The organism is Halobacillus salinus (assembly GCF_004684905.1).
Lineage (GTDB): Bacteria > Bacillota > Bacilli > Bacillales > Halobacillaceae > Halobacillus > Halobacillus salinus.
In genome coordinates this window covers 1-57,671 of record NZ_SRJC01000001.1, presented here as the reverse complement: position 1 = coordinate 57,671, position 57,671 = coordinate 1, and the positions used below count along the sequence as shown (strand labels likewise).

Sequence of the window (57,671 nt, the reverse complement as noted above, 5' to 3'; positions counted from 1 at the left end):
TGCGATAAACGGCTGGGTGTCACCTCTTGAACCGGTGGTGAGAATGGTAATGTTCATCGAGCGCATCTCCTTTAATAATTAGTTTGTCTAACTTACTTCTTAACAAAACATCCTTCGATCAGATGTTTTCTTTCCGGTAAAATCCTTGGACCAGCTTCTCCAATGTCGCTTCGAATTGCTGCTTTTCCTCATTGGACAGAGACTGACTGATGAATGTGACGTACTGCTTTAATGCCTGATTCTCCAACTGGATGAATCCTTCGCTCGGCTCGGTCAGCGTCACATGATAAATACGCTTGTCATGGGACGATTGGTTTTTCTCTGCGTAACCGAGCGTTACGAGTTTGTTGATCGCTGCTGTTGCGGATGCTTTGGAAATGTTCAGTTGGGTCGCCACTTCACTGACAGTCGGTGAACCTAAGCGTCCGATAGTTTCGATATATTGGATCTGATTGACACTGAGGTTGGAGACGCCGGCTGACTCCATCGTTTCCTGCACCAGCTTCTTGAACGACGCATCCAGTGTTCCGATGAATTCCCGTAGTATATTCTCCATCTTTCTCCCCCCTCTCCTTTTGAAAAGGTTAGTTTAGCTAACTAATTATAAAACCAACTTTCAGAAAATGTCAATGACAAAAGCCCCGCACTGTCTTTTTTTGCAGTGCGGGGCTTTGGTGGGACGTGGGCCATGGCCTATAACTTCACAACGGTACGTCCTCTCGTTTGTGCTTGGAGGATCTGACCGAGTGTTTGTGGGAGTTCGTCCAGTGTGATTTCTTCGGTCATTTCTTCTAGTACGGTTTCTGGCTTCAGGTCAGAGGCAAGGCGTTCCCATAGCTTCAGGCGTTGTTCCTGCGGGTGGTAGACCGAGTCGATGCCGAGCAGATTGACGCTGCGCAGGATGAACGGGAATACGGTCGTCGGAACTTTGACGCCGGCGGTCAGTCCGCTGACGGCGACGTTGCCTCCGTATTGGGTGTTACTCAAGATGGCGGCTAGCGTTTCGCCTCCGACGGGATCGACGGCGCCGGCCCATTTTTGCTTGGAAAGCGGGCGGATTTTTTCCGGCGTGACGTCTTCGCGGGATACGATTTCGGACGCTCCTAGCTTCTTCAGGTAGTCGTGTTCGGTTTCTTTTCCTGTGCTGGCGGTGACGTGATAGCCTTTTTTCGCAAGCATCGCAGTTGCCATGCTACCGACACCACCAGTTGCGCCGGAGACGAGGACTGTTCCTTGGGATGGCTCCTGTCCGTTCTGCTCCATTTTGTCGATGGAAAGTGCGGCGGTGAATCCGGCGGTTCCGAATGTCATCGCTTCTTTCATTGTCAGGTTCTCTGGTAGCGGGACGATCCAGTCGCCTGGGACGCGGGCGTATTCGCTGTAGCCGCCGTAGTGGCTGACGCCGAGCTCGTAGCTTGTGACGATGACTTTGTCGCCTTCGTTGTAGCGGTCGTCTTCCGATTGTACGACTTCGCCGGCAAGGTCGATGCCGGGTACGAACGGGTACTCTTTGACGATGTTGCCGTTCGGGATCGACGCGAGGCCGTCTTTATAGTTGACGCTGGAGTAATGGACTTTGATTGTCACGTCGCCTTCTGGCAGGTCATCGAAGTTGAGCGTCTGTACGCTCGCTTCAACGTCCTCCCCTTTTTTATCAACGACGAGTGCTTGGAATGTTTCTGGTAGATTCATATTGGAACACCCTTTCTAATGGATTCTGATTGTAGGATACTAAAATTATACTGACTGGTCAAAATATTTCTATCGGGATTCATTTTTTGTATAATGGAAGCGTTAGGAGAGATTCGTTATGGCAGGAAAAGCAGAAGAACGGAAGCAACAGTTGATCAAAGCGGCGTTCGAAGCCGCTACCGATAAAGGATACGAGCATGTCACCTTGCAGGATATAGCAGACTACGCCGAGGTGAGCAAGGGCGTGCCGAACTACTACTTCAAGAATAAAGGCGACGTGTTCGCGCACCTGTTCGAATGGCTGACGCAGCGTATTTTTGAAAACGAACGTGCGGCGATGGATCAGGTGGATACGGCTCCGGAGAAATTGGAGGCGTATCTCGGGCAAGTGTTTATCAGCCCTGAGGAGAACCGGACGTTTTACCAGCTGTACCTTGATTTTTTGGCGAGGGTGAAGCAGGATCCGGCGTATCAAGAGATCAATGCGCAGTTCTATGAGCATTGTTTCTCGATAGGCCGTGAGATTGTCGAGTTAGGCGCTCAGGAAGGCGTGTTTCACGTGGAGGATGTGGAGCAGTCGGCGGTGATGATTCGCGCCATCATTGACGGGTCGTTGCTGCAATGGTTGATGAGGCAGGATGAATCGTTGCATGACTGGTACCGCAAGTCTTGTCATGGAGCGATTCTGAGGTTGCTTGGGGCGCGATGAGTTGGGGACAGGGAGTTTGTCCCACTTTTGCTGGGACGAGGGCCCGGGCCCCAAAGCAGAATGCTACCTCCTCGGGGTTGCGGCATGCTATAGTACGGGTGATATCGTTTCGAATCAAGGAGGAATGAAAGATGGATAAAGCAGCGAAGAAGGCTGAGATTCTGGAGGCAGCGCAGTTCAGACACGCGACGAAGAAGTTCGACCCGGAGAAAGTCATTCCGGAAGAGGACTTCGGATTTCTTTTGGAAGTCGGTCGTTTGTCGCCGAGTTCATTCGGTACGGAGCCTTGGCGTTTTGTCGTAGTTGAGAGCGATCGTCTGCGTGAGAAGATCAAAAACACGGCATGGGGCGCTTATGGCAAGCTTCCGGATGCGAGCCATTTTGTCATTTACCTGGCGCGCACACGTAAGGATACCCAATACAATTCTGAATATATGAAAGACCATTTCTTGAATGTGAAAGGCATGCCAGAGGATTTTGCGGAGAAATTCCTGAGCCGTGTCGAGGAGTTCCAGAGAGAGGACTTCAACTTGCTTGATGGCGACCGTCCACTCCTGGACTGGGCGAGCAAGCAGACGTACATCCCGCTTGCGAACATGATGCATGCGGCGGCAGAGATCGGCATCGATTCCTGCCCGATTGAAGGGTTCCCGATGGATGAGATGAATGCACTTCTTGAGGAAGAAGGGCTTCTGGAAGACGGAAGCTTCGGCATTTCTGTCATGTGTGCGTTCGGTTACCGCGTGGAGGATCCGCAGCCGAAGTCTCGCCGTTCGGTGGATGACTTGGTGAAGTGGATTTAAGATTGTTATCTAGGTGACGTTTTGATGAGGTTGTAAGGTGAGAATGGCAGAGAGATGTGGTCTCTCTGCCATTTTTGTGTCTTGTGGTTGTGAAAAGGGAAGAGAGAAGCGTTTTCTCTTCCCTTTTCCACCGGCCTGTGCCTGGAAATGTCAAAGAGCGAGCTTCTATTGGACGATTTGAGCCCCTTCGCTCGTCAAAAAGGTAGAAGCGTGATGGGGACAGGGACACTGTCCCATCACGCGCCCCCATCCCACAAAAAAAGACCGCCACAAAAGGCGGTCTTTCTCTAACTGGGACAAAGTCCCTGTCCCCAAACAATCACCCAAACTCTTTCTCAAGCGAAGCAAGGATGTCATCCAAGGAGTTTCCGATGCTGGATTCGACGGCGGCGAGGTAGCTGCCTTCGACGATCGGATAGGATACGAGACGTACACTTTCAGACTCGGCGACTTCGATCGCCATTTCGGCGTTCATTTTCGCGCTGCCGAGGTCGTAGAAGACGAGTGCGCCGTCGTCGCCGGATGCGGCTTCTTCGACGGCGGCTTGGATCTTGTCGAAGTGGGTGCCGATGCTTCCGTCTTCATCGCCGCCTGCGGTGACGATGGAGACCTGGCCGACGACTTGCTTCAATAGTTCCTCTAGCCCCTCTACCAATTTAGGACTGTGCGATACGAGTACGATGTTGACCATTCGATCACGCTCCTTTCCCAATGACGTCCGCTAGTTCGGCGAATAAATAATAGGAAGAAACGGCGCCTGGGTCGAGGTTGCCTTGGGAGCGTTCTTTGAAGTAGGACGCGCGTCCCTTGGTGGCGGTCATATCTTCCGTGTTCTGCATCGCGTCTTCGGCGGTCTTCTTCAGACGTTCGGCGTCGAATTCTCCTTCACGAAGCATGTCGAGTACCGGAGACCAGACGTCGACCATCGTTTTCTCGCCTTCTTCCGATTTACCGCGCTGTTTGATGCCGCCGAGGGCCGCTTCGACCATTTCAGCGAACACACCGGCATCGACCTCTTTCCCTTTGCAAGCCATCGACATTTTCAGGAAGGCTGTGCCGTAGAGCGGGCCGGATGCGCCGCCGACTTTCGACATGACGGTCGTCGCTGTTTTCTTCAAGACAGTGGATACGTCGTCAAAATCGTCATCGAGAGAATCTGCGACTTGTTGGAAGCCGCGGGCCATGTTGATGCCGTGGTCTCCGTCTCCGATGGCGCGGTCGAGCTGGGATAGGTAGTCTTTCTGTTCACTCAGTTTGTCGTTGTAGTTTTTCAACCATTGAATCGTTTCTTCGACTCCGATCAACATTTCGGGATTCCTCCTTTATTTTTTGAATGCCGGCGCACTGGACGGGGCGTCGAGCAGTTCTTTCAATTCGTCATCCAACTTCAGCAACGTGAGTGAGCACCCAGCCATTTCAAGGGATGTCATGAAGTTGCCGACTGTCGTATCGTAGACCTTCACCCCTTTTTCAGCTAAAAGGGATTGGACTTTGCGGTTGAAGACATTGAGTTCCATCTCGGGAGTTGCACCCATGCCGTTGACCATGACGGCGATCTCGTCCGAATCAGCGAGATCCATTTCAGGAAGCAGACGTTCAAGGAGTTCGGTCGCGATCTCATCTGCGGTCATGTGCTTGCGTTTCTCGATGCCCGCTTCCCCGTGGATGCCGATACCGAGTTCGATTTCATCGTCTGCGAGTTCGAAGCCTGGTTCGCCAGAGGTCGGCATGATGCACGGACTGAGCGCAACGCCCATCGTGCGGGTGTTGTCGATGACTTTCTGGGCGGTCTGCTGGACGTCTTCGAGCGACGCACCGGCTTCCGCTTTCGCACCGGCGATCTTATGGACGAAAATAGTTCCAGCTACACCGCGGCGGCTCTCCGGGTCGTCGACGGCGATGTCGTCACGGACGATGACTTGCGCCGTCTTGATATCTTCTGATTCGGCGAGCTCTGCCGCCATGTCGAAGTTCATGACGTCACCGGAATAGTTCTTGATGACAAGCAGAACGCCTTGGCCGGAATCGGTCGCTTTGATCGCTTCGAAGACCTGGTCAGGCGTCGGGGAAGTGAACACTTCGCCTGATACGGCGCCGTCAAGCATGCCTTTGCCGATGTAGCCGGCGTGGGCTGGTTCGTGGCCGCTTCCGCCTCCGCTGATGAGGGCGACTTTGCCTTCGACGGGTGCGTCTTTACGGACGAGGACGGTCGTATCTTCCAGGCGGCGGACGTCGTCAGGGCTTCCTGCGACGATACCGTCCAGCATTTCGTCGATGATCTGTTCCGGGTCGTTGATCAGTTTTTTCATCGTGATTCCTCCTTTTGATGGTAGAAGAGGACAGGTGCATTAGACCTGTCCTCTTGGAAAATGGGACGAGGTGCCTGTCCCCTATTTGAATTTGCGTGTTGCTTCGACGGCTTTTTGCCAGCCTTTGTAGAGGTCTTGGCGTTTTTCGTCGGACATTTCGGATTCGAAAACGCGTTCGTCTTCTGCTTGTTGTTTGATTTCTTCTTTGCTGTCCCAGTAACCGACTGCAAGGCCTGCTAGGAACGCAGCGCCGAGTGCCGTCGTTTCTTGGACGACTGGGCGTTCGACTGGAACATCCAAGATGTCGCTTTGGAACTGCATCAAGAAGTTGTTCTTAACGGCTCCTCCATCGACGCGGAGTGCTTTTAAGTCGATGCCGGAGTCGGCGATCATTGCATCAAGCACGTCTTTTGTCTGGTAGGCAAGGGATTCGAGTGTCGCACGGACGAAGTGTTCTTTCGTCGTTCCGCGTGTCAGACCGAACATCGCACCGCGTGCGTCGCTGTCCCAATACGGGGTACCGAGGCCGACGAATGCTGGAACCATATAGACACCGTCTGTCGAGTCGACTGCTGTCGCAAGTCCCTCTGTTTCCGGTGCGTTATCAACCATCTTCAGACCGTCACGCAGCCACTGGATCGCAGAACCTGCGACGAAGATGCTTCCTTCAAGGGCATATTCGACTTTTCCATCAAGCCCCCAAGCAAGCGTCGTAAGTAGACCGTGCTCGGATTTGACGCCTTCTTCGCCTGTGTTCATCAGCATGAAGCAGCCTGTGCCGTATGTGTTCTTGGCCATCCCTTTTTCAAAACAAGCTTGACCGAACAGCGCAGCTTGCTGGTCTCCGGCGATTCCGGCAATCGGCACTTCCTGACCGAAGAAGTGATAGTCGACTGTATTCGCGTACACTTCTGAAGACGGTTTCACTTCCGGCAACATTGATTTCGGTACGTCTAGGATTTCAAGGAGCTCATCATCCCACTTCAAGTCGTAGATGTTGTACATCAACGTACGGGATGCGTTCGAATAGTCGGTGATGTGCGCTTTTCCACCAGACAACTTGTGGACGAGCCACGTGTCGATCGTTCCGAACAAGAGGTCGCCGTTCTCCGCTTTCTCGCGGGCACCTTCGACATTGTCCAGAAGCCATTTCACTTTCGTTCCGGAGAAGTAAGGGTCGAGAAGTAGACCTGTTTTGTCACGGAAAAGGTCGTTGTGACCCTGCTCGCGAAGTTCGTTACAGATCTCCTGCGTCTGACGGGACTGCCATACCAACGCGTGGTAGATCGGCTTGCCAGTGTTCTTGTCCCACACGACAGCGGTTTCACGTTGGTTCGTAATTCCTATACCCTCAATCTGGCTCGGTTCAACATCCGCTTTTCTCAGAACTTCTGCCATACAAGCGAGGACGGATGTCCAGATTTCGTTGGCATCGTGCTCGACCCAGCCTGGTTTCGGGAAGAATTGTTCGAATTCCTTCTGTGCCGTCTCGACGATTTTCCCTTCTTTATTGAAAAGGATCGCCCGTGAACTTGTTGTCCCCTGGTCAATGGATAAGATATAAGTCGTTGTCATACTCCTTCACTCCTTTGTTAGATTAAACAGCTTGTTCCTGGTCTGCGTCTTCTGTTCTCGCTTTTTTCAATTCGGCTTGGACCGCTCCGACGATGATGACCACCATGATGATGGAGAAGATCCAGAACCCTGCAGATAAGTCCTGCATGAAGATGGCGCGGTAGAACAATGCGCCGTAAACGCCTCCAATAATCGGTCCGACTACTGGAATCCAAGAGTAACCCCAGTCAGAACCGCCTTTGCCTGGAATCGGCAGTAGGAAGTGAGCAATACGCGGCCCGAGGTCACGCGCCGGGTTAATCGCATATCCGGTCGCACCACCCAAGGACATACCGATCGCGACAATCAATAGACCGACGATCAACGGATTCAATCCTTCTGTGAAGTCGTTCGCTCCGATGAACAATAGGCCCATCAATAGTACGAACGTTCCGATGATTTCACTAAGCAAGTTGGAAAATGGACTGCGGACAGCCGGGTCTGTTGCGAATACCGCAAGTTTCGCGCCTTTGTCCTTCGTTTTGCTCCAGTGTGGTAAGTAGTTCAAGAATACGATGGCTCCCCCGATGATGGCCCCGATCATTTGAGCGCTGATATACAGCGGCACTTTGGACCATGGGAATTCACCGATCGCTGCGAACCCAAGCGTTACTGCCGGGTTGATATGTGCTCCTGTGAAACTTCCGACGGCGTAAACCCCCATCGTTACAGCAAGTCCCCAGGCGATCGTTATGACGACCCAGCCTGCTCCTTCCGCTTTGGAATTCTTCAATACTACGCCTCCGACAACACCGCCACCAAAAATAATCAAAATCATGGTACCGATCAGTTCCGCTACAAATTCTGTCATCTTGTTGTCATCCCCTTACATATTTTTCAAGTCCGTGACGACAAAAAGACTCACATCTTTGAGCATACCTTTCGCGGGTACGCTTTCCCTGATGTGAGTCTCCATGTCTCCGACACAATTCTTAACTTGTACTGTAACTTTACACCCATCTGAAAGCGTTGTCAATTATTTTCTGACGATTTATGGGGACAGGCACCTTGTCCCTTATTCAACTTTCGGGCATTTTCATGTGCGAAATTGTTGGGAAATGTTGTAGCAACAAGAGTTTGTCGCTTTCTCGCGTTTATGTGTTTACATCTGTCGACATTACATTTTCCCCTAAAAGATTCGTTGTACTAAGCGATCTTATAGAATGGCTTAACGGGGGTCACTTTCTGAAAATCTCCGGATTGTCTAACCGGATCGTGTCGACTTCCCCACACTTCAAGCAGAATGTATATATTTTTTGTGCGCCGCGAAACGACCCCTTACTCGGTTTGACCGGCATATAATCTGTCGCTTCCGTGAATTCTTTGCCACCGCAATTCTTGCATGATTTCTCTTCCACCCTTCATCCCTCCTAATGAATTAGGATACGGTTCACTAGGCGAAGGGTTTCAGTTTACTAGAAAAGGGGACAGTTTCCCTGTCCCCTCGACTTATCCGATCCACAAAATGACGATCAACAAAACCGTAAAGCCTGCCCATAAAAAGTGGTGATAATACGCTTTAGAAGCCTTGTCCGTGTTGTACTCTTCCACACCGCGAAGCATCGTTTTCGCAAGCAGGATGAACGCAACCGGAATGATGCGGGTCGTCTTCGTCTCAAAATATAAGAAGCCAATAAGAATCGCAGCAAACGCTAGAACCGTAAGGCCGCTGTCGATCGATTGATAGATCCTCGGCCGGTCTTTGCTGACACGCTTCGGCTTGATTCCCAACTGCCGCTTTATATACATTTCACTTATAAGAAACGTAATCACAGCTAAACCAGCTGTTATTAACAAAGGCAAATCCATGATGTCACTCCTCTCCGTCTCTATCATTCTAACAGAGGGGACCGGGCATTCGTCCCACTTTCTAAGAAAAAATCGGGACGAATGCCCGGTCCCCAAAGTTGAACGCCCCACCTAATAAGGGTACAATTAAATTGCACACAACCTAACAAGAGGAGTGATTACAATGACGACCGTTTACGATTTCACAGTGGATAAGACGAACGGGGATCAGCAGTCCTTAGCTGATTACAAAGGAAAAGCACTCATCATCGTCAATACAGCAAGCAAATGCGGCTTGAAAGGCCAGTTCCAGGAGCTGCAGGATTTATATGAGAAGTATAAAGACGAGGGCCTCGAGATCCTCGGCTTTCCAAGCAGCCAGTTCAACAACCAGGAGTTCGAAGACATCGACCAGACGACAGAGTTCTGCCAATTGAATTACGGCGTCTCCTTCCCGATGTTCGCGAAAATCGACGTCAACGGAGCTAAAGAAGACCCTCTATTCACGCACTTGAAGGCGAAAAAGAAAGGTCTGCTTGCGAGCGATATCAAATGGAACTTCACCAAATTCCTGATCGACCGGGAAGGTAACGTCATCAAACGCTACGCCCCGACCACCAACCCGAACAAAATGGAGAAAGACTTGAAACAGGTGTTGTAGGGGACAGGGCATCTGTCCCAGCCCTCCTTCTCGCTTAGCGGGACGAGGTGCCTGTCCCCAACGTCCCTTGATCCAAGTTCCGTAGGTCATTGGTGTAGAGGATGGCGTTTTTAGGTTGGAGGGCTACTTGGTCTTGGGTGAAGGCGTATTTTTCTGACGGGATTTTTTTGAAGAAGCCGTTGTGATGCTTCTTCTCCATCTTTTTGACGGCTGCCTTCATTTCTTCGTACTCAAATTGGAATAAGACGTATCCCGGTGCTTGGAGCACTTGGTTAGGGAGAGCTTCTTCCAACGGTTTTCGTTCTTCCTTATCCATTTCTGGGAGGCACGCGAACGTGATGGTATCGATCTCGACATCTTCCACGTTATCGATGATGTCGTTTATGTGTTCATCCACTTCATCGGTATCGTAATCCTTCTCCGTCAAAACTAATACTGCATAGCCATGTGTTGGTCCCGGTGCCCTGTCCTTATTCGGAAGACTGTAGCCAGGATTCAACGATCGCACCGCTTCTATATTTTGATGAATATACCAGTAGCGATGAACGAACGTCCCCATAAAAGCAGTAAAGATTGCAAACAAAGAAAGGCAAAGAATTATGATGATCATGGTAATAGAGTCACCGGCGACGATCGACAATAGCACTTGCCCTAGTACATACCCGACACCTGATGCTTTCACGATTAACTGATTGCTTCCTCCCCACAGATGACGCTTATTCGGATCATAATACGAGCCTTCGAATAGGTAGCGTATATTGGTTTTCCACATTGCAACGAGCAACAAGACGAATAAGACGAGTCCCGCGATGAAATAGCCGATATGTGTCGCGCCGATATGCAGATAAATCAGCTTCTGCGTGACGAGAAAATAAATATACGTCAAAGCGAATCCAGAAACACCCACATAGAGGTGGTGCAGTTTCTCCAGTCGATAAGGCGCGATGAACTGCAGAATCCCCCATATCAGCACTAGGAAAGCCGGCACAACCGCGGCATAGAAATATTCATTCGAAAAAGGAACCGCAAGAAGTGGAAGCATCCCGAACAACCCCAATTGAATTACAACAATCCCGAATACGAACTGCCGGTTGAAACTGGGCCCGAGCAACCGTAAATACGTATGAGTCTTCTCTGAAATCTCCTGGTCGTTTCTCATAAGAATACTCCCTCCTTTTGGGGACAGGGACCTTGTCCCACTCTCTTATCTAATCGTATCTACCGGACGCCGGGACAAGGTCCCTGTCCCCTAGTACCCGATTTCCGTCAGGACGTAGATGGTGATGACGTGGATGATGGCGAAGGTGAAGATGACGAGGGCGAAGAGGAATTTGCGCAGCATCCAGTGGAATTTATAAAGTTTATCGTACAGGTAGTAGCCGGCCCCGAAGAGGAGGACGATGATGATATTGTAGGCTTTCTTTCCGGCGCTGCCTGGCTTGTAGAAGGTGATCTTCTCATAGAAGTTCATCATATGGCTGCCGATCAGCAGGATGATCGAGCCGAAGACCAGCTGGGTGGCTAGAATGGATACTGCTGTGTAAACGAGAAATTCTTTCATGATGGCTGGCTCCTTTCGTGTCAGGCCTCTTGTGTCTGTAATTCGACGAAGTCTTGTATGCCTTGCAAAATGGTGTCCCATTCTTCATAGTCTGCTAGATAGAAATGGGCTGGTCGGTCCTGTTCTTCCTGGTGCTCAGAGATCCAGATGCCCCGGTGCGACGGTAGGAAAAAGAGGATGTTCTCAGCGAAAGATTGATCTCCGCGCGAGTCGATGCTGAAATTGGTAATGTTGAACAGCGTCCAGTCGAAGCGTTTCAAGTCCTCTGTGAACAGCTCGAAGCTGTGCTCTTCCGACTCTGTAAACGGCGTTTTCCGCTGTATTTTCTCCACTTTTTTCGGATCACGGAGACGATCGAAATCACGGTAGGTGAGATCGAATGTCTGCTCGCCTGCGTAGGATTCGTACTCGATGCCGTAAAAATCACGGATCGTAGCTTTGATTTCGGACGATTCCAGGAGGGCGAACTCATGGACGATATCCCGGTCGATGAGGTGGAACAGCCACTGGTCGCCTTCGTAATGGTGCAGCATGAGCACCGACTGCATCGGCAGGTTGGAGCAGCGGATCATACGCTCGGAGTGGACGTATTTGTCGATGAAGGACCGGACCTCTTCGTTCAAAGGGTTCTCGTCGTTTTTCTCCTTCTCGGAATCCCACATCCTCTTCATGATCAGCTGGTGGCTCATCGCCTCCATAATCGCGATCCATTCGCGTTCGGTCTTCTTCCCGAAGGACTCATCCATCATCCCCCTCGCCGTTTTTGGATGATCGGATACCGCCATCATCAAGGCGAGTTCTTCTGTCGTACAGGTAAGTAAATGCTCCATCTGTTATGACCTCTTTTCGTAGTTTAATAGAAAATGAACTTCAATGTGCCGTACGTAGCATAATAGACAATCACTCCGACGATACTCAGTGCGATCAAAGCTAGCAGATGGGCCGCTTTTCTCACTAACCAATTCGAAAACTCCTGCTCTGCCTTCCGGTAGCTGTAGATGGCAAACCCTGCAAAGCCATACATGAACAGGTTCTGCCCTTTCTCTAAGAAGTTGCTAGGTTCGGGGTAAATGCCCCATTCGTTATATTCGATGATGACCGAGCCAAGTAAGACGGTTACAAGGCTTGTGGCTACTTGAATGCCAATCGCTGCGAGGACTACATATCGAATGGCCTCCACTATAAAATACTGATCCATGACAAGCCCCCCTACTCCTAGGCAACTGTGTGACGAATACCCTGAATTAATAGATAATCCATAAAGAAATCCCCTCTTTATTTCCTATCAGTTTCATTTAGTACCAAATTTCAAAAATTCATCCATCACCCTCTAAAGCAAATGTTTCAACATACTATGATAGATGACCTGATAAAGAATCACAGAAACGATCGTTTGAATAACTAAAGCAGAAAACATATAAAGTTTTCTTTTAAACCAACTATACTTACGCAAAACTTCATCCAGGTAATATCCGCTTCCGATCGTCCCTATCAAAAAAACATTCGTCGTTTTTTGAAACAGGTTCAAAGGAGGGTCGAATATCCCCCATTCGAAGTATTCTTTCATCACTCTGCCTAATAATAAGATCAATAACCCATACACGATCTGGGTTCCTAGAGTGTACATCAAGAGGATGTTAAGCCAATATGCGATATCATAAACCCCCATCACCAGTCCTCTTACTCTTAACACTAGAAAATCTATTATTCTCCAAAGGACTTCACCACTTTTCTATGAACTTGAGCACAAACTGTGGCTGGATAATTAATAAAAAATGAACTTCAACGTTCCATACACCCCGTAGTAGACAATCAAAGAAACGGCACTAATCACGACCAGACCAACGATATGGAACAGTTTTTTCGCAAACCAATTATTAAAGTTCTCCTCCGCCTGGTCATAAGTGTACAAGGCGAAGCCGTGGAAAACTTTCATGATGAAGTTCTGGGTTTTGTCAAATATGTTTTCCGGTTCTTCATAAATTCCCCACTTGAAATAGTCGATGATGGTAAAACCCATCAACGCGTTCAAAAGGCTGCTTGCCACTTGGGTGAGGAAGAAGAACACTATTACGTAGCGTGTGCTTTCAATTATAAGGTACATAGTGATACTCCTATTTTCAGACTGTTAGTTGAACCAACCAGCTACCGCCTTTAGTGCGTCTTCCCCTCTTTCAGCAAGGTCTTTCGCTCCTGATACGGTAGCATCAACTGCTTTATCAAGCGCTTTTCCGCCGATATCTTTCACTTTCCCTCCGAATTTGGAGGCTGCCAAACCGCCGGCTAACCCGCCGATTGCTCCACCGACGACGACGCCTATAGGGCCACCGACACTTCCGATTGTTGCGCCGACTTGGGTTCCGGCACTGATTGCACCAATATCAACTGCCACGCCTGTAAGGGCTCTTCCTGTTTTGTTGGCGATTGATTTCCCATCATTTGCGGGATCTGAAAATTCCCCGAGGTTGGAGACGACCGTAATACCATTCCCTATGATTGGAATTCTTTTGCTGGCTTTAACGAACCCTTTTGCATTTAGTGCTTCCTTCGGAAAATCTTTCACGCTTCGGGTCATTTGTTTTCTGATGCTTTGGTATGTCTTATCACCTGTCGTCGTGTGCATGTTCTTCGGGAAGCCCGCCATGTTTTTGTAAAATTGGGATGGCGTATCGTATGTCTGCATATATTTCTGGAATCCTCGTGCCACTGGGTTTTTGTACGGATCACTTTCCATCACATTCTTCAAGAAACTCGCTACTTTCGAACTGTGCTTGGTCCTACTCGTCCACTTGTCGTCCATCTTGAGAGTGAATTTGTAATCCTTTCTTATCTTCTGCCAGAGTGTCGGTTTTTGATTAGGTGAATAGCGCCTGCCTTTCATCGGTGAATAGTTCACACCGATCTTCCTCGTCAAAACAAGGGCGCCGAAGGTTTTAGCGGATTGGTAGGCGGCTAACGTAAGGTCTCCCGCTCCCATTTTCTCTTTCACATAATCGAACGGCGTCGTTAACATCTCTCCCCATGATCCGGCCTGTTTACTGAAAAGTGCTGACTTCAGCGGCTGATAACTCTCCATTCCCCGAAGCTGCCCCGAAGAATACTCTTCAAGTGCAAGCTCTCCACTTGTGAGCATTCCCTTTCCTTCCTCAATATACCTTCTCATCATCTGCACGTCATGCTCCACACTATCTAGTTCTTTCGTTTGAGTCGTGTCGAATTCATGCAGATCCTCGACAGTTTCATTGAGCTTCTCCTCCGTACGCATCATATGTCGGTGGAAAAGGTCGTCCCGTACCGGGGTTACCGTGACGATGTCGGCTACCTTCGAGAGGGTATCGTTCACTTCGTCGACGAGCGTCGTCGTGCGCTCTTTTGCATCCGCAAGGCTATTGGTCACTTCCGTTTCGAGGAAGTCCTCACGGATGAATCCGTCGGTGTTGGATTCGAGTTTTTGTGCCGCTTGTTTCAGCGAGTCGAGCTTTCGGTCGTAGTTGATCATGACGTGCTTGTAGTACTCCAACAGGGGGAGATGGAAGTCGCGATAAAAGTTGCGCATCGCTTCGCCTCCGTGCCCCTCGAATTGATCAAGATTCGCGAATTGCTCGATCGTCTGCGTCAGCTGTTCAAGTTGCGATTCCTGTTGTTCGATCTGCCCGACTAACTTGTCGATGCCTCCGTGCAAGGCTGTTCCGTCGTACGTTTTCATCTGTCTCCCCCTTTCATCTTTTCATTTGCCCGGACAATTGTACGTCCTGTGCTTCCAGACCTTGGACGGACGTTTTAACCGCCTGGTTGTTCATGCGGAGTATTTCCTTATATGCTTCTCCGATCTCCTTAAGCTCCTGGTTGATGCGCTCGAGCTGGTCTGCTACTTCGAGGACATTGTCTCCTTTCAACTGTTGCAGCATCTGGGTGTCGAACGATTCGGAAGACTGCTCGATCTGGTTGATGGACGATTCGACATCCTGATAGCGGACGCGGATCTCTTTACTCATTTACGCTCCCTCCTCCTCTTCTTCCATACGTCTGCGTTCTGCGGCGATCTGGTGCCCCAAGTAGCCGAGTTGTTGTCGGATCTGACCGATTTTCTGCTCCACTTCATCCTGCGCCCGGTTCATCTGGGTTTTTGAAATGTCCCGGTACGCATCCGTCATGTCTTCGCGGGAGCCGTTGAATTCGTTCGCACGGGCGCCGTGCCATGTATTCGGCGAAAGCTCCGGCTCTCCTACGCGGCTCTGCTGCTGGATCAGTTCGTCTTGGAGATTGGCGAGTTCGCGCTGACAGTCTTGAAGCTCCGCCAATTCCCGTTCTTTCTGGTAGCGATCCTGTTTCAATATAGACAATAATAAAGACATGCCCTTATTACACTCCTATCTGATCACGTTTTTCTTCACATAAAGGAATCTGGACTTTCCGCTCCCGTCCGTTCAAGACGTGGTAGCCGTATCCCGGCTGCACCTGAGGCTCTTTCCGTTCAAATGGTAACTGGAACAAGCTCTGGTCGGATTTCTTCATCAGAAGTACGGCTTGGCGGATCTGTTTCAACTCGCCAGTCAGCGTATCGAACCCTTTCGTGAATTCTGTCAGGTTGCCGGCTACGACGACGCGTAATCCGAGGTGGCTGTACTGTTTGATGAAGCCAGCGATTTTGCCTTGCAGGACGTTGTCGGTCGTCTGGTTGAAGCGCGACAAGCTGTCGATGACGAGGTAGATGGGGCTGAATTCTGGTCCCGCGCCTCCTCGCTCCATCTCTTTTACAAAAGCACCTTCGCGCTCTTTCAATTCTGCTTCCAACGTCGCCGTCCATTCGGCGATTCGTTCCGACGTATCGAGTCCGATCACGCCTTCTTTTTCCTTATAAGAAAATAGCCCGCGGTCGATGCCGTCGAATACGGCAATCTGCTCGAATGGCGCATCCAGCATCTGCTCAAGCATCACCTTGAGCACGTTCGTCTTGCCGTTGCGGGCTTGTCCGGTGACGAGGCAGTGTTCGGACAGGTCGACCTGGACCGGTGCGACCGAGTCTTCATCCAGTCCGACGGCGATATGCGCAGGCTTCAAGGCGCCGGTGATGTAGTCTTCGACGAACAGCTCGTAATCGAGGCGGGACGGAAGCATTGGAATCGGATCCGGCTTCTTCGTCCCTTCGAACCGTTCTTTTAGCGCATGCACCTGTTTTTTCACCTCGTCCAAGACTTGAGAGTCGCTCTCTCCTTCGGCAGGCAGATACATCTGTGTCAGGTAAGTCGCTTCGTTATGAACGAGCGCGCGCCCTGGTATCGCTTCGAGCTCAAACGGCGTGCGGCCGACGAGCGAATATTTTTCGGTCGGGTCGATCAAATAATGGATGACCTTCGTCTTCAAATTGTTCAAAAGCGGCTGACGGACGGCGTTGACGCGGGTCGCCGAGATGATGATAGTGATGCCGAGCGTCTGCCCGTCGCGCGCCAGCTGGATGAACGGATTCTCTAGCTCGGTCCGCTCTTCTTTGACGAGGTCGAAGTTGTCGACGACTACGGTGATATGTGCAAGCGGCTCCGACGCGAGTTCGTTGTACAAGCTGATGGTACTGACTTCTTCCTCCAGAAAAAGCTGCTTGCGGCGGTCGATTTCCTGTTTGATCATATCGGTGAATTTCTCCATCTTACGGTCATCGTCATAGCGGAAGTAGTCGGCCGTATGCGGCAAGTTCTTCAACGGCAACAATGCGCCGTTTCCGAAGTCGAACACGTAATAGTGCCGCTCTTCCGGACTCTCGGCTTCCGCCATATTGAGCAGGATCGTCATCAGCGTATTGGACTTGCCGTAGCCGGAGGAACCGAAGATGCCGATGTTGCCGTCACGGCCGATATGGTAGCGATACGGCTCTTGCAGTTGACGGTCTGGCTCGTCTTTTTGACCGATGGCGATCGTTTTGTCCCCTTGTTCCGTCGCGGTCCGCTCCATCCGTTCGGCGAGCGGTGGCAGCCACGGACTCGGCAGCCGGTCGATGCTCATCTTCCTTTGCGTACTGGCGATCGCTTCGACGGTCGCATCGATTTCCGTCTTCCTATCGCGGTAGCTCGATTCTTCCGATGCCTCGACGTCGGTGAGCCCGATCAGTCCTAGGTCTGTGACCAAGGAGACCTGATCCTCGCCCTCGTACGTGTCTTCTTGAAGCGGCGCGCCGCTCCAGGCGGACTGGAACAATTCGTACACTTCGTGGTTGCCGACCTGCAAATAACCGCGGCCGGTCGTCTGGATATCGGCAGCGTCACTATTTTTCAAAATTTCCTTACTGTCACTCGCATCCTGGACTTGAAGAGCGATGCGGAAGCGCGAGTTACTCCAAATCTGATCGTCGATGACGCCACCCGGCTTCTGGGTCGCCAAAATTAAGTGGACACCCAGACTACGCCCGATCCGTGCAGCACTGACGAGTTCCGAGATGAAGTCCGGCTCTTCGTTCTTCAGCTCCGCGAATTCATCCGAGATGATGAACAGGTGCGGCATCGGTTCGTCCGCCTCGCCTTCGTTGTAGAGTGCGGTGTAGGCGTTGATGTGATTGACCCGGTAACGGTCGAACAACGTCTGGCGGCGCTTCAATTCGCTTTTGATCGAGGCGAGTGCGCGGGATGAGAAGTTCGCGCTTTCTTCGATGTTCGTAATCGTCCCGAGCAGGTGCGGCACATCCTCGAACGGCTGCGCCATGCCGCCTCCCTTATAGTCGATCAACAAAAAGGCGACTTCATGCGGGTGGTAGTGGACGGCAAGCGACAGGATATACGACTGCAATAGCTCACTTTTACCAGACCCGGTCGTACCTGCTAACAGACCGTGCGGGCCGTGCGCTTTCTCATGCAGGTTGAGTTCGACAACGTCGGTCCGCCCTTTCAAGCCGATCGGTGCGGCGAGCGATTTAGAGGACGAATTGGTCGTCCAGTTCTGCTCGATCGGCAAGTCCTCCGCATCGTGTCCGATCAAGTCGAGGAACGTGACCTTCTCCGGAATCGAATTGCTGATGCCGGTCGCGTGGTTGAGTGAGTGCAGCTTACGGGCAAACGGTTCGTGCGTGTCAGGTTGTTGCGTATCGAGCCGGAACGCCTTGTGGACGGCAAGCCCTTCCTGAATCGACACTTCGCCTTCGGTTTCTGTGATGTACTGGACGAGCGTATGCACTTGGTTCGACAGCATTTCGCGCGTCTCGGCAGCGTACAAGAACGAGACATCGAGTTCCGTCGTGTCCTGCTCGACGTATTCCATGATGACGTGGTCGGCAATCAAGTTCGGGTTCGCAATCACGAAGACGAAATGGGGACGGAAGGATATATTCTCCTTGTCCTCCTCCATGTCGCGGTCGCGGATCATTGAATACAAGGACGGCAGCAATTGATCGCGCGTCTTTTCGTTATAGACCATCGCTTTTGCAAACGAGTTCGGCAGTTGAACATGAGGCAGCCACTTCATCCACTTCCAGGACTCGTAATCCTTTTCATCGAAAATAAGCACGATGCGCAGGTCCTGATAGCTGTGGAAAAAGGCGAGCTGACCGATCAGCTGCTGTATCTGCTTCTGGACGATGCGCTTCTTGCCGACGAGTCCGACCGGATTGCCGGCGAGCCCTGTCGTGAGTGGTACGTCCGGCACGCGACGGTAGACGTTCATGATGCCTTGCGACTGCTCGATCAGGTCGTCGATTTCCCGGTTGGCGAAATCGGCAGATCCGACCGACACTTCATAGGAAGCAGGCAATGTCGCCGTCCCGAGACGCAAGTCGAGAAAGTCCGCGTGCTCCGGCGTCCGCTCCCAGATTCGGTTGCTGACTTGTTCGGTATAGTCTTTCATCTGTTCGAAAGATGGATAATGATATCGGAGCACGTACTGCTGCTTGTCCCGGAGCGCCTGCAGCTGTTCGCGCTTCTCCCTCATGTAGTTCGTATAGACGCGGTGACGCTTCTCCTCGCGTTCCCTCCGCTTCTTTTTCTCCCGGAAGTATTGCATCGTCGAGGTGATCAGCGTCGTCGTGAACATCATGACCGAGATGATGATGAACAGCCCGCGCGGTATGAGCAGCGCGACCGTCCCCATCACGAGCAGCATGACGAGCGGCGGAAGGATGATCAACCAGAGCGAACGGGCGTGGTCATCGCCCTCTTGACCCGGGAAGGAGAACTGCACTTTTTCCTCCGGCAATTCGTACATCATTCGCGGTGTGCGGCGGTAGTCCGGGTACTGCTTCTTCATTTCCGACACCGGCAGTTTCGACGGCGTCAATACGCTCCGGACTTCCTCATGGCTTCCCACCTCGAGCATGTCCTCCTCGACGAAGGTCAGCGTCGTATATGAAAAAAAGACCACGTCTCCCGTTTCGAGCGTCGTCTTCTCTCGGATGCGGCGCCCGTTCACATACAGTGACTCTTCTCTCGGATCGATCATCCAGCGGTTGCCGAGTTTGATCAGGTCGATAGTATGCTCCCCGATCTCCAAGTCCTGGCCTTGTCCTATCGAGAGAGCTGTACGGTCCGCCGTATAGTAAAGGCGTTTTTCAAACGGTTCGGACGGAATAGCGAACGTGACGGGGCCCTCTGTCCACTCGCCGTCCCGGTCTGTTCCGACTTCAAACGAACGGTCGAGCGACGGGAATACGAAGTCATCCGCCGGATTGCTTCCGACCGTCACCTGAAGCTTGTCCGTTTCGCCCGCTAGATACGTATCGTTGTAAAACGCATAAAGTCGAGTCATTGTCATCTCTCCCTACGCTCCTTGTTGATCCTGCTGCTGTTCTTCTTTCACGCGCTCGTATTCTTCGATTTCCGCCTGGATGCGCTCGAGCTGCTTCTCTTTCTCTTCAGGCGACAAATTCGCGCCCTTGACCTCGTCAAGGTGCTGAGTGAGCGAGAGCAGGATCAAGTCCGTGTCCTCCCACGATTTGGCGAGGGTGACGGCTTCCTGGTATTCGCTCCGGCCCATATGGATCCAGTAGCGCAAGTAATCTTCATCCGTTTCGAGATCGATGGTACGATCGGGCTGCCACGACTCCTGTTGGATATATGAACGGGCGAGTTGATAGCTTGAAGTCTGCGACAAGTCCTCTGGCGGATAGTCCGCCAAAGCCTCGATCACGGACTCGTAATCCTGCTGAAGGAACGCTTCGTGACTGTCGAGCAAGGCCGCCTGCTTCGGCTGTACGAAAAAGAAGGCGTAGACGATCACGGCGACGAGCGGTACCGTAAGTGCGATGCTCGCGCGCAGTCGGTTGCGACGCTTCCGCCACTTCGGTTCCGGCTCTTTGACGAGCTCCGCTTCCCTTTTTTCCAGTTCGTCTAAGTGGTTGCGGACGATTTGCTTCAGCGTATCGAAATCCTCTGACAAAAGGACCGCCCTCACTTCCTCATCGACGGACATCGTATCGCGGAATTTCAAATAATAGACGAAGCTCTCCGACAAGTCGATCATCTCAGCCACCGCCGCCTTCAATTCTTCAAAAACACGGGCTGAGTCGGTTTCATATGGAGGCAGACTCTCTTTCACTCCGTAGTGGATGAAATGCGGGGTCATCCCGGCATCGACGAGGATATTTTCCGGACAAATTAGTTGGTTCAGTCTGGAAAATCGGTGCTGCTCCACCACTTTGATGAGCTGATCGGCGAACATCCAGCGGCTGTATTCCGATTTATGCTTCACCGCTGCGTACGGCAGGTAATGGTCCGGAGCCTCGACCGTCAGCTCCACTTCATCTTCCGTCGACGCGATGCTCTTTTTCATGGTTGAATCGATATCGTGCAGAATGTGGATTTCGCGCTCATCCTGCATCCTGAGCCGGGCTTTCTGATAGACGACACGATAGGTACCGTCTTCCCGGCTGATGTCTGCTCCTGTAATCTGTCTGAAGTACGTCGGTTGTGTGTCCACCATGGGTGCCTGCTCCTTTTCTTCTTACAAAATTTCGATCCGGTCGCCTGACGTGACGCCGCCTGATTCAAGCGTATCGGAACCGTTACAGACGATACGCTTGTTGGCAATCTTGACCCAGCCACCGTCACGCGGCTTGTTCGCTACCTCCTGGACTTGGAAAGCGAGGTCGATGAGGCGGCTGATGGTGGTGTGGTCGGACAGACGGAGATCGATTTCGTCTTGGTTGTAGTGTTTCAAATCAACGGTGACTTGGATGTACATGATTCGCAATCCTCCCTTTTCTTAAGCCGACCTCTGCAATCTAACTTCCGCTTACTCCCCTTGCATTTGCTTCAAGTCCTTCCAGAGAAAGACCCAAAGGAAATACAAGGGGAAAAGCATCTCACACGATACTTTTCCCACCTGTCTATCCTTATCCGCGGATTTGACCTGCGATGTTCTGGTCTGTTTCTTCCAGCGTGTTCGCGGAGTTGCTGAGCTGTTGGGACACTTCTGCAAGAAGCGTGGTCATTTTTTCGAAAGATGGGCGAAGCTCTTGGTACTGCGCAGCGAATGCTTCACTGGAGGCACCTTCCCAGATTTCTTGGAGCTGGCCGCTCATGCCATCGAGTCTACCGATCAAATCTTGTACGTTTGCACTCTCGTTATTGTACTGTCTCGCGAATTCTCTTAACTCATCAGGGGTCAGACGGATGTTTCCTGCCATGTTGAATCACTCCTCTTTTCAATTTGGTTTCATAGTACCCTTGGTAAATTTTCCAGTCAACGAATCTCCAAATTTCGGTAAAATCTATCTAGATTCTGCCAAAGGTACCAAATACTTTCCTACTAGACTAGGAAGTAGGATGGATGACGGGGACGGTTGATAGACGACGATTTTCACAGGACTTTATCAGCCTGCAGTATTTGCATCGTTCTGTTCCTTCGTCTGTGCACTCCAGGCCATACTCCTCTGAAAAGTTTTTCATCCCTTGAGGAGAGAACTGGATCCTGCGTCATCGTAAAATACATATTTCGGTAATTACATCCCCCTTCCCACAAAATCCCAAACCTGTTTCTTGGGGCCAGGGACCTCGTCCCAATGAACCAAGAAAGGGACAAGGTCCCTGGCCCTACTCTGGAACGTTATTGTAGTATTGTTTCTTTGTGAATGAGTGGTTGTTCGGCTAGGTCTGAAGCAGAAGGAAATAGTGATTCTGTTCCTGTTCAGAAGTACACGGATCAGGGGGTGAATTGCAGGATGGTGAAGTGGCGGTGGGGTTGCAGAGGTTCATGAAATAAGAGAACGAGTTAGCTTGACTATTAAACTATTAGATTGCTAGTGCTGATCAACCCAAAATTTTCCTAAAATAACTTACGCGCGATTCCAATACTATGAATATTTCGGTAGAGTGAGCACTATTTAGTTAAAAGATTCTTTGGGGCCAGGGACCTTGTCCCGCCCTTGGCGGTGGGACGAGGTCCCTGGCCCCTATACGAGCGCTGCTCCTCGGATGGTGGTGCCTGGTTTGACTTTGGACTGGATGGACGGGTTGGAGGGATAGGTCGTACCGTCGAACCGGAGGCGGGCGAAAAAGTCTTCGATTCCACCACCTGCTACGTAGAAGATCAGATCGCGGTAGCCGTGTGTTTTTTCTTCACTCACGATGACCGGCCTCCGGACGAGGGAGAATCTCGTCAAAGGGACATACTCTCCGTTTTCTTGGCGGAACACTGCGCCACTGCACCCTCCCGTTCCGCAGAAGAACGGTCCCTCCAAGTACACGAATACCTCTTCGATGCCATCGTCATTGAGGTCGACGAAATAGTAAGAGAGGCGTACGTTCTCCTCTGCGAGTTTGAAATCGAACGCTTCTTCTACCGCTTTTTCTAGCTGCTCGTTTTTCTCGTTTTCCTCACATGCATTTTTCAGGTTGGAAAAGTCGATCCCCTTCTGGTTCTCAACAGGCTCATAGGTGCACTTTTCCCTTTGGAACGTTTCAAGCAGTTCCTTTGAAGGATACGGGTGTTTGAATGCCAGAGCCTTCGCGGCAGCATTCGCGGCCCCTTGTTCGTCCCCGATTTTTTGCAGGGCATCGGCTAGGTAGTACCAGTACACGGTTGAATCCACCCGCCTCAACAGTCGCTTGTAGTAAGTTACCACTTTTTGAAAATAGACAGGGTACACATCCCGCGCCGGAATCAGGCGCCCGTCGCACCACCGGTACACTTTCACCTTGTACGCCTTGCCTGTATCGTGTTTCCAAAGCGCGATTTCACAGGTGCTTCCGGGACGGTTCAGCTGGACCACTTCCATGAAACTGTGGTACTGGTTGCGGGCGATGACATCCCGGATTCCTTCTCTCGTCCAATCATACACGCTCAAATCCGACCAGATCGCTGCCACTTGCCAACCTACGATCAACGGACATGTTCTCCCGTTCGTGACAGGTGCGGCACCGAAATACGTCACGCCATATCCTTTTCCTTTGAACGTAGCCGCTACGCACCAAGCATGTCCATAAGGTTTCAATACCGTCACCCAGATCTTTCCCCGCAAGCGGTATGCCCCGACCAACTCGAGAACTCCATCCCCATCCATGTCCACCATCCCTATCGCCTTCGGTCGAGAAGGAATCTGAACTTCTACCACCTCTGCCTCCCGTGGAATATACTGCATCAACGTAGCTACAACCATTCCTTCCATACAAGTACGCCTCCTCTCCTTTTATTATATGTGCGTGGGTCCAGGCACTTGTTTCGTTTTTGGGGACAGGGACCTTGTCCCGCCCTCGGCGGTGGGACGAGGTCCCTGTCCCCAAAGAAAGGTGTTGACTTTTTGTGGAGTCTTCTATATATTTTGCATCAAGGAAACTTTTTGAGCGATCATCAATTTTGTAACACTTTCCCTCCAACGCCATATAGTATCAGAGCCTAAATTTTTTTGTTCTAAAAGTTGGTCTAAGGAAAGATTAGTGTCTGTCCGCAATAATCATGTAATAACGCTAATTATATTCAGATAAGAGGAGGAATTAAGATGCATCATAAAGCCATTTCGATTCAGAACCTCCATGTTTCCTACTATGGGGATGAAGCTGTCCGTGACGTCAGTCTGGCTGTTGAACCGGGAAATCTTGTCGGCATCATTGGTCCGAACGGGGCTGGTAAATCGACGTTTTTGAAAGCGATGCTCGGGTTGATTCCGCGCGATAAAGGCGATGTTGAGATTCTCGGGAAGCCGGTGAAAGAGGTTCGTAAACAGATTGCGTATGTGCCGCAGCGCAATGACATCGATTGGGATTTTCCGATTACGGTGAGAGATGCGGTGCTGCTCGGGACGTATCCGAGGTTGAAGCTGTTCCGCCGCCCGGGAAAAAAAGAGCGCCAGTGGGCGATGGAATGTTTGCGTCGTGTCGGGATGGAAGAGTTCAGTCATCGTCAGATCGGGGAGTTGTCCGGCGGTCAGCAGCAGCGCGTCTTTCTAGCTCGTGCGCTGGCGCAGCAGGCGGAAGTCTTTTTCCTCGATGAGCCGTTTGTCGGGGTCGATGTCTCGAGTGAGGAGACGATCGTGAAGATCCTCAAGGAGCTGTGCTGGCAAGGGAAAACGGTCATCGTCGTCCACCACGACTTGAGCAAGGCGAACGATTATTTCCACCAGCTGATTTTGTTGAATAAGGAATTGATCGGATTCGGCGCGGTAAGTGACGTGTTCCAGACCGATATCATCGCGAAAGCTTACCAGGGGCAATTCGCGTTCATGAAAGAGATGGGGGTATAACAATGGAATTCATCGATGCGGTGCTGCACTATGGATTTTTGCAAAAAGCGCTATTGACCTCAGTGATGGTCGGCATCATCTGTGGCGTCATCGGCTGTTTCATCATCTTGAGAGGGATGTCGCTGATGGGGGATGCGATTTCGCACGCGGTGCTTCCGGGTGTCGCGATTTCGTATATGTTCGGGATCAACTTTTTCTTCGGGGCGGTACTGAGCGGGATTCTGACGGCGGTCGGCATCGGCTTCGTGTCGCAGAACAGCCGGATCAAGCATGATACCTCGATCGGCATCATGTTCACTTCCGCCTTCGCTGCCGGAATCATCGTAATTACGATGTTGAAAAGCAGTACGGACCTCTATCACATTTTGTTCGGAAACGTACTCGCTGTCCGCGCGTCGGATATGTGGATCACGCTCGGCATCTCGCTCGTCGTGCTGATCGCCGTGTACCTTTTTTACAAAGAATTGTTGGTCACGTCGTTCGATGAAACGATGGGCGCCGCATATGGTCTGCCGGTCCGCTTGATCCACTATTTCTTAATGATGCTGCTGACGCTGGTCACGGTCGCTTCCCTTCAGACGGTGGGAATCGTCCTCGTTGTCGCGATGCTGATCACGCCGGCAGCAACGGCTTACCTATTGACGGAGCGCTTATGGGTGATGATTTTCTTGGCAGCGGGACTCGGATCTGTCGCTGCAATTGTCGGGCTGTACTTCAGCTTCACGTACAACTTGGCCTCAGGCGCTACCATCGTCATGGCCGCAACAGCGCTGTTTGTGCTCGCCTTCCTTTTCTCACCGAAACACGGACTGCTATGGAAAACGTTGAAAACACGAAGAAAGAGAGCTTCACTTACTTAAGGAGGAATTAAAATGTTGAAGAAAAAATTTGTACTAATGATGGCAACACTGCTTACACTCGGAATGCTCGCTGCTTGCGGATCGGAGGAAGCGGACGGCAACACGGAGGATGACGGCAAGGTCGAGGTCGTGACGACATACTCGATCGTCTATGACATCGTGAAGAACGTCGGAGGCGACATGGTGGAGATCCACAGCTTGGCCCCGATCGGATCGAACCCGCACGAATACGACCCGCTTCCTGAAGATGTGAAAAAAGCGACCGATGCGGACGCGGTTTTCTATAACGGATTGAATTTGGAAGCCGGCAACGCTTGGTTCGATAAGCTGATGGAAACAGCCGGAAAATCCGGTGAGGACGCGCCTGTTTTCCGTATGAGCGAAGACGTCGAGCCGATGTATCTGACGTCTGAAGGAAATGAAGGAGAAGAAGACCCGCACGCGTGGTTGAACATCGAGAACGGGATCCAATACGCGAAAAACGCCCGCGACGGTTTGATCGAAGTCGATCCTGAGAACAAAGACGTTTACGAGAAAAATGCAGCGGATTACATCGAGAAGTTGCAAAGCTTGCATGAAGAAGCGCTGGCACAGTTCAGCGAAATACCTGAAAAAGAACGCGTACTCGTCACCAGCGAAGGAGCGTTCAAATACTTCAGTAAGGCTTACGGATTCCAAGCCGAGTATATTTGGGAGATCAACCAGGAAAACCAGGGAACACCGGACCAGATCACACGCATCGTCGACATCATCAACGACAAGCACATCACCGGACTTTTCCTTGAAACGAGTATCGACCCACGGAGTATGGAGGCTGTCTCTGGGGAAACCGGCGTACCAATCATGGGCGACGTCTTCACCGACTCCCTCGCCAAACCAGGCAACAACGGCGACACCTACATCACCATGATGGAATCCAACATCCAAACCATCAAAGACGGATTAACGAAATAGCGTATCGGGGACAGGGCATCTGTCCCCTTTTTTGCGTTGAGTTGGGGCACGGGTTGGGACGAGGGCCCGGGCCCCAAAGCACCTCTTTTTCCGCTAACGCATATTCTGCTATAAGAGGTGATGCTAGTGGAATGGCGTTATTATAGAGGAAACGTGACACAAATCAAGGAACTGGACCCGGCGCAAGGCGGTTGCCAGCAGCTGGTATCCGTGGAAGACGGGACTGGGAATCGGGTGGATTTCATGCTGACCGAGGACACGTATTTAATGGATCATCAGTCCGTCAACGTCGGGGATTTCGTGACGGGCTATTACGACGGACTCGCCCCTGTTCCGTTGATCTATCCGCCGCGTTACCGTGCGCTCGTACTCGTGAAGGAAGTGCCGTACCGGTTCGTCAAAGTCGATGATTTCAATGAACAACTCGTGAGCAGCGACGGACGACTCCAACTGAATCTGTCGCCATACACGCAAGTATCGCTCAAGAACGGGCAGGCGTACACGAGCAGTCCAGCGAATCATAGCCTCGTCGTCAGTTACGGTACCTCGACCAAGAGCATCCCCGCTCAAACGACACCATATGGAATTGTCGTGTTGTGCTTTTAGGGCTTTGGGGACTTTGGGGACAGGGTATTTGTCCCATAAAAAAAGGGACAGATACCCTGTCCCCATTAACGCCCTATAACGCCGCCTCCACTTGTTCGATGAAGGTTTGGGCGTCGATCAGTTTTTTGCCTCCGCCTTGGACGAAGTTCGGCTTCCCGCCGCCTTTTCCTTCGATGAGTGGCATCACGGTTCCGGCGACTTCGTTCATATTGCATTCGAGTTCTTGTTCTTTCCCGCTCGCTAAGACGAATTGCAATTGATCGTCCTGTTCGCTGACAAGGATCAAGTAGCAGTACGACGCTTCTTCGACGATCGCTTTTCCGAGCGCCTGCAGTTCTTTCATCGTGCGCCCTTCGTAGGCGCGCGCAATCACTTGGTTCCCTTGCGCCTCTTTCACGACATCGCGTGCTTCATATTGAAGAAGCACTTTCTCAAGTTCCGCGATCCGCTTATCTTTTTCTTTCCCGGCACGGATCAGTTCGCCGACTTCTCCTGCCACTTCCTCTTCCGGCTTCGATACATATTGCTTCACTTCATTCAAGACGCGGTGCTTGTCGCCGAGCTTCTCGAGCACGCGGTTACCGCAGACGAATTCGAGGCGGACCTGCTTCTTGTTTTTCGTCCAGCCGAGGAACTTCACCGCCATCAGTTCTGAAGTGGAATGAGGGTGCGTGCCCCCACATCCGCTGTAATCGACGTCCGGAATCACGACAAGTCGGACATCCCCTTCCACTGAGAGCGGCTTTCGCAACGGATACTCGTTCGCTTCCGCCACCGACACCCACTTCGACTCGATCGGCACGTTGCGGCGGATGATTTCGTTCACCCGCTCCTCCGCTTCTTGCAAAATAGAATCCGAGAGCTCTTCCGTGTCGAGGTCGATCGTCACGGTGTCAGCGCCCAAGTGGAAGCTGGTCGTCGGGAAGTTGTACGTATCGTGAAAAACAGCCGAGATGATATGCTGCCCGCTATGTTGCTGCATATGATCGAAGCGTCGCTTCCAATCGATGCGTCCCTTAACGGATGTGCCTTCTGAAATGGACTCTTTCACGTAGTGACGCACGTCGCCATCTACCTCTTCCACATTGTACACTTCTATCTCGCTCAATGATCCCGTGTCATGCGGCTGTCCTCCACCCGTTGGATAAAAGGCAGTTTCTTCTAGTACTACATAGTCTCGGCCGTCTTCCTGAGCGCTCTCTACGACAACCGATTCAAACTCACTTCTATAAACATCTTCATAAAATAATTTACGCGTCATCTTCCGTACCTCCAATGTTGTTTTGGGGACAGGCACTTTGTCCCATTTATCTAGTTATGGTCTCTTGATGATGATTCCGACTCCACCTTCTTCTATATACCCTGACTGGAGGGACAAAGTGCCTGTCCCCCCGTCCCCGTCCTAAAAAGCGGGACAGAGTCCCTGACCCCAGCGTCCCCTCAGAAAGCTGTCGTGAGGAGGGCGACGGCGATGCCGAGGAAGCCGAGCAGGATACTGTATGGGAGATTTCGTAATACGATTTGGTAGGGGTTCATCCTTAAGGCGACCGATGTGATGGTGACGATCAAGCCGTACGGTGCCGATGGGACGGTCGCGATCGCACTGGTTGCGAGCAGCACCGTCAGCGTCACGGGCGAGAAACTCTCGATCAATAGTCCGCCGACGCCTCCGAAGATCCCCATCGTCGCAATCGGATGGACACCGAGTAACGTCAACACGAGAAACGCCGCTTGGATGAACAACATGATTAACAAAGGACTACCAGCAAGTGCCACAATCGGATCTTGTAAGTAGCTCAAATAAGGCGATGCCGTCAGCGATTCTGTCAGAAACGAAAGCGTCAACAGCAGCACGATGAAGTTACTCAAATGGTTCGTGCTCCGCTTCCACGATGGCCAGCCGATTTTCCAGAAGCTCCGCCGCCTCCCGATTAACAGCGCCCAAACGAGCGCAAACGGTAAGATCGACACGGTTACGGAAAACAGGAAGTCGAGCTCAATCACGTTTCCTAAGAAAACCACTACGCTTAGAAACAGCACCAACGCGAGGATGAACTGGACAAGCTTGCCGGTCGGCTGTCCCCGGTTTACTTTTTCAGAAAAATCGACCTGATGGCGGCGGAACATGAGCTTGCCGATCAGGGAGTCGAACGTGAGGCCGAGGGCGGCGACGAGCAGCATCCACGGCAGCACCTGTATGTAATCGGCTCCTGTGATGAAGATCGACGTCGCGAGCAGCACTTCGAGCGGGCTCCAGAGCAGGGCGAGCGAATAGCCTCGGAGTGTCGCCATCAGGATGAAGCTGTTCTTCACCTTCGTCTGGACGTCCTTCAGCTGTTCGCGGAGCAGGTCCTGTGAAATCGTCGCCGACGACAAGTTCAGAAACGCGGCGAGCGATACCATCGTCATTTCGCTGCGGACATAGAGCGGACCGAGCCCGCTTACGTTGCGACCGAGCAGCGACTGCAGCAACTTGTTGTAGCGTCCTGCCTTCACGGCGCTGTTCATCCACGGCAGCATCGAGACGAGAAACAGGATGCCGACATTGCCCGCAAAGAATCTAGGAATCTCTGCAATCGTGGCATCACTAGATAGGAAGAAAAACGTTCCCGCGATGACCAGGATGATGCCGAGAGTGCGGAATACGCGGTCTGCGCGCGGAAAGCTGATCGCTGTCATGATAATCCCGAGCAGGCCGATGATAGTGAAAAGCACGGTATTCGGCCAGAATACGTGCACGACATTCAATAAAAATACAAACGCATAAAAGATATATAAATGCTGCCTCATACCCACCCCACCTCAAGAAATAATAACGCCATCATATAATAGATTCCCTCCGTTATCCAGAAAGAGAGCTTGGGGACAGGCACTTTGTCCCAGAGCCTGGGACGAAGTGCCTGTCCCCGAACGTCCCCAGTTTCACAGAATATTAGCTCTATTTGTATGGATATGGATTTTGGGTGCGGGTTGCGCTATAATTCAACATTGTGTTCAATTCGTAAAATATAAACTGAACAAACCATACATACAATACAGGAGGAATATTGTGAATAAATTTACACCGATGTATTGGATCGCGATTGCGATCGGCATCATCTTCGTCAGTTGGGGAGCGATTTTCCCCGAGCACCTGCTTAGCACGATGATGACGATAAGAAATGGAATTCTGGATCAATTCGGCTGGTTCTATCAATTGGCCGTTACGTTTATGTTAATTATATCTTTCGTACTTGCCTTCAGTAAGTACGGTAAAGTAAAACTTGGTAAAGAAGGCGACGAACCCGAGTACAGCACGCCGACGTGGTTCGCCATGTTGTTCAGCGCTGGCATGGGTATTACGCTGCTTTTCTACGGGCTATCGGAACCCGTCACGCACTACGCCAACCCGCCAGTGGGCGACGCGCAGACGATCGCATCCGCGAAACAGGGACTGGAGATCAGCTACCTGCACTACGGCTTGCACGCCTGGGTCATTTACGCGATCGTCGCACTCGTGCTCGCGTACTTCAAATTCAAACAAGACCAACCCGGCCTGATGAGTGCGACGCTCATTCCACTATTCGGTAACCGCATGAAAGGCGTTGCCGGATACGTCGTCGACATCATCGCTGTTTTCGCTACTATTTTCGGTGTCGCGATTTCGCTCGGCGTCGGCGCGAAGCAGATCAACAGTGGACTGAACTACTTGTGGAACGTTCCGAACAACTTTTCCGTCCAGCTCGTGATCATGCTCGTCACCGCCGTGCTGTTCATCTATTCCGCAGCAACCGGCTTGTCCAAAGGAATCAAATACTTGAGTAACACGAACCTGATTCTGACTGTGATTCTATTCATCACGTTCTTGTTCCTCGGCCCGACCCAGTTCGTGCTCGAGACCTTTTCTACGACACTCGGAAACTATCTGACCGACTTTGTCCGCATGGGCATGCGCTTCACCCCGTTCCAAGAGGAAAGCAATCAATGGGTGAAAGACTGGACGATCTTCTACTGGGCTTGGTGGATCTCATGGACACCGTTCGTCAGTACGTTCATCGCCCGTGTGTCAAAAGGTAGAACGTTGCGCGAGTTCATCGTCGCCGTAGTCATCGCACCTGCCTTAGTATGTACGCTTTGGTTCGGCGTCTTCGGTGGCACCGGCATCTACTTCGACTTTTTCCAAGGACTTGATGTTGCGGGACAGACGCTTGAATCGTCGTTATTCTTCGTCTTCGATCAGCTACCGTTCAGCGGTCTGCTGTCGTTCATCGCCATCATCCTGATCATGACGTTCTTCATCACATCCGGCGATTCCGCCACGTTCGTGCTCGCCATGCAGACGTCGCGTGGAAGCTTGAACCCGCCGTTCTTTGTAAAATTAAGCTGGGGTGTGATCCTGACAGCGATCGCCATCATCCTCATGTGGGCGGGAGGACTCGACGGTCTGCAAGCCGCCGCGATCATCAGTGGATTCCCACTGACCATCATACTGCTGCTGATGATCGTCAGCCTCCTCAAATCGTTACGCAAAGACGTGACCTGATACGAAGCCAAGCTCCTAATCGAGCTTGGCTTTTTTTGTGGGAAAAAAGTTAATCAGTTACGTCCAGTACGAGCGCGATCGTCTTCTTACCTTGAAAAAGTCCTTGGTTATCATACCAGCGGCCAGTCAGCATCAGCCGGTGAGTTCCGATATTTTCAAAAGGTAATACCCCTTCCCGCAACGTATCCTCTACAAAAATGGAATCGACAAGACGCTTATATTCAAGTTCGTCCACCTCTTCCCCAATCACATCCACTTCGAGAAAACCGCCTGACCTCATGGGGACGGGGGCAATGTCCCGCGTTATATCCAGCACTTCCGCCTTGATAAAATCCGCTTCCTCGGAACATTCCGCACCCCAACATTCCGAAATGACTTCGAAAGGGAGTTGTTCTCCGTCACGCGTCAGCTGAAACGCCGGTTTCTCCTCTAACGGTACGGCTGCTTGCTGATTGGCGATCACGTCGCTGCCCGTCAGTTCGCTCAGCGTGTCCCACTCTACCTCCTGCTCTAATTCTTCTCCGTCCACTTCGTACGTGAAACGGATGTCGATCGCTTGGTCGGTGGGTGTTTCGGGGATTTTCGTTTTCATGATCAGGGTCTGCTTTTCTTCCATTGCATAGCCTTCGATAGCTTGTTTTTCCCCGATCTCTTCCCTATTGGAAATGCCGGTACTCTTCGTCGCTGTCCCTATGTAAAAAGTGGACTGCGCAAGCGCTGGGGGTATGGTCTCTTCTGATATGAGGTCGACCGATTGAAGTGTCGTCCCTTCTGTCCCTTCCCACTCGAGAGAAGTTATGAATATATAGGTTTGACCAGGCTGTAGGTCGAGAGGATATATATTACCTAAAGTGAACTCGGAATCAGGCTCATTGGACCGGCAACCAGTGACGACGAATAAAATTAAAAGTACGAACAATAATTTCCTCACTCTTCTCCCCCTAACTTTGTAGAAACCTATTCCCATTCTTTTTCCATGTGAAACAGAGGGCTTCGGGGACAGAACTTCGGGGACAGGGCATCTGTCCCTCAGGCCGGGACGAAAGCCCGGGCCCCTTGACTTAAGTCAAGGCAGTAGTTTCCGCAGCGAAGTATGATAAGGTTAATCTTATAAAAAAAGGATGATGAATATGTCATTTAGGAAAGTTTCGCAACGGACGGCTGCTTTGGTGGCTGGGATTTCTTTATTGGTGATGACACTAGCTGCTTTTTTCAGTTATGGCTATGTGCATAGTTCGCTTGTGGTCGCAGATGATGTGGCTGGAACGTGGAGTAACATCCAGGCGTCTCTCGGGTTATTCCGCCTCGGGATTGCCGGGTGGGTCGTGATTGTAGTGACAGACCTGCTCGTTTCGTGGGCTTTTTACCGAGTGTTAGAGCCTGTTAATAAACGGATGGCACAGGTGGTAGGAGGACTGCGACTCCTTTACACGCTCATTCTTGCAGTCGCTGTTTTCCAGCTGGCGATGGCGGAAATTCGAGCAACGGATGCTAGTCAGTTGATGGCATCGATTGAATCCTTCGAAGCGACTTGGTCGTTCGGGTTGATCGTCTTCGGGGTGCACCTGGTGATGACAGGACTGACTGCGCTACGTGCTACTTACATTCCAAGAATACTCGGCTGGTTGTTGATTGCAGGCGGTGCCGGGTACACGCTCGTCCACAGCCTGTATCAGTTCTTCCCACAGTGGGATACGACAACAGCCACCATTGAAACCTTTGGAAGCGTTCCGATGATGGCTGGAGAGTTGGCGTTCGGGCTATGGCTGTTGGGGAAGGCGATCAGAGCGAAACGTGCGCTGCCAGCGTCATGGTTGGGGGTTTCCTAACCGCTTCTGGATCCGGCTGAACGACTCCGGAGTGATGCCGAGGTAGCTCGCCAATTGATACTTCGGAACCCGGTCGATCAATCCGGGTCTTTTTTCAAGCAGCGTACGGAACCGCGCTTCGGGCGTCTGGGACATGTAAGTCGCGAACTCATCGTGCATCTCGCCCATGCTGCCTTCGATCATTTTCCTCGTCATCGCTTCGAGGGCCGGATTCTTGTCGTACTGCTCCTGCTCGATGGACAAATCGCCGACCACCAACACGCACTCCTCCAGACAGCCGAGCGAATACTGCGACGTTTTATCCGAAGTATGCTGGTTGAAGATTGTGACGCTCTGTTCTTCGGTATAAAAGTTGACCGTCGTCTCCTTGCCGTCTTCATCGAGTGTGAACTTGCGAATGCATCCTTTCAAAATGAAAAAACACCGATCCGGAACATCGCCTTGATGCAAGAGATGCGTCCCTTTGTCAAAACGCGCCACCTCAACATCCGAGGCGATCCGGTCGAGCTCCGCGTCACTGAGATCCGAGAACTGCTTCATATAACTGATGAGAACATCCTTCATCCGCCGTTCCCCTTTCCACATTTTCTTAACTATACCACACATGGGGTCAGGGACCTTGTCCCGCTTTATCGGGGACCGGGACTCTGTCCCAAGTGGGACGAGGTCCCTGACCCCATCGACCCACATCACGTCAACCTTTGCCCCATACGGCGACGGCGTTTTTTCCGTTTTTCTTGACGCGGTACATCGACTCATCCGCTTTCGAGATCAGGGTTTCAAGGTGTGTGCCGTGATCCGGGTAGATGCTTGCACCGAGGCTGTAGCGGATCGGAATCGGCTCCCCTTTATATAGGTAGGGTTCTGCTGCCGTCACCTGCTTCAAGTGGTGGACGAACCATTGCAACTCGTCCTCTGAGGAGATCGGCATCATCGCGTAGAATTCGTCTCCCCCGACTCTCGCCACCATCCCTTTCGTTCCAATGTTTTCTTTCAAAATACCAGCTATATGGATCAGGAAATCGTCTCCTGTTTGGTGCCCATACGTGTCGTTGATTTTCTTGAAACCATCGAGGTCGAAAATGAGAAAAGCGTGACGCCCCTCTTTATTGGCTAGATCCGCGCTTTCATAGAACCACCTGCGGTTCGGTAACCCCGTCAATGCGTCGTTGTAAGCAAGGTAGCGGATCGTCTCCTCCGCTTCCTTCATCCGCTGGATATCCCGGACGATCAGCATCAAGTACACACGCTGATCGATTAAAAGAAAGTCCCCATCCATCAGAACATACTTCCCTTTTCCTGAAGACGTCTCCAGGCTCGTTTCAAAGTCGGAGAAGTTTTTGCCGGAAACGAACGACTGTCGCAAATGGTCGATGGTCTCTTCTTTGGTCCCCTCACTCAACTGTTCCAAAAAATTCAACCCTTTCGCGCGAGACACTTCCAGCAGTTTTTTCGTCGCGGGGTTGGCGCTTTCGACTTTGAATTTGGCATCGAGCAAGATGATCGCCGATGGATTCAAATCGTACAAAATCGAAAAGCGGTGGCTGTAAGAAGCAAGGAAGTCGAATTTTTTCAACCCGAACCCGAGTGCAATCGTCCAAATCAGTCCTCCGTAAATGTACGGATACGGTGGGATCGATCCTCTCGCTTGGACGTATCCGAAAATGAGATCCCACACGAGGACGAAGCTCGCAATGATGATCAGCATCCGGATGATTTTTTGCTGGACGGAGTGTTTCAACTGGCGATGTACGAAGAACAGCATGACGACAACGAAAAAGTGAAAAATGTTCCCAGCGGTCATTGTAATCAGGTAGGATGCGTTGAACTCCGGATAAATGAACATCCCCACCCGCTCGAACGACGAACTGTTCGTCATATTCGTCTGGAACACAATCGTCAAAAGCCCGATTAAAGCCGGAATGTAAAACACGCCTGGATACAGCACCTTCGGCATTTTCTCTCCCACTTTGGTGATTTTGAAAATGAAGTGGAGAGAAAGCGAAAAGAGAAGCAGCCCTGCGTTGCCGAAAACATACGTTATGAGAAACGGACTGTACGACACGTCCACCAAGTGACGGATGAACTCGGAGAAAAACAGTACCCCATAGCAACCGATGTACCCGCTCAGAAGCAAATGCTCCGTCTTCTTCATGTTCCTGCCTAGCACATCAAGCGCCAGGAAAAACAGGAAACCAGCGGGCAACAGATAAAGAAGGGTATAGATCACGACTTCATACATACACGTCCCCTCCCCCTATTCCGAACAATCTATATACCTATACTTCTACAATTCGACAAAAATCCCTCTTTTTTTCGGGACGTTGGGGCCCGGGCCCTTGTCCCATGCTTTGTGATAGTATGCTGGAGAATTTCGCGAGATTCCCAGCCGGAGCAAGCTTCCTCCCCCGGGGTGGGACAAAGTCCCTGTCCCCACCGCATGTTTACTCTCCGCCCTTTTGGGAATGAGTCTATCAAATAGGAGGAGATGAGATGATTCATAATGAAAGATTCATAGAGGGGTACACCATTCACGCGACGGACGGGGAACTCGGAAAGGTGGATGCGTTTTTATTCGACGATGAGAAGTGGGTCGTCCGCTACCTTGTGGTCGATACGAGAAAATGGTTGTTCGGCCGGAAAGTGCTGATCTCGCCCATTTCGATCCAAGACATCCATCACGAGGAGGAACACATTTCCGTCGACCTTACGAAGGAACAGGTGAAAGACAGCCCCGATATCGACACGGAACAGCCGGTATCCCGCGAGCAGGAAGCGAAGGTGAACATGTTCTTCGACTGGGGGAGCTACTGGGGGGAACCTGGTATTTGGGGTTCAGGCGTCTATCCAGCCGAGCTCGCCCAGCAAGAAGCGATGGAAATGGCGGAAGAAGAAGGACCAGAATCCCATGTACGAAAAACTTCCGAAGTGATCGGGTATGAGGTCGCCGATCGAGACAGCGAGGCTGCAGGGCAGGTAGACAATTTCCTGGTCGATGATGAGACGTGGAAAATCCGCTACGTGCTGATTCGTTTCACGGACGGAGAGGAAGAAAGAATCGTCCCGGTCGAAGCTGAGCGGATCACCGGCATAAGCTGGCCGGATAAAAAAGTTCACGCATCGATTGAGAAAAGCGCGCTTTCGAACGCACCAACCTACAATCCCGAGAACCCTCTAGATGACGACTTCAAGCGGAAGGTGCATGATGCTTTCGCGGGGACAGGGACTATGTCCCAGCAGGATAAGAAATAAAAAGAAGCGTCACCGCGGATGCCGGTGACGCTTCTTCTATCTAGGTGAGACAGATGCCCTGTCCCTACCCGTTCACGAATTAGGGGACATCCCTGCCATCATGGCAGCAAAGGTGATCAGCGAAGCGGTTGCTACTAATAGGATAAGTGCTATTGATGCCAATATTTTATGCTTCTTGAAAGATAGAATGGTTAAGATCGTTGCTAGACCCAAGACTCCCCAAATGACTAGGATTTGCTTCGAACCTGGAAGGAACATCAAGGATCCAAACATTGCAATAGGTACTAGACTTAAAACCAACATATAGATTCCTAGTAACGGATTGTTCTTCTTCAATTCCGCCACCTCTCTTTCCACTTATTTCCCAAAAAACATTTTATAACAGCTGGAGATATTGTCAATATATAGTAAGTGTATAAATCAAAAAAAGCCGCCGTAATCCCGGCGGCTTTTCTTGTGGGGACAGATGCCCTGACCCCATCAACCCATCACTCCTCATATCGCACGTGCAGGAGGATGCCTTGTTCGTAGTTGCCGAATTGGGGGCCGAAGAGGTTCATGCCTCTGGCGTTGACGGCGTCGTCTTTGATGCCTAGTTTGAAAGAGATGTATGGCTGGTCGCCGATGGTGAGGTCGTCGAGCGTCACCGCGTCGGTCACTTTATTGCCATCGATGAAACAGCCGTCCTTCGTCACTTTCCACTGTTTCAACAAACCATATTGCGTATAATTCGTCCTCCACCAACCTGGCGTCAGCATACCGCGCTCGCCGCCGAAGTCACTCGGGGACGTCCATGTACCGACCTCTTCCCCGTTGATCCAAGCGGTTATATCAGACGGCCAGTCCATTTTGTAGTTCGGCGCTTCCGAGCAGACCTCCGCGCTGAACTCGATCTCTTTTGCCTTATACCCGTAAGGAATCCGGTTTGGGAATCGGTACTCGACATACCCGTCCCGGAAAAAGAGGAGCTGCGCTCGCTTCCGCTCCGGTTCATAGAAAGAGCGCGGGTCATCCTGCATGCCGATGTAGCCGTCCTCCGCCACCAGCCCGCAGTTCGGCACCACACGGCAATCGTGGTAATCGCCGATCGGCATGTCGAACTTCAATTCATAATCGTCCGTCCTGCCGTCTTCTGAAAATAGATCCATCACGATCCGGTCGTAGTTGATCGCGCTCACCTTCTGCGTCCCGCGCCCCGGCACGAGTTCGGTCACGATCAATCCGACTTCCTCGAGCTTGTTGACGTGCGACGCCGTCGTCGAAAACGGGAGGCCGAGCTTTTCTTTCAGTTCGTTCACGTTATGTGGTTTTTCACTTAAAATCTTCAACATATCGACTCTCGTCTGGTTCGCTAAGGCCTTGCTGATCGAGAGCATATTGTCAAAAGAAAGTTGCAGACTTTTCATTTCAACACCGCCGTTCTATCTGTCATTTCTCCTTACATTATAGCAGATGTTCCGCTTCGAGCACTCTCTCTGCCTTTTCCCTTCTTCTTTTTGTTAGAAAAGGAAGTTATAAGGCGTCTCTCTTCCTTTTTCCATCTCATAGGGCGTGAAAATGTCCGAGAGAACGTCTCTCTCTGCCCTTTTCTACCGATCCGATCATCCAAAAAGGAAGCTAGCACCCGACTCTCTGCCCTTTCATAGCTTCCCGCGACCGAAAACGGCAGAAAGCCCCCATCCATACAAAAACCCCCTCTCACAACAGAAAGGGGGCCACACCTATTAGTAAGAAGCATTCTCCTGCCACTTACGCTCTTCCAATTTTTCCACAACCTCATTGTACTCATCTTCCGTGTAGCTGTAGAAGTACATTACAATCAGGCGGATCAAGGAGCCGAGCGCCGGAAGCAGGGCGATGACGAAGAACAGCGCGTCCATCGTCGCGACCGTCTGATCCTGGTTCGGCGCGTAGTTGATCCACGTCAGGATGACACCCGTCAGACCGCCTGCGATGGCAACCGACAATTTACCAGTGAACGTTTGGCCAGAGAACGTGACCGCTTCGTTCCGCTTCCCGGTTTTAAGTTCCGTATATTCGATCGTTTCCGCAAGCATCGCTGAGATCAGTGGACCTGTCGCGGTGTATAACAGCATCGTGATCGCGATGAAGACGAACGAGACGAGAACGCTGGAATAACCGACGGAGAACCACACGATCCGGACGGCGATGTCGATAGCGACGATGACCATCAGCAGGTGCTTTTTCTTGAAGCGTTTGGCAAGGCTCGGGATGACGAAGAAGCCGACACAGCTCGCCAGACTGATGATTCCGAAGATCGACATCAGGGAAGCGTTTCCAAGATTGTATGTGAAAAAGAATACATTGAGCGCTTGCGTGATATTCATGAACACGTTACAGAAAAAGACGACGAGCACCGCGAACATCGGCTTGTTGGCACGGACTGCGCGGACGGCGTCCTTGAGCGTCACCTTCACCTTCGGCGGTTTGACGCGTTCTTTCGTATTGCGGAAGCCGTTCAACATGACCGGCAGCGCGAAGGCCATCAACACGACCGTCGCCAATAAGTAACCGCGGCCTTGGTCCCCTTGACCGAGCCACTCCGCAAGCGGCACGAACACGACCGGAGACAATCCGATTCCAGCGAACACGCCCATGTTCGCGAACGTGATCAGCTTCGTACGTTGCTGCGCGTCCTGACTCATAACCGTCGAAAGCGACCAGTACGGCACATCCGACACCGTGTAGATCATGCCCCAGAGGATATACGTTCCGCCGGCGAACAGGATTTTAGCAGTCGGACTCAATCCCTCGAGCGGCAAGAAACAAGCGATCGTAATCAAAGCGATGAAAAACGGCATGTATTTCAAGTAAGGCCGGAACTTTCCGTGCTTCGAGTGGAGCGTATCCATCACCGACGCCATCATCGGATCATTAATCGCATCCCACGTACGCGCGATCAGGAAAATCATACTCGCCGCCGCAGCGGAAATCCCGAGAATGTCTGTGTAGAAAAACAAAATATAAGAGCCGACGAGTCCGAAGCTGATACACTGCCCGAACCCGTAACCGAAATACGATGCAAACTCCTTCTTACTGATATCTTCCCGCTTGTCGACCTCTCGTGACATCATCTTTTTAGCTGTTGCCATCCTCTTCTCCTCCTCTTATCATTCAAAAATGAAACCGTCGGACTGCTCTTGCATAATCGCTCTTATTTTTTCCGGTGCGAACTTGTACTCGTGGTTGTGGTCGAGTAACCCGTTCACTTCCTGCTCGACATCGGTGAGCTGCGTGTAACAGAAGCCTTGGACGAACGGTGTCTCCTGGATCACTTCCGTTAGCGCTTTCAACCGATTCAGCACTTCCTCTTCTGATTCCGGACGCTTGCCGTATCCCCAATCCGAATCGCCATGATTGCCGAACGCGATGCCGCCGTATTCACTGATCATGACGGGTTCGCCCCTGTAGCCGTAACCTTTGGCATATGCCTGCTTACGACTCGTCTTCGAAGGACTTCCGTTAACAAAAGCTTCTTTATTTTGATAACTCGCTTGCATCGAATCCGCGTCGGCGTTGTAATCGTGGATCGTTAGGATATCCGTCAGCGTATGTTCCCACCCATCGTTTCCGACGACGAGTCTCGTCGGGTCGATCGCTTTCGCCTGATAGTATAAAGCGTTTACAAATGCCTGCTGCTCGGTGCGATGGTAGACCTCATTCACGCCCCACGACTCGTTCATCAACGTGTAGATGATGACGGAAGGATGATTGTAATGCATCGCGAGCATCTCGCGCGTTTCGTCCATCATCCGCTGCATCGACAAGTTCGAAAATTTGAAACTCGACGGCATCTCCGCCCACATCACGAGTCCGAGACGGTCACACAAATACATGTAGCGGCGGTCGCCGATCGTCTGGTGGCGGCGCACCCCGTTGAAGCCCATCTCTTTCACTTTTTCAAGATCCGCTTCCATCTGTCCGTATGTCGCCGTCATCAAGGAACTCGGGTAGTACCCCTGGTCGAGAATCAACTTTTGATAAAACGTCTCCCGGTTCAACAAAATGCGTCCGTCCTGCGACTCGACGCTCCTCATGCCGAAGTAGCTTTCGACCTCGTCATGAACGGTCGCCTTATCTTTCACCGTGAAGCGGATATCGTACAAGTTCGGCTCATCCGGCGACCAATAGAAGACCCGGAAGTCAGCTGCATCAGACTCGACATCGAGCGAGAGCGTCACTGAACGCTGCCCCTTCTTCGCCCACGTTCCGCCTGTCGTAATCCATTCGCCTTGGAAAAAGACCTCCGCTTCCACGTACACCGGGTGGTCATGCCCTTGGACCTGCGCTTCTACTTGCAACGCGGACGCTTCGATATCCGGCGTCATCTGCACATCCTCGAGATGCACCGGCCACACTTCCTCCAGCCAAACCGGGCGCCAGATTCCCGTCGTTCTCGTGTACCAGCATAAGAAGTTGTCCACCTTCCACGACTGCTTCCCGATTGGCTGCTCGACACTGTTCTCATCTTCGACCCGCACCGTGACCCGGTTCTCGCCATCTTTCAAAAGGGAGCTGATTTGAAAATGAAACGGCGTATGCCCACCTTCGTGTCCGCCGGCATATTCTCCGTTCACCCACACTTTCGTCGAGTAATCGACAGCCTCGAAATGAAGGTACACGTTCTTTTCTGATAGCTCCCAACCGAACGTCTTCTCGTACCATACGATCTGGTACTGCTCCTTTTCCTCCACTTTCGAATGGTGGCTTTGATACGCGTAAGGAACTTGGATTTCCTCATTCAAAGCTCCTCCATTTTGCCAGCCTTCTGTCTCTCCGATGTTCCGGTCATCAAACCGGAAATCCCAAGTCCCGTTCAGATCGAACCATTCCTTCCGTCTGAACTGCGGCCTTGGATAATCCGTCGAGGCACTCTCTTTCTTCTGAAGTAAACGCTCCGCTGCAATCACACACTCCACCTCTTTATAACAAAGTTTATCGTAACAAAAGCCTCTCTCCCTCCCCGTTCAAGAAAGGGCTTTCATATAAGTTGACTCTATTATTACATAATTTAATGTTTTATTACAAGTTAATTTGTTATAAAAATTCAAAAAAGTTTGTAGGGGTCAGGGACCTTGTCCCACGACTCCTCTCCAGACAACAAAAAAAGCGCCGTGAAGAGTACACTTCACGACGCATTAAATAGATCCCGAGTGGGACAAAGTCCCTGACCCTATCGACTGCTCCCTCTCACCACAAGGTCGGTGTCGAGGTAGAGGGTTTTGGCGACTTGGCGGCCGTCGAGCCGTTCCTGCAATAGATCAACAGCTTCTTCGCCCATCATGCCGGTATGGACTTTGACCGTGCTCAGCGGCGGATAGACATACTTCGAGACGCTGATGTCGTTGACGCCGATCACCTGGACGCGGTCCGGTACCGCAATTCCTGCTTCATTCAACGCACGCAGGCAGCCGACGGCAAGTGAATCGTTCCCGACGAAGAACGCGCTCGGCAGCGAATCGCCGTGCTCCTCCAAAGCCCGCTTCATCAAGTCGTAGCCATCCTCGACCGCGAAGCGCCCCCGGTACATCCACTCTTCGCGCAGCAGCCCTTTTTCCGTCAAATAAGCACGAAACGTCTCTTCCCGCGGGTCGCGGATCGGCGTGGCATCGTCCTTATGGCTCTCCTGCCCACCGATGTAGCCGATCTCCTCGATGCCTTGTGCGACAAAATGATCCAGCACCCCACGCGTCGCCTGAACGAAATCAACGAGCACGCGGTCGACCTTTCGTTTCGTCTGCTCATAATCATCGACGTAGACGACATGTGTCGCCAGCTGCTCGAACGCTTCCCGCTGCGCCTCGCTGAACTTGCCGATCGCGATGATGCCGTCGACGTTCTCCTTTTTCATCTGCTGGAAGTTGTCCTGGAAGTAGCGGACCACCTGCACACCCGCCTGCTGACAGCGCTCCTCCGCGCCCATCCGGATCGACATGTAATAGAGATCCTCCAGCTCCTCTTTCTCCGTATACCAGTGGATGATCGCGAACGTCTTCACCTTCGTCTTCCGCTGCGCCCTTTTTTTATAAGAAAGCGACTCAGCCGCTTCGAATATCTTCAACTTTGTATCATCGCTCACCGACAGCGTCTCATCATAGTTCAAGACGCGCGAGACGGTCGCGATCGACACGTCCACTTTATTGGCGATATCTTTGATTGTTGCCATGTCACACGAACCCCTTTCTCTCTCCATTATAAAAGAACCCAGCAACGGACCGCCACCATTGCTAGGTTCGAACGTTTACAACGTATCCAAAAACCTCCGGAACGCAGCTGCGCCGTCTGCATCCTGCTTGAACACGCCGGCATGCTCGAGCACCTGCTTGAACTTCTCGCCGACCGCTTCCTCGACGAACGCCGAAACGTCCCCGCCACCGTAAGCAGCCTTCAACTCATCGGCCCACGTCTGATGGTGCTCCGCCACCGCATCAGAACCACCGGCGACGAACCGCTCGACTTCCTTCAGCTCATCCTTCAAACGAGCCGGCAACACCGCAAGCCCCATCACTTCGATCAGGCCGATATTCTCCTTCTTGATATGATGCACCTCTTCATGCGGATGGAAAATCCCCATCGGATGCGCCTCACTCGTCCGGTTGTTCCGCAGCACCAAGTCGAGCTCGAAATCATCCTCACGACGACGCGCAATCGGCGTCACCGTATTGTGCGGTTCCTCTTTGGAAAAGGAGATCACATCCACCGCTTCATCAGTGTAATCCCGCCACGTCTCGAGCACGTGCTCGGCAATCTGCGCAAGCTCTGCGCGCGCTGAACCCCGCAACCGGATGACAGACATCGGCCACTTCAACACCTCCGCCTCCACATCAGGATGGCCATCGATCGTGAACGAATACGACGCTTCGGCCTTCGCCATCGCGAACTCATAGCGCCCCGCCTGATAGTGGTCGTGCGACAGAATCGAGCCGCCGACGATCGGCAAGTCCGCATTCGAACCGATGAAGTAATGCGGAAACTTCTCCGTGAACTCGAGCAGCTGATCAAACGTCTTCTTATCAATCGTCATCGGCGTATGCTTTTCAGACAAAACGATGCTGTGCTCGTTGTAATAGACATACGGCGAATACTGCAGCATCCACTGTCCGCCACCGAGCTCGACCCGTACCAAACGGTGGTTCGAGCGCGCCGGGTGTCCGATCCGACCAGGGTAACCTTCATTCTCCATACAAAGCAGGCACTTCGGATAGTCGGAGTCCGTCTTTTTCATCTGCCGTTCCTTCGCGATCTGTTTGGGATCCTTCTCGGGCTTCGACAGGTTGATGGTAATATCAAGATCCCCGTATTCAGTTTGTGCCTCGAACGAGACATTGTTGCTGATCCGCTTCGTCTGGATGTAGTTGCTCTTCTGGCTCAGATGATAGAAATAGTCCGTCGCCTCGCGCGGGTCCTGGTCATACTTCTGATAAAACGTCCGGTTCAAGTCGCTAGGGCGCGGCAGGAAGTGGTCCATTACGTTCGCCTGGAACTGCTCCTTCTCATCAAGGACGTCGTCGATGATCTCCTCTTCCACCGCATACGCAATCAACTCCTCGAGCAGGTCCGGAATCGTACTTTCCTTCGTTCCGCCTTCCGGTGTGAACGTTACGAGGCCGAGCTCCCCGAGCACCTGATTCCGCGCATACACCGCGTCCTCTTTTTCAATCAACTCTTCCTCAAGCGCCTTGTCGACAAGCTGCTGGACTGTATCGTAGATGTTCATCGTGATGCCTCCTTATCATCGTATCCGTTCGGTCGTTTCTGGTGCCAACGCCACGCGTCTTCAATGATCTGGTGGATCGACGTCCGCGCAGGATTCCAGCCAAGCACCGCCTTCGCCTTTTCAGATGAGGCGATCAGCTTGCTCGGATCTCCCGCACGACGCTCGCCCATCACGGCAGGAATCGCGTGACCCGTCACTTCGCGCGCCGTATCGACGATCTCTTTTACCGAAAAGCCCTGACTGCTTCCTAAATTGAAGACGTCACTCTTGCCGCCGTCCGCCAAGTAATCGACAGCCCGGATGTGCGCATCTATCAAGTCCTCGACGTGGATGTAATCGCGGATGCACGTCCCGTCCGGCGTATCGTAATCGTCCCCGAACACCGTAATATGCTCCCGCTGTCCGAGCGCAACCTGCAGCACGATCGGAATCAAGTGAGTTTCCGGACGATGATCCTCGCCGATCTCCGTCGTCGGACGCGCTCCCGCAACGTTGAAATACCGGAGCGACACATACTTCATCCCGTATGCCGTGTCGCACCACTTCATCATTTTCTCCATCGTCAGCTTCGTCTCGCCATACGCATTGCCGGGATTCGTCGGCATCTCTTCCGTGATCGGCACGACCTCCGGCTCCCCGTACGTCGCAGCCGTCGAAGAGAACACGATATTTTTCACATCGAACTCGTTCATCACCTCAAGCAGCACCTGCGTCCCGTACACATTGTTATCAAAATACTCGAGCGGCTTCTCCATCGACTCGCCAACCAACGAATTGGCCGCGAAATGGATGACGGCATCGATCGTCTCTTTTTGAAATAGATCGCGCAGGAACGTCCGGTCGCGGATGTCCCCTTCATAGAATGCTGCGTTCTCGGGCACTGCGCCGCGGTGACCTGTCGACAGTTTATCCGCAATGACGACGTCGCGGCCTCTGTCGATCAACTGCCAAACAGCGTGCGACCCGATATAGCCTGCTCCCCCTACGACGAGTACACTCATTGGATCACCTCATTCGTCTCGATTTCGCGCGCTCCGTCGCCGATATCCGCGACATAGAACGTCGCTTCATAGCCGATTTTCTCCTTATACTTACTGCCTACGTTTTCCCGGAAAGCGTCGACCTGGTCCGTTTTCACAATCGCGATTGCACAACCGCCGAAACCGGCGCCTGTCATACGCGCTCCGATGACGCCGTCCTGGTCCCACGCCGCTTCTACTAAGGCGTCGAGCTCCTCGCCCGTCACCTCGTAATCCTGCTGGAGCGAAACGTGCGAGTCATTCATCAATGCTCCGAAGCGGTCGAGGTCCCCTTTTTTCAAGGCTTCGAGCGCCTGGATCGTGCGCTGGTTCTCATACACCGCATGCTTGGCACGCTTTTTCACAATGTCACTTTCAATCAGATGTTTGTTCGCTTGGAACTCTTCTTCCGTCAACTCACCGAGCGTCTCGATCGACAGCTCCTGCTGCAGCTGTTCTACCGCAAGGTCACATTCCGAACGGCGCTCATTGTACTTCGAGTCGGACAGTTCGCGGCGCTTGTTCGTGTTCATGATGATGACCTGCTCCTTCTCAAGCTCAAGCGGAGCATACTCGTACTTCAATGTGTTGCAATCGAGCAAGATGCCCGCTCCCTTTTTCCCCATGCCGATCGCGAATTGGTCCATGATGCCGCTGTTCACGCCCATGAACTCATTCTCGACTTTCTGACCGATTTTCACCATGTCGACGCGGTCTAAGTCCCATTCGAACAACGACTCGAGCATCACGCCGGTCACGATTTCGATCGATGCCGACGAAGAAAGCCCGGCTCCGTTCGGGATATTGCCGTAAAAGACGACGTCGAATCCCTGATCGATCGGACGGTCTTCCGCCTGCAAGTAGCGGATCATCCCCTTCGGATAATTCGCCCAGTTGTGTGCCTCATCGTAATCCAGTTCATCCAGTGAAAAAGAGATGACGCCTTTATCTTCAAAGTTCATCGAATATAGATTGATGCGGCGATCGTCACGCTTTGCTGCAACGGCATAGGTGCCGTACGTAATCGTCGCAGGAAAGACGTGCCCGCCGTTGTAATCTGTGTGTTCCCCGATCAAATTGATTCTCCCCGGCGCAAAAAACTTCCTCGTTTCCCGCTCACCGAACAGTCGCTTGAATGTTTCGTTCATTGTAGATCCCCTCCGTAACGTTCATCAGAAATCGCTTTCATAATAAGAGTAAAACTTTTTAGTAAAAAAATCAATTGTTTAACTAAAAGTTTTACTGATATGTAATCAAGAGGGTTGAAGGTGGGATATTAACAGCAAGAAACGGTGGGGTCAGGGACCCCACTCAACCTTCCCCGTCCAGAAAATCGCCACTGTAGATTTCATGCATATCTTGACCCAAGTGAGAAGTGACGATTTCATTCATATCCTCCACGGTCAAATCCGGATTCTCCTGTCCCGTTTCCTCTGAAAACATGTCTTCTTTTGTCTTGATCAAGTAAGATTGAATGCCTTTCAGGTCCTCTACCTCACTCTTATCAAGCTTTCCGTCTTCCATAATGGGTTGTGATTCATCCTTCGATTCGGACACTCTCATCCCATATAAATAATTGGCAACGCTCTCGAAGAAAAAGGTGCCATAAAACTCCGAATCTAGAAAATTACTGGCATTTTCTGCTAGATCATGACTCTTCAATAGCTCCCGTTCCAGCAAGCGAAGCCCTTCTTCCAAGTCATCGCCCTCAGGATTCTGTTCGACTAGGTAATCGATTCTTCGAATGGACCGGTCAATGGAGAAGTAAAAATGATTCACAAAAGTCCCCCACTGACGCTTTTCCTCTTTCGCTTCTTGATAATACTGATACGAAAAGAACGACAATACCACAATCAAGATACTCGATATTACTATGTACAGCTTTTTCACTAACGGCTTCATAACTGACTCCTCCTTACGAGACTATAGGGACAGGGACTCTGTCCCCGATTCTATCAAAATGAAAGAACATTTGCTCTATTTAATAGAAGATGGGAGGTTTATGAAAGAAATTCGAGTAGGTTTGATAGAAGAATCTCTTCAATTGAAAGAAAATACGCTTCTATTGATACAACCTCCCCCTCTCCTCTCAGCTAAGCGTGATTGGGGACCGGGACCTCGTCCCACTTTTTGGGACAAAGTCCCGGTCCCCATGTTACACTCTCAATGGTAATATTTATCAACAAAGGGTGTTATAGATGTCCAGAACAATACAAGCTACATTAGCTGTGATGACGCTTGGGGCGTTGTTCCTTCTCGGCTGTTATCGATTTCTTCTATTCGAAGGCCCCCTTACAGCGAGTGACGAGCGGTCTTTCCTTATATTCGCCGTCATCGTGGTCCTTCCTGCAATCGCAGTGAATCGAATAAAGGTCACCGCTTTGACGACCTCGTTCATGTTTTATTTTTCCTTGATATTCGTAGCTCTATGGGGCTTCGACCTTTTCTTTGCGCTGGAATACTTCAGCACGCACGAATCGGTACTGATCGTCATAGCGGGCCTTGTGACATCTGTCCTCGTCTCGGCGTTGTTGTTCCCGAAAGCCCAACTACCATGGAAAAGAATGCAGTCAGAATGAATCGTTCGGAACCCTCCTCTATGGAGGGTTCTTTTTTTATAATTAAGGGTATGGACAAAGAATCTGGAATACCAAGCCTTCCACGGAAAAACTATCATCCCCCTCTAGTATTGCAAGTAGACTGGGACAAAGTCCCTGTCCCCCAAAAAAATTTTCTGAAATCGAATGGTTCTCGCTTTCAATCTAGTATCTTATTTATTATAATTATAATCTAAGAGCGGTTATAATTTTTTCACAAATAGAGAGGAGCCTCATTTATGGACAAAAATGAAATGAAGCATAGCCAAGCAGAAGGTTGCCCGGTTTCTCACGGATCACAAGGTCAACAGCAAGAAACGAGTGCGATCACTCCGATCAAAGTCGGTACAAAGAACAAGGATTGGTGGCCGAATCAGCTGAACCTGGACATCCTCCATCAGCATGACCGGAAGACGAATCCGATGGGCGAAGACTTCGATTATAGAGAAGCCTTCCAGAAACTCGATTTCTCCGCTGTGAAGCAAGATTTGAAAGACTTGATGACGGACAGCCAGGATTGGTGGCCTGCCGATTATGGTCACTATGGTCCGCTATTCATCCGGATGTCGTGGCACGCGGCTGGTACATACCGCACCGCGGACGGCCGTGGCGGTGGTTCCTCAGGTCAACAGCGTTTCGCACCATTGAACAGCTGGCCGGATAACGGAAACTTGGACAAGGCGCGTCGCCTGCTTTGGCCGATCAAACAGAAATACGGCAACCAATTATCCTGGGCAGACTTACTTGTCCTGGCCGGGAACGTTGCCCTCGAAGATATGGGACTTCAGACAGTCGGATTCGGCGGTGGCCGTGAGGACGTCTGGCATCCTGAGCACGACATCTATTGGGGAAGCGAAACAGAATGGCTCGGCAACGACCGTTATTATGAAGGCCGTAAGCTTGAGCAGCCGCTTGCCGCTGTGCAGATGGGGCTCATCTATGTGAACCCGGAAGGCCCGGACGGCAACCCGGACCCGCTAGCAAGCGGACGCGATATCCGCGAAACATTCGCCCGCATGGGGATGAATGATGAGGAGACGGTCGCGCTGACTGCCGGTGGTCACACCTTCGGTAAAGCCCACGGTGCCGGCGATGCCGAAGCACACGTCGGAGCGGCTCCGGAAGCTGCCGACATTGAAAACCAAGGACTCGGCTGGATCAGCACGCACGGTAGCGGAAAAGGGCGCGACGCCATCACGAGTGGTGTGGACGGTGCCTGGACGCCGACACCTACCGAGTGGGACATGTCCTACTTCGATCTTTTGTTCGGATATGAATGGGAACTGACGAAGAGCGCAGCCGGCGCCAACCAGTGGAAGCCCGTCAATCCGAAAGACGAGCACCTTGCCCCGGACGCAGAAGACGCTTCTGTAAAAGTGAACACGATGATGACGACTGCCGACATGGCGATGCGCGAAGACCCAGTCTATGAAGAAATTTCCCGCCGCTTCCATCAGCGTCCGGACGAATTCGCCGAGACGTTCGCCAAAGCCTGGTTCAAGCTGCTTCACCGTGACATGGGGCCGAAATCCCGTTACCTCGGACCGGAAGTACCGGAAGAAGATTTCATCTGGCAGGATCCGATTCCAGCCGTCGATTACGAGCTGACTGATTCCGAGATCGAAGACTTGAAAGCTCAAATCCTCGACTCCGAACTGACTGTCAGCGAACTTGTCAAAACGGCATGGGCAGCTGCGAGCACGTACCGCCAGTCCGACAAGCGCGGTGGCGCAAACGGCGGACGCGTACGACTTTCCCCTCAGCGCAGTTGGGAAGTCAACGAGCCGGAACAGCTCGAGAAAGTCCTATCTGTCTATGAAAAAATTCAAAGCGACTTCGATAAAAACGTCAGCCTAGCCGACTTGATTGTGCTCGGTGGATCGGTTGCCATTGAAAAAGCCGCGAACGACGCCGGCTTCGCTGTCACCGTGCCGTTCACACAAGGCCGCGGCGACGCGACGCAGGACATTACGGACGAAGATAGCTTCGAATTCCTAGAGCCGATGGCCGACGGATTCCGAAACTATGAGAAGAAAGAATACACGCTGAGCCCGGAAGAGATTTTAGTAGACAAATCTCAACTGCTCGGACTGACCGCACCAGAAATGACCGTACTGGTCGGCGGTATGCGCGTACTTGGCGCCAACTATGGCCACTCTAAGCACGGCGTGTTCACCGACAACGTCGGCACCCTGTCCAACGATTTCTTCGTGAATCTATTGGACATGGGCGTGAAATGGGAACCGGTCGATTACAACGAATACGAAGGCCGCGACCGCGAGAGTGGCGAGCTATTGCGTACAGCTTCCCGCGTCGATCTAGTCTTCGGTTCGAACTCCATTCTTCGCTCGTATGCCGAAGTTTACGCGCAAGCGGACAACCAAGAGAAGTTCGTGCGTGACTTTGTCGATGCATGGGTGAAAGTAATGGACGCCGATCGTTTTGATGTAAAATAAAGATTGTTGAGGAGCATCCCTTTGGTGGGGTGCTCCTTTTTTGTTGATGCCCTTTTGATGATGTGTGAGGCTTGAAACGGCAGATAGGATGGCTCTCTTTGACAAAATTGCTTCCGTCCTTTTGTAAAAGGGCAGAGAGACGCCTCCTATATGCCTTTTCTATCGAAGAGTACGTGCAAAATGGCAGAGACAGACGCTCTCTCTTCCTTTTCGCGCGAACACTCCTATGTAAAAGGAAGTTATGTGCTATACTTAATCCATCTTCTACCAGAAAGGAAGGATGCAATGCCCCCGTTCAAATCCCGCACCCAACCACTCAAATTAACCCTCATCGAAATGCTGACCAAACGAATGCCCTTGCCTCCCCACAACCAACGAGAATCCGCTAAATGGAAAAAAGGCTATGACGGCGAGCTCAGGTTCGACCGGATGATAGAGCCGTACGAATCGGACTCGCACCTGCTTCACGACCTCCTCTTGCAACACAACTCCACCACCTTCCAAATCGACACCTTCATGATCACCTCTGAAAAAAACTACCTGTTCGAAATCAAAAACTATGAAGGCGACTTCAAGTACGAAGACGATAAATTCTACCGCCTTCCAGAATCCGAACTCCTCAATCCGCTCCACCAACTCCAACGAGCACATGCCCTTCTCGCCCAGCTCATGCCACACCAAACGATCGAATCCTACCTCCTTTTCATCAACCCGAACTTCACCTTGTATCAAGCACCACTGCACCCGTCGCTCGTCCTACCCACTCAGCTCGACGCCTTTTTACTTAACATCCAGTCACGGCACGGTCCCCTAACCGCCAATCACCATCGACTCGCCGAGCACCTCCACTCGCTCCACACACCCGATACCTACACGTCCGACCTGCCAACCTACACCTTCGACTCCTTACAAAAAGGCATCCACTGTCTCGAATGCTCCGCTTACACCCTCGTCGAAAAAGGCCACTACTGCCATTGCGCCACCTGCGGATCCGATGAAAAATTCAGCTCGGCCGTACTGCGGATGATCCATGAACTGACGACGCTTTTTCCAGATAAGAAGCTCACGACCCCACTCGTATATGAATGGTGCGGCGAATTCGGAAGCCACAAACGCATCCGGCAACTGCTCCTGAAGCACTTCACAAGAAAAGGGCAAAGCAAGTGGACGTACTTCGAATGACGCACCACCTCTGTTCCCTTTTGTAGAAAAAATGCCGCCGAAACGTCACTGAGCACGCCTCTCTCTTCCCTTTCGCACGCCCATCACAGCCAAAATGGCAGAGAACAGCCCTCTCTCTGCCATTCTCAACTTCTCCACTATCAAAAAAGGCAGAGAGCAGCCTCCTAGATGACATTCTCGACCCCTTACAGCCTCAAAACGTCACATAGAAAGCCGCCCTCACGCCCTGCACACACTCTCTGCCCTTTCCAACCCCACCCACAACAAAAACGTCACCTATAATCACCAACCACACCCCAACACTCCAACCTATTAAACCGAGGATCAGCAGAATGAAACCTCACCAACACCGGCGCCACATCAAAACAAGGCTCCCACAAAAACAAGCACCGATCGCCATACCTCATCGCCTCAAGCGCAAGCGGCAGCTCCCGGACGAACACCGCATTCCGCACCGCCGCAAGCCCAGCAGACTCACCATCCACATCCACGAACACATAAAGCACCGGACACCCACCAAGCAGGCGCCACTCCGCCAGTACCTCGTCACGCATCGGCGTTATTTTATCAAATGCATACGTCGTCCCGATCGTAAGAAAAAGCTCTCCGGTCTCGTCCGAGTGCGTCAGCGTGTATTTCCGCCCCTCGACCGGCGCATTCCAACCAACACCATTCCTCCACTCGACAAACAACTTTTCAGGCTGGAGTCTTTTCACGGTTTCGCCCCCTTGCCAAAACCTTATGCAGCCACCACCCGAACGGTGCCATAAAAAAACACCTCCCATCACTAGGGAGGTGTCCGCACAAACATCAATACCATTTTTCTAAAATTTTATAATCGCGCGACTTCCGAATCGGAATCCCGTGCTCCTCTCCGAAAGCGATCAACCGGTCGTAGCCCGCTTCGTCCTCGAGTACGACCAGCCGGATCGGCAGCCCGCGCTTCCGTTTCACCACGGCCGCTTTATTTTTCCAACTTGCCCGCTTGAACGAAAGCTTCTTGATTTCTTCCGGTGCGACGTCCACCTTCAGAAGCGGCTTGCCGAACCACTCGATCCGATACTTCAGCACATCGGAATCAATATGAAAATAAAATCTCACCCAAGCAAACAGAAGGATCAGCGAGAAGTATGGCACGATCCACAGAGTCGCCAGCTCCAGCGATTCCGCAAGTATATTCCATCCGACTACACTCAACACCGTCAGTACAGCCGGCAACATTCTCGGTCTTAATCGATACATCGAATTCCCCCAATGCTTTATCCGGTCAAAATATCCTCACCAGGATGACGCACCGGATCCGGCGTCTGCTTCGCAAAGGCGAACGCGAAGGTGAGCGGTCCGAGCTTTCCGATCAGCATCGTCACGATAATGACGCACTTGCCGATCGCACTCAAACTCCCCGTCAGCCCCATCGACAGTCCGACCGTGCCGAACGCCGACACACTCTCGAACATGACCATCAGAAACGGCGCGTCTTCGGTCAAATTCAAGATGAAAATCGTCGCCACCACGACACAGAAACTCCCGACAGTAAGCGCCAATGCTTTCAGTATAATATGGTACGACAAGCTGCGGTTGAAGATGGCAACTTGTTCCTTGCTTCTGAAAAAGGCGAACGCCGCAAGCAGGATCGTGATCGTCGTCGTCAATTTGATCCCGCCCGCCGTCGACGCGCTTCCTCCACCGATGAACATGAGCGTGATGATATAGAACAACGTATCCTCATCAAGCTGGGCGATGTCGAGCGTATTGAATCCGGCCGTACGCGGCGTCACAGCCTGGAAGTAGGCAGCCTGGACTTTTCCGAAGCTCGACAGACTGCCGAGCGTTTCCGGATTGTGATACTCCAGAATGAAAATGACGAGGAAACTGACCACATTGATCACGAACGTTCCGACCAGCATCAGCTTCGTCTGGAGCGACAACCGCTTGATCTCGCGCGTTTTCCACAAATCGAAAATGACCGTGAATCCGATACCACCTACGATGAACAGGAACGTGATCACGATATTCACGACCGGACTCGCCACATATCCTGACAAACTGTCCGACCAGATCGAAAACCCAGCATTGTTGAACGCCGAAATCGCATGGAAGACACTCGCGAACAAGCCTTCTCTCCATCCCATCTCCGGCACCCACTGAGCAGCTAAGAACAAGACCGCAATCAATTCGACCGCAAGCGAGAACAGCAGGATCCGCTTCGCAAGCTTCACGACCCCGCCGACCGCCGACTGGTTCAATGACTGCTTAATCAACAACCGCTCCTTGATGCCGATTTTCTTCCCGATCGCGATATAGATCATCACCGCAAACGTCATGATCCCGAGACCGCCCATCTGGATGAGCGCCATGATCACCGTCTGCCCGAACCACGTGTACGCCGTCCCTGTATCGACGACAACAAGCCCCGTCACCGTCATCGCAGACGTCGACGTGAACAACGCATCCAAGAAACTAATCCCCTCTGTCGTCGACACCGGCAGCATCAACACCACCGTCCCGACAAGGATCAGCAAGACAAACACCGACAATATGATCTGTGGAGGCGTCCACTCTTTTTTCAACATTCCCGTCATCACCCATCTTGTGTAATGAACTTATTCTATACTACTTTCCTCCAAAAAATAAGCCCCCAAATGCCTCGAACCATACCGCTCCGCCACCACATCATGCGTCATCATATAGAAGAAGAACACAACCAAATCATACTGCCGCCTGTTCACCACCCGCAGCAACGGAAGCACCGCACCCCCCAACCATTTTGGTAAAATAGTGCGCTTAGGACGCTTGCCTACTGCATCGAAGGCTAAGTCAGCAATCTCCCTATATGTGTACACGTCCGGCCCTCCCACATCAAGCACCGCATTTTCCTGATCTAGCGCATCCACGCAGACAGCGGCGAGATCCGCGCCGTGAATGGGATTCATCTTGTTGCGCCCGCTTCCAAGCAGGTACGCTCTTCCTTTTTTCGCCATATCCAACACTTCGGTCAAATCGGAGAAATACCCCGTCGGATTGACGACGACCCAAGGCACCGCACTCTTTTTCAACTCCTGCACGAACTTATGCTTCGCCTGCGTCAGCGCGGACGGGCAATGTTCGGCACCGTAGACATTAATGTACATAAACCGCGCCACACCGCACCGTTCAGCCTCTTTCAACAAGTGGATATTTCCCAGGAAATCGACATCATCGAACGTAAGCGGCCCCTTCTGCCTCGTGATCCCGACCGACGAGAAGACATAATCGACACCCTCACAAACATCGACAAGACTTGCTTCATCCGTAACATCGCCTACGAAGACTTCATCGACGAACTCCGAGATCACAGGCGAATCGAACGGTCCAGGCCGGCTCAATTTTTCGCGTGAACGGACAAGCACCCGGACGTAATACCCCGCTTCCTTCATCGCTCTCACCGTAAAGCGCCCGAGGTAACCGGTCGCTCCCGCTACCAAAATCTTTTTCATACGAGAAACCCCTTCTTTTTATGTAGATGTCTTCATTATAATGGAATAAACAGACAATCAGAAGGGAAGACACAACTAACACTAGAAAGGAAATCGGAACCATGTCTATTACACAAGCCATTCTCCTATTATTCATCGGCTTTCTCATTTTCACACTGGATAAAAAACAAGAGAACCTGCCCGTGCCGACCATACTCGTCTTCCTCGGCATCGTGCTGTCGTTCATCCCGTACTTCTCGACGATCGACGTCACCGGACACATGATTTACAACGTCTTCTTGCCACCGCTTCTGTTCGTATCGGCGTATCGCTTTTCGACCGATCAATTCAAGAAGAACATGGGGCTGATCCTGTTTCTCGCGACGGTCGGGCTGATCGTGATGATCGCGATATTAGGCGGAATCATCTACGCGATCAGCGGTCCATTCCTGTCGCTCTCGTTACTCGGTGCATTGCTCTTAGCCGCGATCCTCACCCCGACCGATCCCGTATCGGTCGTATCGATTTTGAAAAACTCGACCGGCAACGACAAAATCGCGGACGTGGTCGAAGGGGAATCGCTCTTGAACGACGGGACGAGCATCGTCGTGTTCACCGTGTTGTTCGAGGTCTACACGACGCATCGAGGCTTCGACTTTTTCCCAGTCATCAGCGAATTCTACTACGTATCGCTTGGCGGTACGGCGCTCGGTGTATTAGCGGGCTGGCTCGTCAGTAAAGGCATCCACTACACCCACAACCGCGAATACCAAGTGATGCTCAGCATCGTGATGGCATACGGCCTCTTCAACGTCGCCGAGGGAATCGGCGTATCGGGTGTACTGGCAACCGTCGCAGGCGGCTTGATGCTGTCCTTCGAGTACGGACGCACGGAGAAGGAAGAACACTTCAAAGAATCACTCGACGGCTTCTGGGGCATCGTCGAAATCTCGGCCTTATCGCTTTTGTTCCTGCTGATCGGCATCGAAGCTGCATCCTACCTGGACCAACCCGTCTGGCCGTTCGCACTCATCATCTTCATCCTGTCACTCGTCGTCAGGCTCATTGTCGTCACCGGAAGCACCGCCCTTTTTCCAAAGTGGAGAAAAGAAATCTCGTTCAAAGACGCAGCCGTCATCTCTTGGGCTGGACTGAAAGGAACGATGTCGATCTTCCTCATCCTCACCTTCCAGGCAGACTATGCCGGCACCAACGACACCTTCATCTCGGTCGCGTTCGCCGCGGTGCTGTTCTCGCTCGTCTTGCAAAGTCTCGGCGTCTACCCGCTTTCGAAACGACTATTGGAATAATTTTGAAACAAAACTTTATTTCAATCGTATTATTCAGGAAAGACAGAAAGGAGATTCTATGGATATTTTCATCGGTGGAATACTTATTTTGTGGGGCATCGTCCTCCTCTTCTCTTCGATATTCAACATGAAACGCAAAGAAGATGTCAAAGATGACGGGAAGCTCGGATCGAGCGGCTTTATAGAATGGGAAAGTCTATTGAAGCTGTTCAACAAACTTCCATACCCTTTGGCGAAGATACTGGTAGTTATGATTGGAACTTCCTTCGTCGCGCTCGGCGCATGGGTGATATAAATGAAAAAACACCACTGGCTCAGCTACTGGTCTCTTTCGCTCAGCATCCTCCCGATCATCGCGTTCTTTGCAGCTCTCTACGGCTATATCCGCATCGATTTCACAGTGCTCGTCACCGTGTTATTCGTGATCCTTGCGGTGTCAATCGTCTTTGGAATCATCGGTATTCAAAGAAATTCACGCACGAAACTAATAATCACGGCAGCACTTGGAACCCTAATAGCAATCATGTCCACTTTTTTCATCGTGTTCGCATTGTTAATGTCCCAGATGGCCTGATATCAATAACGATAAATGCATGCTTTTAGCCATAAACACCTCCATCCTAACTGCACCAAATCAGGATCGTGGTTATGGAATCATATAGGAGGTTCAAGCAATGGAAAACAACAAACTCGCCCTGTTCGTCAGCCTATTCGTACTAGTCGGCTTTCCGGTCCTCTTCCTCATCCTGTCTTTGATTACAGGGGATTGGAGCTATCTCATGTGGAGCATTCCGCCTTCGATCCTTGCCGGATTGACCGGCCTGCTCTTCACGCTCCGGGAGATGAAAAAGGATATGTAAAACGGGCACAGAGACCCAGCTTCGTTCGAGGCAGCGTCTCTGTTCCCTTTTGCATAAAAAAAGCTCTCGAAACGGCACTTAACATGCTTTTCTCTTCCCTTTTACCTGTACAACCTGATTAAGTCCTTATAATTGTGTAAAAAGAATAAGCCATCATCATTCCGACCACAATGTTTTTACCGCTAAAAACTTGTGCAGGAGGAATAATGATGACTCACTTTCAGTTTAACCTAAATATGGATG

General features: G+C 51.5%; 59 protein-coding genes (1 of these 59 running past the window's edge). 17 read left to right on the top strand and 42 right to left on the bottom strand.

Annotated elements, in window-relative coordinates; all coding sequences use genetic code 11:
- From E4663_RS00295 to E4663_RS00285, 3 genes are all read right to left on the bottom strand, one after another.
- Window positions 1–57: the beginning of a glycosyltransferase gene (locus E4663_RS00295; RefSeq protein ID WP_158290367.1), read on the bottom strand. The gene continues 1,212 nt to the left of window position 1, outside the view; only the first 57 of its 1,269 coding nucleotides appear in the window; its start codon is at window positions 55–57; the stop codon falls past the left edge of the window.
- A gap of 61 nt (window positions 58–118) precedes the next feature.
- Window positions 119–556: a MarR family winged helix-turn-helix transcriptional regulator gene (locus E4663_RS00290; protein ID WP_135326212.1), complete on the bottom strand. Its 438-nt coding sequence runs from the start codon at window positions 554–556 to the stop codon at window positions 119–121.
- 137 nt (window positions 557–693) lie between these two features.
- Window positions 694–1,692, bottom strand: a complete 999-nt coding sequence (locus tag E4663_RS00285) for an NADPH:quinone oxidoreductase family protein (RefSeq protein WP_135326211.1) — start codon at window positions 1,690–1,692, stop codon at window positions 694–696.
- Between the two features lie 118 nt (window positions 1,693–1,810).
- On the opposite strand from E4663_RS00285, the gene E4663_RS00280 reads away from it, so the two are divergent.
- Together E4663_RS00280 and E4663_RS00275 are read left to right on the top strand one after the other, a co-directional pair.
- Window positions 1,811–2,401, top strand: coding sequence for a TetR/AcrR family transcriptional regulator (locus E4663_RS00280; RefSeq protein ID WP_135326210.1), 591 nt, complete (start codon window positions 1,811–1,813; stop codon window positions 2,399–2,401).
- A gap of 131 nt (window positions 2,402–2,532) precedes the next feature.
- A complete protein-coding gene (locus tag E4663_RS00275) occupies window positions 2,533–3,204 on the top strand; it encodes an NAD(P)H-dependent oxidoreductase (protein WP_135326209.1) in 672 nt (223 codons plus the stop codon).
- 319 nt (window positions 3,205–3,523) lie between these two features.
- Here E4663_RS00275 and dhaM read toward each other — a convergent pair whose 3' ends face one another.
- From dhaM to E4663_RS00240, 7 genes are all read right to left on the bottom strand, one after another.
- On the bottom strand, window positions 3,524–3,895 hold the full coding sequence (gene dhaM, locus E4663_RS00270; RefSeq protein ID WP_135326208.1) for a dihydroxyacetone kinase phosphoryl donor subunit DhaM: 372 nt from the start codon (window positions 3,893–3,895) through the stop codon (window positions 3,524–3,526).
- A gap of 4 nt (window positions 3,896–3,899) precedes the next feature.
- The gene (gene dhaL, locus E4663_RS00265; RefSeq protein ID WP_135326207.1) at window positions 3,900–4,511 is read right to left on the bottom strand and encodes a dihydroxyacetone kinase subunit DhaL; all 612 of its coding nucleotides are present in this window, start codon (window positions 4,509–4,511) and stop codon (window positions 3,900–3,902) included.
- Window positions 4,512–4,526: 15 nt separating this feature from the next.
- On the bottom strand, window positions 4,527–5,513 hold the full coding sequence (gene dhaK / locus E4663_RS00260; protein WP_135326206.1) for a dihydroxyacetone kinase subunit DhaK: 987 nt from the start codon (window positions 5,511–5,513) through the stop codon (window positions 4,527–4,529).
- An 81-nt stretch (window positions 5,514–5,594) separates the two neighbouring features.
- Window positions 5,595–7,088, bottom strand: coding sequence for a glycerol kinase GlpK (gene glpK / locus E4663_RS00255; protein ID WP_135326205.1), 1,494 nt, complete (start codon window positions 7,086–7,088; stop codon window positions 5,595–5,597).
- A gap of 22 nt (window positions 7,089–7,110) precedes the next feature.
- Entirely contained in the window at window positions 7,111–7,938 is an 828-nt protein-coding gene (locus E4663_RS00250; RefSeq protein WP_135326204.1) for an MIP/aquaporin family protein, read from the bottom strand.
- A 367-nt stretch (window positions 7,939–8,305) separates the two neighbouring features.
- Window positions 8,306–8,485, bottom strand: a complete 180-nt coding sequence (locus tag E4663_RS00245; protein WP_135326203.1) for a hypothetical protein — start codon at window positions 8,483–8,485, stop codon at window positions 8,306–8,308.
- A 91-nt stretch (window positions 8,486–8,576) separates the two neighbouring features.
- A complete protein-coding gene (locus tag E4663_RS00240) occupies window positions 8,577–8,936 on the bottom strand; it encodes a DUF4181 domain-containing protein (protein WP_158290366.1) in 360 nt (119 codons plus the stop codon).
- A gap of 163 nt (window positions 8,937–9,099) precedes the next feature.
- Here E4663_RS00240 and E4663_RS00235 point away from each other — a divergent pair, with 163 nt between their 5' ends.
- Window positions 9,100–9,576: a glutathione peroxidase gene (locus tag E4663_RS00235; RefSeq protein ID WP_135326201.1), complete on the top strand. Its 477-nt coding sequence runs from the start codon at window positions 9,100–9,102 to the stop codon at window positions 9,574–9,576.
- A 34-nt stretch (window positions 9,577–9,610) separates the two neighbouring features.
- On the opposite strand, the gene E4663_RS00230 is transcribed toward E4663_RS00235, so the two are convergent.
- The 14 genes from E4663_RS00230 to E4663_RS00165 form a co-directional block, all read right to left on the bottom strand.
- Window positions 9,611–10,735 (bottom strand): hypothetical protein, encoded by a 1,125-nt coding sequence (locus E4663_RS00230; RefSeq protein ID WP_135326200.1) that lies wholly within the window; start codon window positions 10,733–10,735, stop codon window positions 9,611–9,613.
- Window positions 10,736–10,825: 90 nt separating this feature from the next.
- Window positions 10,826–11,137: a hypothetical protein gene (locus E4663_RS00225; RefSeq protein WP_135326199.1), complete on the bottom strand. Its 312-nt coding sequence runs from the start codon at window positions 11,135–11,137 to the stop codon at window positions 10,826–10,828.
- Window positions 11,138–11,157: 20 nt separating this feature from the next.
- The gene (locus tag E4663_RS00220) at window positions 11,158–11,967 is read right to left on the bottom strand and encodes a hypothetical protein (RefSeq protein WP_135326198.1); all 810 of its coding nucleotides are present in this window, start codon (window positions 11,965–11,967) and stop codon (window positions 11,158–11,160) included.
- A 23-nt stretch (window positions 11,968–11,990) separates the two neighbouring features.
- Window positions 11,991–12,335 (bottom strand): hypothetical protein, encoded by a 345-nt coding sequence (locus E4663_RS00215; protein WP_135326197.1) that lies wholly within the window; start codon window positions 12,333–12,335, stop codon window positions 11,991–11,993.
- A 132-nt stretch (window positions 12,336–12,467) separates the two neighbouring features.
- Window positions 12,468–12,806 (bottom strand): hypothetical protein, encoded by a 339-nt coding sequence (locus E4663_RS00210; RefSeq protein ID WP_135326196.1) that lies wholly within the window; start codon window positions 12,804–12,806, stop codon window positions 12,468–12,470.
- Window positions 12,807–12,902: 96 nt separating this feature from the next.
- The gene (locus E4663_RS00205) at window positions 12,903–13,241 is read right to left on the bottom strand and encodes a hypothetical protein (RefSeq protein ID WP_135326195.1); all 339 of its coding nucleotides are present in this window, start codon (window positions 13,239–13,241) and stop codon (window positions 12,903–12,905) included.
- A 24-nt stretch (window positions 13,242–13,265) separates the two neighbouring features.
- Window positions 13,266–14,843, bottom strand: coding sequence for an LXG domain-containing protein (locus E4663_RS00200; protein WP_135326194.1), 1,578 nt, complete (start codon window positions 14,841–14,843; stop codon window positions 13,266–13,268).
- 13 nt (window positions 14,844–14,856) lie between these two features.
- Window positions 14,857–15,132, bottom strand: coding sequence for a DUF5344 family protein (locus E4663_RS00195; RefSeq protein WP_135326193.1), 276 nt, complete (start codon window positions 15,130–15,132; stop codon window positions 14,857–14,859).
- Window positions 15,133–15,492: a YwqH-like family protein gene (locus E4663_RS00190; protein ID WP_135326192.1), complete on the bottom strand. Its 360-nt coding sequence runs from the start codon at window positions 15,490–15,492 to the stop codon at window positions 15,133–15,135.
- A 7-nt stretch (window positions 15,493–15,499) separates the two neighbouring features.
- The gene (essC, locus tag E4663_RS00185; RefSeq protein WP_241657077.1) at window positions 15,500–19,858 is read right to left on the bottom strand and encodes a type VII secretion protein EssC; all 4,359 of its coding nucleotides are present in this window, start codon (window positions 19,856–19,858) and stop codon (window positions 15,500–15,502) included.
- A gap of 12 nt (window positions 19,859–19,870) precedes the next feature.
- Entirely contained in the window at window positions 19,871–21,031 is a 1,161-nt protein-coding gene (gene essB, locus E4663_RS00180; protein ID WP_135326190.1) for a type VII secretion protein EssB, read from the bottom strand.
- A gap of 21 nt (window positions 21,032–21,052) precedes the next feature.
- Window positions 21,053–21,292, bottom strand: coding sequence for an ESX secretion system protein YukD (gene yukD / locus E4663_RS00175; RefSeq protein ID WP_135326189.1), 240 nt, complete (start codon window positions 21,290–21,292; stop codon window positions 21,053–21,055).
- Between the two features lie 151 nt (window positions 21,293–21,443).
- The gene (locus E4663_RS00170) at window positions 21,444–21,737 is read right to left on the bottom strand and encodes a WXG100 family type VII secretion target (RefSeq protein ID WP_079478796.1); all 294 of its coding nucleotides are present in this window, start codon (window positions 21,735–21,737) and stop codon (window positions 21,444–21,446) included.
- Between the two features lie 765 nt (window positions 21,738–22,502).
- On the bottom strand, window positions 22,503–23,717 hold the full coding sequence (locus E4663_RS00165) for a hypothetical protein (RefSeq protein ID WP_135326188.1): 1,215 nt from the start codon (window positions 23,715–23,717) through the stop codon (window positions 22,503–22,505).
- Between the two features lie 330 nt (window positions 23,718–24,047).
- Between E4663_RS00165 and E4663_RS00160 the strand changes: the two genes are divergently transcribed.
- The 4 genes from E4663_RS00160 (at window position 24,048) to E4663_RS00145 (ending at window position 27,208) form a co-directional block, all read left to right on the top strand.
- The gene (locus E4663_RS00160; RefSeq protein WP_135326187.1) at window positions 24,048–24,788 is read left to right on the top strand and encodes a metal ABC transporter ATP-binding protein; all 741 of its coding nucleotides are present in this window, start codon (window positions 24,048–24,050) and stop codon (window positions 24,786–24,788) included.
- Window positions 24,789–24,790: 2 nt separating this feature from the next.
- A complete protein-coding gene (locus E4663_RS00155) occupies window positions 24,791–25,648 on the top strand; it encodes a metal ABC transporter permease (protein WP_079478791.1) in 858 nt (285 codons plus the stop codon).
- 12 nt (window positions 25,649–25,660) lie between these two features.
- Window positions 25,661–26,602 carry a metal ABC transporter substrate-binding protein gene (locus tag E4663_RS00150; protein ID WP_135326186.1) on the top strand — a complete coding sequence of 314 codons (942 nt, stop codon included), beginning with the start codon at window positions 25,661–25,663 and terminating at the stop codon, window positions 26,600–26,602.
- A gap of 120 nt (window positions 26,603–26,722) precedes the next feature.
- The gene (locus tag E4663_RS00145) at window positions 26,723–27,208 is read left to right on the top strand and encodes a hypothetical protein (protein ID WP_135326185.1); all 486 of its coding nucleotides are present in this window, start codon (window positions 26,723–26,725) and stop codon (window positions 27,206–27,208) included.
- A 73-nt stretch (window positions 27,209–27,281) separates the two neighbouring features.
- Here E4663_RS00145 and E4663_RS00140 read toward each other — a convergent pair whose 3' ends face one another.
- Window positions 27,282–28,469, bottom strand: coding sequence for an alanyl-tRNA editing protein (locus E4663_RS00140; RefSeq protein WP_135326184.1), 1,188 nt, complete (start codon window positions 28,467–28,469; stop codon window positions 27,282–27,284).
- Window positions 28,470–28,648: 179 nt separating this feature from the next.
- Complete coding sequence (locus tag E4663_RS00135; protein ID WP_135326183.1) at window positions 28,649–29,998, bottom strand: hypothetical protein; 1,350 nt, start codon at window positions 29,996–29,998, stop codon at window positions 28,649–28,651.
- 169 nt (window positions 29,999–30,167) lie between these two features.
- On the opposite strand from E4663_RS00135, the gene E4663_RS00130 reads away from it, so the two are divergent.
- Window positions 30,168–31,730 carry a BCCT family transporter gene (locus tag E4663_RS00130; protein ID WP_338323602.1) on the top strand — a complete coding sequence of 521 codons (1,563 nt, stop codon included), beginning with the start codon at window positions 30,168–30,170 and terminating at the stop codon, window positions 31,728–31,730.
- 49 nt (window positions 31,731–31,779) lie between these two features.
- Here the strand turns inward: E4663_RS00130 and E4663_RS00125 are convergent, their stop codons facing one another.
- Window positions 31,780–32,661 (bottom strand): hypothetical protein, encoded by an 882-nt coding sequence (locus tag E4663_RS00125; protein WP_135326182.1) that lies wholly within the window; start codon window positions 32,659–32,661, stop codon window positions 31,780–31,782.
- 199 nt (window positions 32,662–32,860) lie between these two features.
- Between E4663_RS00125 and E4663_RS00120 the strand changes: the two genes are divergently transcribed.
- Window positions 32,861–33,559, top strand: coding sequence for a DUF4386 domain-containing protein (locus tag E4663_RS00120; RefSeq protein ID WP_158290365.1), 699 nt, complete (start codon window positions 32,861–32,863; stop codon window positions 33,557–33,559).
- On the opposite strand, the gene E4663_RS00115 is transcribed toward E4663_RS00120, so the two are convergent.
- Window positions 33,539–34,123: a Crp/Fnr family transcriptional regulator gene (locus E4663_RS00115; RefSeq protein ID WP_135326180.1), complete on the bottom strand. Its 585-nt coding sequence runs from the start codon at window positions 34,121–34,123 to the stop codon at window positions 33,539–33,541. The genes E4663_RS00120 and E4663_RS00115 overlap by 21 nt on opposite strands.
- 130 nt (window positions 34,124–34,253) lie before the next feature.
- A complete protein-coding gene (locus E4663_RS00110; protein WP_135326179.1) occupies window positions 34,254–35,801 on the bottom strand; it encodes a sensor domain-containing diguanylate cyclase in 1,548 nt (515 codons plus the stop codon).
- Between the two features lie 251 nt (window positions 35,802–36,052).
- Between E4663_RS00110 and E4663_RS00105 the strand changes: the two genes are divergently transcribed.
- A complete protein-coding gene (locus E4663_RS00105) occupies window positions 36,053–36,811 on the top strand; it encodes a PRC-barrel domain-containing protein (protein ID WP_135326178.1) in 759 nt (252 codons plus the stop codon).
- Window positions 36,812–36,883: 72 nt separating this feature from the next.
- Here the strand turns inward: E4663_RS00105 and E4663_RS00100 are convergent, their stop codons facing one another.
- From E4663_RS00100 to E4663_RS00060, 9 genes are all read right to left on the bottom strand, one after another.
- Entirely contained in the window at window positions 36,884–37,147 is a 264-nt protein-coding gene (locus E4663_RS00100; protein WP_135326177.1) for a hypothetical protein, read from the bottom strand.
- 152 nt (window positions 37,148–37,299) lie between these two features.
- Window positions 37,300–38,217, bottom strand: a complete 918-nt coding sequence (locus E4663_RS00095) for an ArsR/SmtB family transcription factor (RefSeq protein ID WP_135326176.1) — start codon at window positions 38,215–38,217, stop codon at window positions 37,300–37,302.
- A gap of 318 nt (window positions 38,218–38,535) precedes the next feature.
- Window positions 38,536–39,924, bottom strand: coding sequence for an MFS transporter (locus E4663_RS00090; RefSeq protein ID WP_135326175.1), 1,389 nt, complete (start codon window positions 39,922–39,924; stop codon window positions 38,536–38,538).
- Window positions 39,925–39,942: 18 nt separating this feature from the next.
- Window positions 39,943–41,751, bottom strand: a complete 1,809-nt coding sequence (locus tag E4663_RS00085) for a glycoside hydrolase family 2 protein (protein ID WP_135326174.1) — start codon at window positions 41,749–41,751, stop codon at window positions 39,943–39,945.
- Between the two features lie 254 nt (window positions 41,752–42,005).
- Window positions 42,006–42,998 (bottom strand): LacI family DNA-binding transcriptional regulator, encoded by a 993-nt coding sequence (locus E4663_RS00080; protein WP_135326173.1) that lies wholly within the window; start codon window positions 42,996–42,998, stop codon window positions 42,006–42,008.
- A gap of 75 nt (window positions 42,999–43,073) precedes the next feature.
- A complete protein-coding gene (gene galT, locus E4663_RS00075; RefSeq protein ID WP_135326172.1) occupies window positions 43,074–44,549 on the bottom strand; it encodes a UDP-glucose--hexose-1-phosphate uridylyltransferase in 1,476 nt (491 codons plus the stop codon).
- The gene (galE, locus tag E4663_RS00070) at window positions 44,546–45,550 is read right to left on the bottom strand and encodes a UDP-glucose 4-epimerase GalE (RefSeq protein ID WP_135326171.1); all 1,005 of its coding nucleotides are present in this window, start codon (window positions 45,548–45,550) and stop codon (window positions 44,546–44,548) included. The genes galT and galE overlap by 4 nt, the downstream gene beginning before the upstream one ends.
- Entirely contained in the window at window positions 45,547–46,716 is a 1,170-nt protein-coding gene (locus tag E4663_RS00065) for a galactokinase (RefSeq protein ID WP_135326170.1), read from the bottom strand. The genes galE and E4663_RS00065 overlap by 4 nt, the downstream gene beginning before the upstream one ends.
- 163 nt (window positions 46,717–46,879) lie before the next feature.
- Window positions 46,880–47,470: a hypothetical protein gene (locus E4663_RS00060; RefSeq protein ID WP_135326169.1), complete on the bottom strand. Its 591-nt coding sequence runs from the start codon at window positions 47,468–47,470 to the stop codon at window positions 46,880–46,882.
- Between the two features lie 296 nt (window positions 47,471–47,766).
- Between E4663_RS00060 and E4663_RS00055 the strand changes: the two genes are divergently transcribed.
- The 3 genes from E4663_RS00055 to E4663_RS00045 all read left to right on the top strand — a co-directional run bounded on the left by E4663_RS00055 (window position 47,767) and on the right by E4663_RS00045 (window position 51,803).
- Entirely contained in the window at window positions 47,767–48,147 is a 381-nt protein-coding gene (locus E4663_RS00055) for a hypothetical protein (protein ID WP_135326168.1), read from the top strand.
- Window positions 48,148–48,404: 257 nt separating this feature from the next.
- Window positions 48,405–50,621, top strand: a complete 2,217-nt coding sequence (gene katG / locus E4663_RS00050) for a catalase/peroxidase HPI (RefSeq protein WP_135326167.1) — start codon at window positions 48,405–48,407, stop codon at window positions 50,619–50,621.
- Between the two features lie 180 nt (window positions 50,622–50,801).
- A complete protein-coding gene (locus tag E4663_RS00045) occupies window positions 50,802–51,803 on the top strand; it encodes a nuclease-related domain-containing protein (protein WP_158290364.1) in 1,002 nt (333 codons plus the stop codon).
- Between the two features lie 272 nt (window positions 51,804–52,075).
- Here E4663_RS00045 and E4663_RS00040 read toward each other — a convergent pair whose 3' ends face one another.
- The 4 genes from E4663_RS00040 to E4663_RS00025 form a co-directional block, all read right to left on the bottom strand.
- Entirely contained in the window at window positions 52,076–52,519 is a 444-nt protein-coding gene (locus E4663_RS00040) for a staygreen family protein (RefSeq protein WP_135326165.1), read from the bottom strand.
- 94 nt (window positions 52,520–52,613) lie between these two features.
- Window positions 52,614–53,045, bottom strand: a complete 432-nt coding sequence (locus E4663_RS00035) for a hypothetical protein (protein ID WP_135326164.1) — start codon at window positions 53,043–53,045, stop codon at window positions 52,614–52,616.
- 17 nt (window positions 53,046–53,062) lie between these two features.
- Window positions 53,063–54,385 carry a TrkH family potassium uptake protein gene (locus tag E4663_RS00030; RefSeq protein ID WP_241657154.1) on the bottom strand — a complete coding sequence of 441 codons (1,323 nt, stop codon included), beginning with the start codon at window positions 54,383–54,385 and terminating at the stop codon, window positions 53,063–53,065.
- Window positions 54,386–54,406: 21 nt separating this feature from the next.
- Window positions 54,407–55,279: an SDR family oxidoreductase gene (locus E4663_RS00025; protein ID WP_135326163.1), complete on the bottom strand. Its 873-nt coding sequence runs from the start codon at window positions 55,277–55,279 to the stop codon at window positions 54,407–54,409.
- A 101-nt stretch (window positions 55,280–55,380) separates the two neighbouring features.
- On the opposite strand from E4663_RS00025, the gene E4663_RS00020 reads away from it, so the two are divergent.
- The 4 genes from E4663_RS00020 to E4663_RS00005 all read left to right on the top strand — a co-directional run bounded on the left by E4663_RS00020 (window position 55,381) and on the right by E4663_RS00005 (window position 57,428).
- Window positions 55,381–56,568 (top strand): cation:proton antiporter, encoded by a 1,188-nt coding sequence (locus tag E4663_RS00020; RefSeq protein ID WP_135326162.1) that lies wholly within the window; start codon window positions 55,381–55,383, stop codon window positions 56,566–56,568.
- Between the two features lie 58 nt (window positions 56,569–56,626).
- Window positions 56,627–56,863: a hypothetical protein gene (locus tag E4663_RS00015; RefSeq protein WP_135326161.1), complete on the top strand. Its 237-nt coding sequence runs from the start codon at window positions 56,627–56,629 to the stop codon at window positions 56,861–56,863.
- The gene (locus E4663_RS00010) at window positions 56,864–57,142 is read left to right on the top strand and encodes a hypothetical protein (RefSeq protein ID WP_135326160.1); all 279 of its coding nucleotides are present in this window, start codon (window positions 56,864–56,866) and stop codon (window positions 57,140–57,142) included.
- 100 nt (window positions 57,143–57,242) lie between these two features.
- A complete protein-coding gene (locus E4663_RS00005; RefSeq protein ID WP_079478753.1) occupies window positions 57,243–57,428 on the top strand; it encodes a hypothetical protein in 186 nt (61 codons plus the stop codon).
- Window positions 57,429–57,671: the final 243 nt, after the last annotated feature.

Coding starts and splice junctions, on each gene's coding strand:
- E4663_RS00020 (WP_135326162.1), top strand. CDS start 55,381: ATGTCTATTACACAAGCCATTCTCCTATTATTCATCGGCTTTCTCATT.
- E4663_RS00015 (WP_135326161.1), top strand. CDS start 56,627: ATGGATATTTTCATCGGTGGAATACTTATTTTGTGGGGCATCGTCCTC.
- glpK (WP_135326205.1), bottom strand. CDS start 7,088: ATGACAACGACTTATATCTTATCCATTGACCAGGGGACAACAAGTTCA.
- E4663_RS00170 (WP_079478796.1), bottom strand. CDS start 21,737: ATGGCAGGAAACATCCGTCTGACCCCTGATGAGTTAAGAGAATTCGCG.
- E4663_RS00210 (WP_135326196.1), bottom strand. CDS start 12,806: ATGGGGGTTTATGATATCGCATATTGGCTTAACATCCTCTTGATGTAC.
- yukD (WP_135326189.1), bottom strand. CDS start 21,292: ATGTACATCCAAGTCACCGTTGATTTGAAACACTACAACCAAGACGAA.
- E4663_RS00195 (WP_135326193.1), bottom strand. CDS start 15,132: ATGAGTAAAGAGATCCGCGTCCGCTATCAGGATGTCGAATCGTCCATC.
- E4663_RS00145 (WP_135326185.1), top strand. CDS start 26,723: ATGCTAGTGGAATGGCGTTATTATAGAGGAAACGTGACACAAATCAAG.
- E4663_RS00055 (WP_135326168.1), top strand. CDS start 47,767: ATGTCCAGAACAATACAAGCTACATTAGCTGTGATGACGCTTGGGGCG.
- E4663_RS00095 (WP_135326176.1), bottom strand. CDS start 38,217: ATGAAAAGTCTGCAACTTTCTTTTGACAATATGCTCTCGATCAGCAAG.
- E4663_RS00065 (WP_135326170.1), bottom strand. CDS start 46,716: ATGAACGAAACATTCAAGCGACTGTTCGGTGAGCGGGAAACGAGGAAG.
- E4663_RS00140 (WP_135326184.1), bottom strand. CDS start 28,469: ATGACGCGTAAATTATTTTATGAAGATGTTTATAGAAGTGAGTTTGAA.
- E4663_RS00285 (WP_135326211.1), bottom strand. CDS start 1,692: ATGAATCTACCAGAAACATTCCAAGCACTCGTCGTTGATAAAAAAGGG.
- E4663_RS00150 (WP_135326186.1), top strand. CDS start 25,661: ATGTTGAAGAAAAAATTTGTACTAATGATGGCAACACTGCTTACACTC.
- E4663_RS00025 (WP_135326163.1), bottom strand. CDS start 55,279: ATGAAAAAGATTTTGGTAGCGGGAGCGACCGGTTACCTCGGGCGCTTT.
- E4663_RS00030 (WP_241657154.1), bottom strand. CDS start 54,385: ATGACGGGAATGTTGAAAAAAGAGTGGACGCCTCCACAGATCATATTG.
- E4663_RS00045 (WP_158290364.1), top strand. CDS start 50,802: ATGGCAGAGACAGACGCTCTCTCTTCCTTTTCGCGCGAACACTCCTAT.
- dhaK (WP_135326206.1), bottom strand. CDS start 5,513: ATGAAAAAACTGATCAACGACCCGGAACAGATCATCGACGAAATGCTG.
- E4663_RS00110 (WP_135326179.1), bottom strand. CDS start 35,801: ATGTATGAAGTCGTGATCTATACCCTTCTTTATCTGTTGCCCGCTGGT.
- E4663_RS00290 (WP_135326212.1), bottom strand. CDS start 556: ATGGAGAATATACTACGGGAATTCATCGGAACACTGGATGCGTCGTTC.
- E4663_RS00225 (WP_135326199.1), bottom strand. CDS start 11,137: ATGAAAGAATTTCTCGTTTACACAGCAGTATCCATTCTAGCCACCCAG.
- E4663_RS00155 (WP_079478791.1), top strand. CDS start 24,791: ATGGAATTCATCGATGCGGTGCTGCACTATGGATTTTTGCAAAAAGCG.
- E4663_RS00250 (WP_135326204.1), bottom strand. CDS start 7,938: ATGACAGAATTTGTAGCGGAACTGATCGGTACCATGATTTTGATTATT.
- dhaM (WP_135326208.1), bottom strand. CDS start 3,895: ATGGTCAACATCGTACTCGTATCGCACAGTCCTAAATTGGTAGAGGGG.
- E4663_RS00120 (WP_158290365.1), top strand. CDS start 32,861: ATGTCATTTAGGAAAGTTTCGCAACGGACGGCTGCTTTGGTGGCTGGG.
- E4663_RS00060 (WP_135326169.1), bottom strand. CDS start 47,470: ATGAAGCCGTTAGTGAAAAAGCTGTACATAGTAATATCGAGTATCTTG.
- essC (WP_241657077.1), bottom strand. CDS start 19,858: ATGACTCGACTTTATGCGTTTTACAACGATACGTATCTAGCGGGCGAA.
- galE (WP_135326171.1), bottom strand. CDS start 45,550: ATGAGTGTACTCGTCGTAGGGGGAGCAGGCTATATCGGGTCGCACGCT.
- E4663_RS00080 (WP_135326173.1), bottom strand. CDS start 42,998: ATGGCAACAATCAAAGATATCGCCAATAAAGTGGACGTGTCGATCGCG.
- E4663_RS00105 (WP_135326178.1), top strand. CDS start 36,053: ATGATTCATAATGAAAGATTCATAGAGGGGTACACCATTCACGCGACG.
- E4663_RS00190 (WP_135326192.1), bottom strand. CDS start 15,492: ATGTCTTTATTATTGTCTATATTGAAACAGGATCGCTACCAGAAAGAA.
- E4663_RS00230 (WP_135326200.1), bottom strand. CDS start 10,735: ATGAGAAACGACCAGGAGATTTCAGAGAAGACTCATACGTATTTACGG.
- E4663_RS00200 (WP_135326194.1), bottom strand. CDS start 14,843: ATGAAAACGTACGACGGAACAGCCTTGCACGGAGGCATCGACAAGTTA.
- E4663_RS00090 (WP_135326175.1), bottom strand. CDS start 39,924: ATGGCAACAGCTAAAAAGATGATGTCACGAGAGGTCGACAAGCGGGAA.
- E4663_RS00220 (WP_135326198.1), bottom strand. CDS start 11,967: ATGGAGCATTTACTTACCTGTACGACAGAAGAACTCGCCTTGATGATG.
- E4663_RS00035 (WP_135326164.1), bottom strand. CDS start 53,045: ATGTATCGATTAAGACCGAGAATGTTGCCGGCTGTACTGACGGTGTTG.
- E4663_RS00160 (WP_135326187.1), top strand. CDS start 24,048: ATGCATCATAAAGCCATTTCGATTCAGAACCTCCATGTTTCCTACTAT.
- E4663_RS00275 (WP_135326209.1), top strand. CDS start 2,533: ATGGATAAAGCAGCGAAGAAGGCTGAGATTCTGGAGGCAGCGCAGTTC.
- katG (WP_135326167.1), top strand. CDS start 48,405: ATGGACAAAAATGAAATGAAGCATAGCCAAGCAGAAGGTTGCCCGGTT.
- E4663_RS00010 (WP_135326160.1), top strand. CDS start 56,864: ATGAAAAAACACCACTGGCTCAGCTACTGGTCTCTTTCGCTCAGCATC.
- E4663_RS00215 (WP_135326197.1), bottom strand. CDS start 12,335: ATGGATCAGTATTTTATAGTGGAGGCCATTCGATATGTAGTCCTCGCA.
- essB (WP_135326190.1), bottom strand. CDS start 21,031: ATGGTGGACACACAACCGACGTACTTCAGACAGATTACAGGAGCAGAC.
- E4663_RS00165 (WP_135326188.1), bottom strand. CDS start 23,717: ATGGAAGGAATGGTTGTAGCTACGTTGATGCAGTATATTCCACGGGAG.
- E4663_RS00205 (WP_135326195.1), bottom strand. CDS start 13,241: ATGTACCTTATAATTGAAAGCACACGCTACGTAATAGTGTTCTTCTTC.
- E4663_RS00280 (WP_135326210.1), top strand. CDS start 1,811: ATGGCAGGAAAAGCAGAAGAACGGAAGCAACAGTTGATCAAAGCGGCG.
- E4663_RS00005 (WP_079478753.1), top strand. CDS start 57,243: ATGGAAAACAACAAACTCGCCCTGTTCGTCAGCCTATTCGTACTAGTC.
- E4663_RS00240 (WP_158290366.1), bottom strand. CDS start 8,936: ATGGATTTGCCTTTGTTAATAACAGCTGGTTTAGCTGTGATTACGTTT.
- E4663_RS00135 (WP_135326183.1), bottom strand. CDS start 29,998: ATGAGGCAGCATTTATATATCTTTTATGCGTTTGTATTTTTATTGAAT.
- E4663_RS00115 (WP_135326180.1), bottom strand. CDS start 34,123: ATGAAGGATGTTCTCATCAGTTATATGAAGCAGTTCTCGGATCTCAGT.
- galT (WP_135326172.1), bottom strand. CDS start 44,549: ATGAACATCTACGATACAGTCCAGCAGCTTGTCGACAAGGCGCTTGAG.
- dhaL (WP_135326207.1), bottom strand. CDS start 4,511: ATGTTGATCGGAGTCGAAGAAACGATTCAATGGTTGAAAAACTACAAC.
- E4663_RS00235 (WP_135326201.1), top strand. CDS start 9,100: ATGACGACCGTTTACGATTTCACAGTGGATAAGACGAACGGGGATCAG.